General features: G+C 73.2%; 46 protein-coding genes (2 of these 46 only partly in view). 20 read left to right on the top strand and 26 right to left on the bottom strand.

Annotated elements, in window-relative coordinates:
- The 3 genes from K318_RS21505 to K318_RS0112000 all read left to right on the top strand — a co-directional run.
- A protein-coding gene (locus K318_RS21505; RefSeq protein ID WP_051297935.1) for an SGNH/GDSL hydrolase family protein crosses the window boundary here: on the top strand, positions 1–764 show its 3' portion. The gene continues 130 nt to the left of window position 1, outside the view; only the last 764 of its 894 coding nucleotides appear in the window; its start codon lies beyond the left edge, outside the window; the stop codon is at positions 762–764.
- Positions 761–1,471, top strand: coding sequence for a Maf family protein (locus tag K318_RS0112005; protein ID WP_029089663.1), 711 nt, complete (start codon positions 761–763; stop codon positions 1,469–1,471). Before K318_RS21505 ends, K318_RS0112005 begins: the two co-directional genes overlap by 4 nt.
- A gap of 235 nt (positions 1,472–1,706) precedes the next feature.
- Positions 1,707–3,506 carry an acetyl/propionyl/methylcrotonyl-CoA carboxylase subunit alpha gene (locus K318_RS0112000; RefSeq protein ID WP_051297934.1) on the top strand — a complete coding sequence of 600 codons (1,800 nt, stop codon included), beginning with the start codon at positions 1,707–1,709 and terminating at the stop codon, positions 3,504–3,506.
- Between the two features lie 57 nt (positions 3,507–3,563).
- Here the strand turns inward: K318_RS0112000 and K318_RS0111995 are convergent, their stop codons facing one another.
- Both K318_RS0111995 and K318_RS0111990 read right to left on the bottom strand, forming a co-directional pair.
- Positions 3,564–4,988: an NAD(P)H-quinone dehydrogenase gene (locus tag K318_RS0111995; protein WP_029089661.1), complete on the bottom strand. Its 1,425-nt coding sequence runs from the start codon at positions 4,986–4,988 to the stop codon at positions 3,564–3,566.
- A gap of 104 nt (positions 4,989–5,092) precedes the next feature.
- On the bottom strand, positions 5,093–5,701 hold the full coding sequence (locus tag K318_RS0111990) for a gamma carbonic anhydrase family protein (RefSeq protein WP_084500136.1): 609 nt from the start codon (positions 5,699–5,701) through the stop codon (positions 5,093–5,095).
- 188 nt (positions 5,702–5,889) lie between these two features.
- Between K318_RS0111990 and K318_RS0111985 the strand changes: the two genes are divergently transcribed.
- Entirely contained in the window at positions 5,890–6,138 is a 249-nt protein-coding gene (locus tag K318_RS0111985) for a WhiB family transcriptional regulator (RefSeq protein ID WP_029089659.1), read from the top strand.
- A 175-nt stretch (positions 6,139–6,313) separates the two neighbouring features.
- Here K318_RS0111985 and K318_RS0111980 read toward each other — a convergent pair whose 3' ends face one another.
- The gene (locus tag K318_RS0111980; protein WP_029089658.1) at positions 6,314–7,894 is read right to left on the bottom strand and encodes a sensor histidine kinase; all 1,581 of its coding nucleotides are present in this window, start codon (positions 7,892–7,894) and stop codon (positions 6,314–6,316) included.
- Between the two features lie 47 nt (positions 7,895–7,941).
- Positions 7,942–12,816: an NAD-glutamate dehydrogenase gene (locus K318_RS0111975; protein WP_245579882.1), complete on the bottom strand. Its 4,875-nt coding sequence runs from the start codon at positions 12,814–12,816 to the stop codon at positions 7,942–7,944.
- Between the two features lie 183 nt (positions 12,817–12,999).
- Between K318_RS0111975 and K318_RS0111970 the strand changes: the two genes are divergently transcribed.
- Entirely contained in the window at positions 13,000–13,461 is a 462-nt protein-coding gene (locus tag K318_RS0111970) for a DUF2505 domain-containing protein (protein ID WP_029089656.1), read from the top strand.
- Here K318_RS0111970 and K318_RS0111965 read toward each other — a convergent pair.
- From K318_RS0111965 to K318_RS25040, 3 genes are read right to left on the bottom strand one after another with little or no spacing between them, the layout of a single operon-like run.
- A complete protein-coding gene (locus K318_RS0111965) occupies positions 13,393–13,866 on the bottom strand; it encodes a DUF6912 family protein (protein WP_029089655.1) in 474 nt (157 codons plus the stop codon). The two genes, K318_RS0111970 and K318_RS0111965, sit on opposite strands and share 69 nt — an antisense overlap.
- Complete coding sequence (locus tag K318_RS21500) at positions 13,863–15,095, bottom strand: CpaE/TadZ family protein (protein ID WP_051297933.1); 1,233 nt, start codon at positions 15,093–15,095, stop codon at positions 13,863–13,865. Before K318_RS21500 ends, K318_RS0111965 begins: the two co-directional genes overlap by 4 nt.
- Positions 15,092–15,796, bottom strand: coding sequence for a hypothetical protein (locus K318_RS25040; protein WP_051297932.1), 705 nt, complete (start codon positions 15,794–15,796; stop codon positions 15,092–15,094). The genes K318_RS21500 and K318_RS25040 overlap by 4 nt, the downstream gene beginning before the upstream one ends.
- 208 nt (positions 15,797–16,004) lie before the next feature.
- Here K318_RS25040 and K318_RS0111950 point away from each other — a divergent pair, with 208 nt between their 5' ends.
- On the top strand, positions 16,005–16,223 hold the full coding sequence (locus tag K318_RS0111950; RefSeq protein ID WP_029089654.1) for a helix-turn-helix domain-containing protein: 219 nt from the start codon (positions 16,005–16,007) through the stop codon (positions 16,221–16,223).
- Between the two features lie 39 nt (positions 16,224–16,262).
- Here the strand turns inward: K318_RS0111950 and K318_RS0111945 are convergent, their stop codons facing one another.
- On the bottom strand, positions 16,263–16,859 hold the full coding sequence (locus K318_RS0111945; protein ID WP_029089653.1) for a hypothetical protein: 597 nt from the start codon (positions 16,857–16,859) through the stop codon (positions 16,263–16,265).
- 159 nt (positions 16,860–17,018) lie between these two features.
- On the opposite strand from K318_RS0111945, the gene K318_RS24745 reads away from it, so the two are divergent.
- Positions 17,019–17,690, top strand: a complete 672-nt coding sequence (locus K318_RS24745; protein ID WP_156913979.1) for a LysM peptidoglycan-binding domain-containing protein — start codon at positions 17,019–17,021, stop codon at positions 17,688–17,690.
- A complete protein-coding gene (locus K318_RS23800; RefSeq protein ID WP_051297931.1) occupies positions 17,687–18,319 on the top strand; it encodes an Rv3235 family protein in 633 nt (210 codons plus the stop codon). The genes K318_RS24745 and K318_RS23800 overlap by 4 nt, the downstream gene beginning before the upstream one ends.
- A 60-nt stretch (positions 18,320–18,379) precedes the next feature.
- On the opposite strand, the gene secA is transcribed toward K318_RS23800, so the two are convergent.
- The 7 genes from secA to mtrA form a co-directional block, all read right to left on the bottom strand.
- Positions 18,380–21,118, bottom strand: coding sequence for a preprotein translocase subunit SecA (gene secA, locus K318_RS21480; RefSeq protein ID WP_156913977.1), 2,739 nt, complete (start codon positions 21,116–21,118; stop codon positions 18,380–18,382).
- Between the two features lie 9 nt (positions 21,119–21,127).
- Complete coding sequence (locus tag K318_RS21475) at positions 21,128–22,408, bottom strand: winged helix-turn-helix domain-containing protein (RefSeq protein ID WP_245579881.1); 1,281 nt, start codon at positions 22,406–22,408, stop codon at positions 21,128–21,130.
- Positions 22,409–22,425: 17 nt separating this feature from the next.
- A complete protein-coding gene (hpf, locus tag K318_RS0111920; RefSeq protein WP_035281746.1) occupies positions 22,426–23,088 on the bottom strand; it encodes a ribosome hibernation-promoting factor, HPF/YfiA family in 663 nt (220 codons plus the stop codon).
- Positions 23,089–23,318: 230 nt separating this feature from the next.
- Positions 23,319–24,038: a ComF family protein gene (locus K318_RS21470; RefSeq protein ID WP_051297930.1), complete on the bottom strand. Its 720-nt coding sequence runs from the start codon at positions 24,036–24,038 to the stop codon at positions 23,319–23,321.
- A 4-nt stretch (positions 24,039–24,042) separates the two neighbouring features.
- Entirely contained in the window at positions 24,043–25,773 is a 1,731-nt protein-coding gene (locus K318_RS0111910) for an LpqB family beta-propeller domain-containing protein (RefSeq protein WP_029089650.1), read from the bottom strand.
- Positions 25,757–27,667: an MtrAB system histidine kinase MtrB gene (gene mtrB, locus K318_RS21465; protein ID WP_084500128.1), complete on the bottom strand. Its 1,911-nt coding sequence runs from the start codon at positions 27,665–27,667 to the stop codon at positions 25,757–25,759. The genes K318_RS0111910 and mtrB overlap by 17 nt, the downstream gene beginning before the upstream one ends.
- Before the next feature lie 25 nt (positions 27,668–27,692).
- Positions 27,693–28,373: an MtrAB system response regulator MtrA gene (gene mtrA, locus K318_RS0111900; protein WP_029089649.1), complete on the bottom strand. Its 681-nt coding sequence runs from the start codon at positions 28,371–28,373 to the stop codon at positions 27,693–27,695.
- A 95-nt stretch (positions 28,374–28,468) separates the two neighbouring features.
- Between mtrA and K318_RS0111895 the strand changes: the two genes are divergently transcribed.
- From K318_RS0111895 to K318_RS25760, 6 genes are all read left to right on the top strand, one after another.
- Positions 28,469–29,560 carry a hypothetical protein gene (locus K318_RS0111895; protein WP_051297929.1) on the top strand — a complete coding sequence of 364 codons (1,092 nt, stop codon included), beginning with the start codon at positions 28,469–28,471 and terminating at the stop codon, positions 29,558–29,560.
- A complete protein-coding gene (locus K318_RS0111890) occupies positions 29,557–30,204 on the top strand; it encodes a DUF4129 domain-containing protein (protein ID WP_029089647.1) in 648 nt (215 codons plus the stop codon). The genes K318_RS0111895 and K318_RS0111890 overlap by 4 nt, the downstream gene beginning before the upstream one ends.
- Positions 30,201–31,463 carry a DUF4350 domain-containing protein gene (locus K318_RS0111885; protein WP_029089646.1) on the top strand — a complete coding sequence of 421 codons (1,263 nt, stop codon included), beginning with the start codon at positions 30,201–30,203 and terminating at the stop codon, positions 31,461–31,463. The genes K318_RS0111890 and K318_RS0111885 overlap by 4 nt, the downstream gene beginning before the upstream one ends.
- Positions 31,464–31,570: 107 nt before the next feature.
- Entirely contained in the window at positions 31,571–32,716 is a 1,146-nt protein-coding gene (locus K318_RS0111880; RefSeq protein WP_084500154.1) for an AAA family ATPase, read from the top strand.
- 3 nt (positions 32,717–32,719) lie between these two features.
- The gene (locus tag K318_RS0111875) at positions 32,720–34,027 is read left to right on the top strand and encodes a DUF58 domain-containing protein (RefSeq protein ID WP_029089644.1); all 1,308 of its coding nucleotides are present in this window, start codon (positions 32,720–32,722) and stop codon (positions 34,025–34,027) included.
- A 62-nt stretch (positions 34,028–34,089) separates the two neighbouring features.
- Complete coding sequence (locus K318_RS25760) at positions 34,090–34,224, top strand: hypothetical protein (RefSeq protein WP_281170697.1); 135 nt, start codon at positions 34,090–34,092, stop codon at positions 34,222–34,224.
- A gap of 103 nt (positions 34,225–34,327) precedes the next feature.
- Here K318_RS25760 and K318_RS0111865 read toward each other — a convergent pair whose 3' ends face one another.
- A complete protein-coding gene (locus tag K318_RS0111865) occupies positions 34,328–35,323 on the bottom strand; it encodes a stage II sporulation protein M (RefSeq protein ID WP_029089642.1) in 996 nt (331 codons plus the stop codon).
- 60 nt (positions 35,324–35,383) lie between these two features.
- Between K318_RS0111865 and K318_RS0111860 the strand changes: the two genes are divergently transcribed.
- Positions 35,384–36,202: an RDD family protein gene (locus tag K318_RS0111860; RefSeq protein WP_029089641.1), complete on the top strand. Its 819-nt coding sequence runs from the start codon at positions 35,384–35,386 to the stop codon at positions 36,200–36,202.
- 89 nt (positions 36,203–36,291) lie between these two features.
- Here the strand turns inward: K318_RS0111860 and ahcY are convergent, their stop codons facing one another.
- From ahcY to K318_RS0111845, 3 genes are all read right to left on the bottom strand, one after another.
- Positions 36,292–37,842, bottom strand: coding sequence for an adenosylhomocysteinase (gene ahcY, locus K318_RS0111855; RefSeq protein ID WP_029089640.1), 1,551 nt, complete (start codon positions 37,840–37,842; stop codon positions 36,292–36,294).
- A gap of 10 nt (positions 37,843–37,852) precedes the next feature.
- On the bottom strand, positions 37,853–39,346 hold the full coding sequence (locus tag K318_RS0111850) for a phosphohexomutase domain-containing protein (protein WP_029089639.1): 1,494 nt from the start codon (positions 39,344–39,346) through the stop codon (positions 37,853–37,855).
- A gap of 113 nt (positions 39,347–39,459) precedes the next feature.
- On the bottom strand, positions 39,460–39,798 hold the full coding sequence (locus tag K318_RS0111845) for a DUF3499 domain-containing protein (protein ID WP_035281744.1): 339 nt from the start codon (positions 39,796–39,798) through the stop codon (positions 39,460–39,462).
- A 174-nt stretch (positions 39,799–39,972) separates the two neighbouring features.
- On the opposite strand from K318_RS0111845, the gene K318_RS0111840 reads away from it, so the two are divergent.
- Positions 39,973–40,350, top strand: coding sequence for a hypothetical protein (locus K318_RS0111840; RefSeq protein ID WP_156913973.1), 378 nt, complete (start codon positions 39,973–39,975; stop codon positions 40,348–40,350).
- A gap of 22 nt (positions 40,351–40,372) precedes the next feature.
- Here K318_RS0111840 and K318_RS0111835 read toward each other — a convergent pair whose 3' ends face one another.
- Genes K318_RS0111835 through K318_RS25835 form a run of 3 tightly spaced genes read right to left on the bottom strand, consistent with a single transcriptional unit; the run spans position 40,373 to position 45,173 of the window.
- A complete protein-coding gene (locus K318_RS0111835) occupies positions 40,373–42,007 on the bottom strand; it encodes a DUF5719 family protein (protein WP_029089636.1) in 1,635 nt (544 codons plus the stop codon).
- Complete coding sequence (locus K318_RS0111830) at positions 42,004–44,916, bottom strand: glycosyltransferase family 2 protein (RefSeq protein ID WP_029089635.1); 2,913 nt, start codon at positions 44,914–44,916, stop codon at positions 42,004–42,006. Before K318_RS0111830 ends, K318_RS0111835 begins: the two co-directional genes overlap by 4 nt.
- The gene (locus K318_RS25835; RefSeq protein WP_035281821.1) at positions 44,913–45,173 is read right to left on the bottom strand and encodes a WhiB family transcriptional regulator; all 261 of its coding nucleotides are present in this window, start codon (positions 45,171–45,173) and stop codon (positions 44,913–44,915) included. The genes K318_RS0111830 and K318_RS25835 overlap by 4 nt, the downstream gene beginning before the upstream one ends.
- Positions 45,174–45,734: 561 nt before the next feature.
- Between K318_RS25835 and K318_RS21460 the strand changes: the two genes are divergently transcribed.
- The 4 genes from K318_RS21460 to K318_RS0111805 are packed head-to-tail and all read left to right on the top strand — an operon-like array spanning position 45,735 to position 49,212.
- Complete coding sequence (locus tag K318_RS21460; RefSeq protein WP_084500124.1) at positions 45,735–47,015, top strand: coenzyme F420-0:L-glutamate ligase; 1,281 nt, start codon at positions 45,735–45,737, stop codon at positions 47,013–47,015.
- Positions 47,016–47,055: 40 nt separating this feature from the next.
- Complete coding sequence (locus K318_RS0111815; RefSeq protein WP_029089633.1) at positions 47,056–47,736, top strand: TIGR03089 family protein; 681 nt, start codon at positions 47,056–47,058, stop codon at positions 47,734–47,736.
- 44 nt (positions 47,737–47,780) lie between these two features.
- Positions 47,781–48,551 carry a CoA transferase subunit A gene (locus K318_RS0111810; protein ID WP_029089632.1) on the top strand — a complete coding sequence of 257 codons (771 nt, stop codon included), beginning with the start codon at positions 47,781–47,783 and terminating at the stop codon, positions 48,549–48,551.
- A 1-nt stretch (position 48,552) separates the two neighbouring features.
- Positions 48,553–49,212 carry a 3-oxoacid CoA-transferase subunit B gene (locus K318_RS0111805; RefSeq protein WP_029089631.1) on the top strand — a complete coding sequence of 220 codons (660 nt, stop codon included), beginning with the start codon at positions 48,553–48,555 and terminating at the stop codon, positions 49,210–49,212.
- Between the two features lie 53 nt (positions 49,213–49,265).
- Here the strand turns inward: K318_RS0111805 and manA are convergent, their stop codons facing one another.
- The 4 genes from manA to K318_RS21450 all read right to left on the bottom strand — a co-directional run.
- Positions 49,266–50,549 carry a mannose-6-phosphate isomerase, class I gene (gene manA / locus K318_RS0111800; RefSeq protein ID WP_029089630.1) on the bottom strand — a complete coding sequence of 428 codons (1,284 nt, stop codon included), beginning with the start codon at positions 50,547–50,549 and terminating at the stop codon, positions 49,266–49,268.
- Between the two features lie 262 nt (positions 50,550–50,811).
- Positions 50,812–53,517 carry an NlpC/P60 family protein gene (locus tag K318_RS0111795; RefSeq protein WP_084500122.1) on the bottom strand — a complete coding sequence of 902 codons (2,706 nt, stop codon included), beginning with the start codon at positions 53,515–53,517 and terminating at the stop codon, positions 50,812–50,814.
- 352 nt (positions 53,518–53,869) lie between these two features.
- Positions 53,870–55,456: an LCP family protein gene (locus K318_RS21455; protein ID WP_084500120.1), complete on the bottom strand. Its 1,587-nt coding sequence runs from the start codon at positions 55,454–55,456 to the stop codon at positions 53,870–53,872.
- A 189-nt stretch (positions 55,457–55,645) separates the two neighbouring features.
- Positions 55,646–57,671: the 3' portion of a transglycosylase domain-containing protein gene (locus tag K318_RS21450; protein WP_084500153.1), read on the bottom strand. The gene runs 299 nt beyond the window's last position; 2,026 of the gene's 2,325 nt are visible here — the last part of the coding sequence; its start codon lies beyond the right edge, outside the window; the stop codon is at positions 55,646–55,648.

Here is a 57,671-nt window from a genome sequence, read left to right as displayed (position 1 = left end):
CTCCCGGCACGGTCCTTCCCGTGCACCGCGAGGTGGTTCCCGCAGCCGTGCCCGAGGCCGCGGCTGCCGAGGCCGCCGCAGCAGGCGGGACAGCGCCTCCCGAGACAGCGCCTCCTGAGGCGGCACTCCCCGAAGCCGCCCTCGCCGTCATCGGCGACTCCTGGCTCGCGGGGACGGGGCCCGAGGCGCCGGCCGCCCTCATCGCCCACGGTCTCGCCGCGGTCACCGGCTCGGCCGTCCGCCTGTCCAACTGCGCTGTGCCCTCGGCGCGCGCGGAGGGCGTGAGCGAGCAGGTCGACCGGGTCGTCTCCGACCCCCATCTGGCCCGGGCCGCAGGCCTGCGCATCGCCGTCGTCTCGATGGGCACCGGCGATGTCGTCCACCCCGTCACCGGATCGCTCACGCTGGGCGTGCTCACCTCCGCGCTCACGCGGCTGGAGCGGGCCGGCTTCGCCACCGTGGTGCTGTGCTGCCCCAACCTCTCCTCCCTGCCCGCCATCAGGAATCCGCTGCGCACCGTCATCCGCCGCTCCTCCCGGGTCGTCGCGGGCTCCCAGCACCTCGCGGCGCTGGCCGCGGGCGCCCTTCCCCTGTCGACGACGCGCATCCTCTCCGGCACCACCCGCGTGGGCCTCGTCGATCCCTCCGGCCAGCGCCCCAGCCGCCTCGGCGCCTCCCAGCTCGCCGCCGCCGTCGTCTCCGCGATCGCCGAGCGCCTCGCCGCGCCCCGCACCTCCGTCCCCCGACCCGAGGACCCCGCATGACCGCTCCGTCCCCGCGCCTGCTGCTGGCCTCGGCCTCCCCCTCCCGCAGGCGGATCCTCCGCGCGGCCGGCATCGAGCCCCTCGTCCTCGCCTCCGAGGTCGACGAGGACGCTCTCGAGGCCGCGCACCCGCACGCCGACGTGCACGAGCTCGCCTCCCTCCTCGCCGAGGCGAAGGCACGCAGCGTGCTCGCACAGCTCGAGGCGGGCGCCCCGGCGGCGATCGCCGGAGACGCTCCCCTCGACCCCTCCGTGCGCACCCTCGTCCTCGTCGCCTGCGATTCCGTGCTGGAACTCGACGGGCGGCCCGTGGGCAAGCCGCACACCGCACACCGCACACGCGAGCTGTGGGACCGCATGGCCGGGACCTCCCCCGTGCTGTGGAGCGCTCACTGGGCGGGCCTCCTCACACGTGAGTCCGCCCAGGCCCCGTGGACACTCACCGACCATCGTGCGGCGGCAGGTGCGACCACGGTCCGCCTCGCCTCGCCCGAGCCCGAAGAGCTCGAGGCCTACATCCGCACCGAGGAGCCCTTCGAGGTCGCCGGTGCGCTCACGATCGACGGCCTCGGCGGCGCCTTCGTCACCGGCATCGACGGCGATCACCACAATGTGATCGGCCTGAGCCTGCCGCTCCTCCGCCGCCTCCTCGCGGACATGGGCGTGCGCTGGACGGACCTCTGGAACGCGCCGGGCGCCCTGGGCTGACTCAGCACCCGCGCCCGACCGGCGCCCGCTGAGCTGACCCAGCGGGTGCGCACACGCCTGAGCGCCCGCCCGCCGACGCTCACACCCTCACCGGTCACCTCGAAGCCTGCCAGCCGCATTTGTCACCGGCCGACAAAGGGTTCGCGTTCGCCCATATATTCGGCGAGGCTGTTCCGCAGTCGCGCCGCGCACCCCGCGTCGCACCGCCCGCGCCCCCACACGTCGAGGAGAACCGATGACCGCGTCACCCCTGGCCGAGGCAGTCACGCACACGTCCGCGCCGCGCCCGCTCACCCGCGTGCTGATCGCGAACCGCGGCGAGATCGCCCTCCGCGTCATCCGCGCCTGCCGTGATCTGGGGCTGTCCTCCGTCGCCGTCTACACGGCCGCCGATGCCCGCTCGCCCTATGTCGAGCTCGCCGACGACGCCTACCGCCTCGAGGGCACGGGCCCGCAGGAGACCTTCCTCTCCATCCCGGCGCTGCTCGCGATCGCGAAGCGCTCCGGGGCCGATGCGGTGCACCCCGGCTACGGCTACCTGGCCGAGAGCGCCGAATTCGCCGCCGCCGTCGCCGAGGCCGGGCTCACCTGGGTGGGGCCCAGCGCCTCCGCGATCACCGCCCTCGGCGACAAGACCGGAGCCCGCGCCGTCGCCGAGGCCGTGGGCGCCCCCATCGCCCGCGGTTCGGCCGGTGCGGTCGCCAGTGCCGAGGAGGCCCTGCGCATCGCCGAGGACATCGGCTACCCCGTGGCGGTCAAGGCCGTCCACGGCGGCGGCGGACGCGGCTTCCGCACCGCCGCGGACTCCCGCGAGCTGCCCACCGCCTTCGAGGCGGCCTCGCGCGAGGCAGTCTCCGCCTTCGGTCGCGGCGAGTGCCTGCTCGAGCAGCAGATCGTCCGCCCCCGCCACATCGAGACCCAGTGCCTCGCCGACGCCCACGGCGGCGTCCGCGTGCTCTCCACCCGCGACTGCTCCCTGCAGCGCCGCAACCAGAAGGTGGTCGAGGAGGCCCCGGCCCCCGGCCTCACCGCCGAGCAGGAGCGGGTGCTGGAGGAGGCCTCGGCGAAGATCCTCACCCACGTGGGCTATGTGGGCGCGGCCACCTGCGAGTTCCTGCTGGGCGCGGACGGACGGCTGTCGTTCATGGAGGCCAATGCGCGCATCCAGGTCGAGCACACCGTCACGGAGGAGGTCACCGGGGTGGACCTCGTCGCATGGCAGCTGCGGATCGCGGCCGGGGAGCGCCTCCCCGCCGCCTTCCCCGCTCCGCGCGGCCACGCGTTCCAGTTCCGCATCAACGCGGAGGACCCCGCCGCCGGCTTCTTCCCCGCGACCGGTGCCGTCTCCGCCCTCCGGGAGCCCTCGGGCCCCGGCGTGCGCATGGATTCGGGCATCGCCGAGGGCTTCCACGTGGGCACGGACTTCGACCCCATGCTCGCCAAGCTCGTCGTCACGGGCGAGAGCCGCGAGGCCGCGCTCGCCCGCAGCCGCCGCGCCCTGGCCGAGTACCGCCTCGAGGGCGTGGCCACGCTCCTGCCGCTGCACCGTGCGCTCGTCGAGGCCCCCGACTTCGCCGGGAGCGAGCCCTCCGTGCACACGAAGTGGCTGGAGGAGGACTTCGTGCCCGCCTGGACCGCTTCCCTCACACCCGTGGGAGCCTCGTCCGCCGAGGCGCCGGCCGAGGACGTCGAGATCGTGGTCGAGGTCGACGGGCACAGGCTCACGGTGTGCGTGCCCGCCGCCCTGGCCGCACCGCCTGCGCCGGAGCGCAGGCCCCGCCGACGGATCACCCGCCGGGAAGCCGCCGCCGCGCAGGCCGCCTCCGGCCTCACCGCACCCATGCAGGGCACCATCGTCACGGTGGACGTGGCCCCCGGCGACCGGGTCTCCGCGGGTGATCGGCTCGCCGTCATCGAGGCGATGAAGATGGAGCAGCCGCTCAAGGCCCCCAACGACGCGGTCGTCAGGGCCGTCGCAGTGTCCGCCGGCTCCGCCGTGCGCTCCGGCGACGTCCTCGTCGAGTTCGAGGACTGAACCGGCAGAGGAGCCCGCGCACCGGACGCCGAGCTCCGGGCGGCCGGACGCCCGACCTCAGGCCTGGTGGTGGTGCAGCTTCCGCGCGGCCTCCGTCACGGAGCCGGAGAGCGAGGGGTAGACTACGAAGCTGCTGGCCAGCTGGTCGACCGTGAGCCGGTTCTCCACCGCCATCGTGATCGGCAGGATGAGGTCGCTGGCCCGCGGCCCCACCACGACGCCGCCCAGCACGGAGCCGGAGCCGCGCCGGGCGAAGATCTTCACGAACCCCTCCTCGATGCCGAGCATCTTGGCCCGCGCATTCGTCTGCAGCGGCTGGGTGACGGTCTCGATCCCGTAGGCGTCGTTGCGGTAGTCGGACTGCGTGAAGCCCACCGTCGCGATCTCGGGCTGCGTGAACACGTTCGAGGCGACATTGCGCAGCCGCAGCGGGAAGACGGCATCGCCGAGGGCGTGGAACATCGCGATCCGTCCCTGCATCGCGGCGACGGAGGCCAGCGGCATGACGTTGGTGCAGTCGCCGGCGGCGTAGATGCCCGGCACGGAGGTGCGCGAGACGCCGTCGACCTGGATGTGGCCGCTGTCCTCCACCCGGACGCCCGCGGCCTCGAGCCCCACGTCCTCCGTGTTGGGCACCGAGCCCACCGCCATGAGGCAGTGGCTGGCCTTGACGATGCGCCCGTCGGCCAGGGTGACGACGACCCCGCCCGTCTCCTCGTCGCGCACCACGGACTCCGCCCGCGAACGCGAGAGCACGTTCATGCCGCGGGAGCGGAAGACGTTCTCCAGCACCTCCGCGGCGTCCTCGTCCTCACCGGGCAGCACGCGGTCCCGGGAGGACACGAGGGTGACGCGGCAGCCCAGCTCGTTGTATGCCGAGGCGAACTCGGCACCCGTCACACCGGAGCCCACCACGACGAGGTGCTCAGGCATCTCCTCCAGGCCGTAGAGCTGCGTCCAGGTGAGGATCCGCTCCCCGTCCGGCACCGCCGAGGGCAGCTCACGCGGATGGGCGCCCACGGACACGAGGATCGTGTCCGCGTCCAGCTCGTACTCCGAGCCGGAGTGCTCCGCGACGGCCACGCGGCCCCGCCCGGCGATGCGCGCGGTGCCGCCGATGATCTTCACGCCGGCGCGCACGAGGCCGTCGCGCACGTCCGTCGCCTGCGCGTCGGCCAGCCCCAGGATGCGGGTGTTGATGGCGGAGAGGTCCGCGGCGACGGCCCCCGTGCCGCTGTCCGGGCCCTCCGGGCGCAGGCCGAAGTCCCGGCCGCGGTTGGACTGGCCCATCACCTCGGCCGTCGCGATGAGCGACTTCGAGGGGACCACGTCCGTGAGCACGGCGGAGCCGCCGCAGCGGTCGCGTTCGATGAGCATGACATCGGCGCCCAGCTGGGCGCCGATGAGCGCCGCCTCGTAGCCTCCCGGGCCGGCGCCGATGATGACGACACGGTTCTGCGAGCGATCCAGTACATTCTTCACCCGGCCATTGTGTCAGAGCGCGGAGACGCGCAGGACAGCACCGGGAGGCTCAGGACCGCGCCGGCGGAGGTGCAGCGCGCCTCCGCGCCGGAGAGCGGCCGGTCTCACAGGATGACGGCGCGCTCCGTGTGGATCTGTGCGATCTCCCGGTAGCTGCGCCAGTTGCGGTCGATGTGGGCGATCCCCTCCTCGTCGAGCTCCCGGCGCACCTTGCCGGGCACCCCGGCCGCGAGCGAGCGCTCCGGGATCTCAGCCCCCTCGAGGATCAGCGCGCTCGCGGCCACGAGGGTGTGCGAGCCCACCACGGCGCCGTTGAGCACAGTTGCCTTCATGCCGATGAGGCAGTCGCTGGCGATCGTGCAGCCGTGGATCATCGCCGCATGGCCGATCGAGACGCGATCGCCCACCGTCACGTCGAAGCCCGGATCGCAGTGCATGACGGTGTTGTCCTGGACGTTGGTGTCCTCCCCGATGGTGATCCGCGCCCGCTCCGCGCGCAGCACGCAGCCGTAGTAGACAGCCGAGCGAGCGCCCACGCGCACATCGCCGATGAGCGTCGCACCCGGCGCGATGAAGGCCGTCTCGTGGATCTGCGGGGCCCTCCCGTCGACCTCGATGAGGCGGACGTCAGCGAGGCGCCCCGGCCGGACGGGGGCGGGGGCGGACAGGGCGGAGGGGTGCGCAGAGGGGTCCGCGGGCGTGTTCTGGCTCATACCGATACATGCAATCACACCGTCATTCCTGTCAGAAACTTCACACGCCGAACATCTTGTCCTGTTCTGGCCTGCGTGTGATCCTGGGTGCACACCGTTTCTACCGCTCGTAGACTCCGCGCCGTCGGCACCCAGTGCCCTGCCGCGCGCAGGGGACGAGCGGCTCCCCTACTCCCTGAGAGGAATCCATGGACTGGCGCCACAACGCAGCGTGTCTCAATGAGGATCCCGAACTGTTCTTCCCCATCGGCAACACCGGCCCCGCCCTGCTCCAGATCGAGGAGGCCAAGAAGGTCTGCCGCCGGTGCGAGGTCGTCGAGACCTGCCTCCAGTGGGCGCTCGAGAGCGGCCAGGACGCCGGCGTGTGGGGCGGGATGAGCGAGGACGAGCGCCGTGCGCTCAAGCGCCGCGCCGCCCGCGCCCGCCGGGCCGGCTGAGCGCCGCCCGCTTCCCCGCCGCACATCGCACAGCCCCAGGAGGGCCCGTCCACCCGGACGGGCCCTCCTGCCTGTCACCTGTCCCTCCCCTCGTGCCGAGTGAGCGGTCCCTGCCGGATTCAGACCTCCGATCGGACAGGAACCGCTCACTCGGCGGGTTGCGGTAGTGGGAGTGTCAGGCGGTGCTCACGGGCGTGAGCGTCACGTCGATGGTCACCTCCGTGCCCCCGGTCTCCCGCTGACGCCACTCGATGGAGCCGCGGAGGTCGGAGGTGATGAGCGTCCGCACGATCTGAGTGCCGAGCCCATTGCCGGGCGGGTCCGCGGGCGCCCGAAGCACGCGGCTGCCCGCCGCGCTCCCGCCGGCCGAATCCCCGCCCGCCGCGACTCCCGCGGCCGCGGCCTCGCCCTCTGTCTCCTCGCCCAGACCCACACCGTCGTCGAGGATGCGCAGGAGCAGCCTCTCACCCGTGCGCTCCGGCCTCACCTCGACGGCGCCGGAGACCCGCTGCGGGTTCTCCGCGTCCACGGGGAAGCCGTGCTCGATCGCATTGGTCACGAGCTCGGTGACCGCCAGCAGCAGGGGCGAGGCGTCCTCGGCGCTGATCGGCCCGAAGCTGCCGCTGCGGGTGAGCTGGAGGTCCACGAGCGGCGAGGAGAGGTCCGGGGTGAGCCGCAGCCCGCGGTCCACGAGGTCGTCGAACTCCACGGACTCGTCCATCGACTGGCTGAGCGCATCGTGCACCACCGCGATGACCGAGACCCGCCGCATGGCCTCCTCGATCGCCGCCTTCGCATCCGTCGAGGAGACCCTGCGCGCCTGGAGCCGCAGCAGGGCCGAGACCGTCTGCAGGTTGTTCTTCACGCGGTGGTGCATCTCGCGGATCATCGCGTCCCGGCTGAGCAGCTCGCGTTCGCGCCGGCGGATCTCCGAGACGTCCCGGGCCAGGATGACGGCACCCGTCCGGTTGCCCTCGCGCATGAGCGGGATCGCCCGCAGTGAGATGTTCACGCGGCCGGACTCGATCTCCGAGCGCCACGGCGCACGCCCCGTGAGCACGAGGGGCAGCGACTCGTCGACCGTCCCGTGCTGCTCCACGAGCTCATCGACGAGGTCTGCGAGGTAGCGGCCCTCGATATCGCCCTCCGAGCCCAGCCGGTACAGCACGGAGACGCCGTTGGGCGAGGCGTAGCGGATCCGCCCCTCCCGGTTGAGCAGCAGCAGCCCGTCGCCCACGCGGGGCTCGCCGCGCTTGGCGCGCGAGGGCAGCTCGGGGTGCGGGAACGAACCCTCGCCCACCATGTCCAGCAGCGAGGCCGCGCACGCCCGGTAGTTCCGTTCGAGCCGGGAGACGCCGGAGCGCTTGGAGGGGTCCGTGTGCCGGGTGAGGACCGCGATGACACGACCAGCGCGGGTCACGGGCACCACATCGGCGCGGGCGAACTGCGTGCCGTCGTCATCGGCGATGACGGTGGCGCCCTCGGTGTGCGCGCGCAGCAGCAGCGCCCTGTGCCGCGGGGTGGGCCGCTCGCCCACCGCATCGACCGGGAAGACGGTCGAGCCCGTGGTCGGCCGGCAGTGCGCGGCCCCGACGAAGTCCGGCTCCGCGTCCGGCTCGCTCCGCCGGTCGACCCACAGCACCAGGTCCGCGAACGAGAGGTCCGCGATGAGCTGCCAGTCGCCCACCAGGAGGTGCAGCCAGTCGAGGTCCTCCGCGTCGAACCCCGTCTCCCGCAGGCTTCCCAGAACGCTCATTCCGTCTCCTCACACTCCCGCCGTGCGCGGACCGTCTGCCCGCACCGTCATTCGGCCTCCCGGCTGAACTGCGCGGACCGCACGATCCCGCGCATCTGGCGCAGCAGGACGGACAGGGGCGCCTGGTCGACGTGGTCGAGCTCGTTCAGCTCCCTGATCATACGCAGGACCTTGTCCAGCGCCGCCGAGGCGTGCTCGCGCCAGGTCTCGACCCGTGCGGATCCCCCGCCGGCCTCGGTGTCCTCGAGCACCGCCGTGGTGATCGACATGACGGCCTGGTAGAAGTCGTCGCGCAGCGCCCCGCGGGCGAGCGCGGTCCACCTGCTGGAGCGGTCGAGCCCGCCGATGAGGTCGAGCAGGCGGGCGCCCGAGACCATCTCCGCGACCGCGAAGTACACGCGCGCGGCCTCCTCGGGCTCCTCGCCCGTGCGCGCGGCGGTCTGGGCGATGTCGAGCAGCGAGAACTCGTCGAGCAGTCCCGCCGAGCGCGCCGCGAGCTCCTCCGGCACGCCGAGCGCGAGGTACTCCGCCTTCTCCTGCTCGTACTCCGCCCGGTCCTCGCCCAGCAGGAAGCCGGTGAGCCGGGTCCGCAGGCGGGAGACGACGCCGTGGTAGGACTCGATCCCCGCATCGACGTCGAGCTCCTCCGGACTCTGGTGGACGAACCACCGCGAGGCCCGGTCGAGCAGACGGATGTAGGAGGCCAGCAGTCGGTTCTGCACGCTCACGGCCACCCGGTTGTCGAGCGCGCAGATCGCATCCACGTGGCGGTCGAGCTCGAACACCTGGGTGACGACGGTGAAGACGCGCACGAGGTGCGGCAGCGAGGCGCCGGTCTCCTCCTGCAGGCGGAAGAGGTAGGTGAGGCCGCCGCGGTCCACGACGGCGTTGACGATCTTCGCCGTCGCGATCTCCCGGCGCAGCGGGTGCTCGGCGAAGTGGCCCGCATAGGCGTCGAGGCTCGGCGGGAAGTAGTCGGCTAGGGGGCCGGCCATCCACGGCTCGTCCGGCACGGAGGAGGCGAGCATCTTGGCCGCCGCATCCATCTTCACGTAGGCGAGCAGCACCGCGAGCTCGGGGGAGGTCAGCCCCGTCCCGCCTGCGACCCGCTCGTGCAGCTCGTCGCCGGTGGGCAGGAACTCGACGGCGCGGTCGAGGTCGGCCTCCCGCTCCAGGTAGCGGGTCAGCCGCAGCAGGGTCTCCGTCATGGGCAGCGAGCCGTCCCGCGCCTCGCCGAGGGCGAGGTTCTGGCTGTAGTTGTTCGCGAGCACGAGCTCGGCGACCTCGTCCGTCATCGACTCGAGGACCTCGACGCGCTCGGACTCCGCGAACTCGCCGGCGCGGATGAGCGCGGCCAGCAGCAGCTTGATGTTGACCTCGTGGTCGGAGCTGTCCACGCCCGCGGAGTTGTCGACGGCATCGGTGTTGATCCGCACACCGGCCAGCGCGGCCTCGATGCGGCCCAGCTGGGTGGCGCCCAGATTGCCGCCCTCGCCCACCACGCGGGCGCGGAGATCCGCGCCGCACACGCGGATGGCGTCGTTGGCGCGGTCGCCGACCTCCGCATGCGTCTCCCCGCGCGCCTTGACATAGGTGCCGATGCCGCCGTTGTAGAGGAGGTCCACCGGCGCGCGCAGGATCGCGGAGATGACCTCGTCGGGGGTGTGCGTGCCCGCGTCCATGCCCAGCGCCTCGGCGGCGGCCGGAGAGATCTCAAGCGCCTTGTCCCGCCGCGAGAACACGCCGCCGCCGGCGGAGATGAGGCTGCGGTCGTAGTCCTGCCAGGAGCTGCGCGGCAGCTCGAACAGCCGCTTCCGCTCCGCGAAGCCCACCGCCGCGTCCGGGTCCGGATCGATGAACACGTCCCGATGGTCGAAGGCCGCGACGAGGCGGATGTGCTCGCTGCGGAGCATGCCGTTGCCGAACACGTCGCCGCTCATGTCGCCGATGCCCACAGCCGTGAAGTCGTCGTTCGCGGCATCGACGCCCAGCTCGCGCAGGTGCCGCTCCACCGACTTCCAGGCCCCGCGGGAGGTGATCGCCATCTTCTTGTGGTCGTAGCCGGTGGAGCCGCCCGAGGCGAAGGCATCGCCCAGCCAGAAGCCTCGTGCGAGCGCGATCCCGTTGGCCACATCGGAGAATCGCGCGGTGCCCTTGTCCGCGGCGACGACGAGGTAGTGGTCGTCGCCGTCATGGGCGATGACGCGCTCGGGCCCCACCACCGTCTCCGTGAGCTCCGGCGAGTACTCGAGGTTGTCCGAGATGTCGAGCAGGGCGGAGATGAAGGTCTCGTAGGCCGCCTGGCCCTCGGCCGCCCAGCCCTCGCGGTCGAGCGCCGGGTCCGGGAGCCGCTTGGGGAAGAATCCGCCCTTGGCGCCCGTCGGCACGATGAGCGCGTTCTTCACCATCTGCGCCTTCACGAGTCCGAGGACCTCGGTGCGGAAGTCGTCGCGGCGATCGGACCAGCGCAGCCCTCCGCGGGCGACGGTGCCGAAGCGCAGGTGGACGCCCTCGACCCGAGGGGAGTGCACCCAGGCCTCGAGCGCCGGGCGCGGCTTGGGCAGGAAGTCGAGCTCCGCAGACCGGAGCTTGATGACGACGGCCGGCGGCAGCGAGCCGTCGGCCGGCCGGTAGAAGTTCGTGCGCACCGCCGCGCCGATGAGTTCGAGCGCGGACCGCAGGACCCGGTCGGCCTCGATCGAGGAGACCTCCGCGAGGCGGGCCTCGAACTCGGCGGCGGCCGCGGCCGCCGCACGGGAGCGCTCGGCGAGCGAGGCGAACTCGCGGTCCGGGTCGAACTTCACCGCGAAGACCTCCACGAGGTCCCGGGTGAGCTCCGGATGACCGGTGAAGACCTCGGCCATCGAGGCGTCCGAATACGTGAAGCCCGCCTGGCGGAGGTACTTGGCGAACGACTGCACGAGGCTCAGCTGCTGCCAGGTGAGGCCCGAGAGCAGGAGGCGGTCGAGCCCGTCCGTGTCCCGCAGGCCCGCCCAGGCGGCGGTGAAGCCGTCGCTGAGCCGCAGCAGGTCCTCATTGGCCGGGAGCGCGCTGAAGGCGAGGCCGAACTCGTAGATCCACAGCGGTTCGAAGCCCTCCGGCCGGACCTCGAAGGGACGCTCGTCGATGACCTCCGCCCCCAGGTTCGCGAGGTAGGGCAGCGCCTGCGTCAGCGTCACCTGCTCCGTGCTGTAGAGCACGAGGAGCACCTCCTCGGACCCGCGCCACCGGACGTCGACGACGGGTCCGGTCTCCGGTCCCGTCCGCTCCAGCAGGGCGATGTCCTCCACCGCCCGCTCCGGCCGGTGGAAGGACTTGTAGGACGGGGAGAAGGCATGCGCCCACCGGCGCACCCGCTCCGCCGAGGAGGCGGGGTTCTTCTCCGCCGCCGGGGCCAGGATCTCCCACAGGTCCGCATTCCACGAGCGCAGGGCCGCGACGATGCGCGCTTCGACGGCGGCGACGTCGGTCTCCGGCAGGCGCTCATCGCGCGGCACGCGCGCGGTGAAGTGCAGGCGCGCGAGTGCGGAGTCCGTCAGGAGCACGTCGTAGTCCACCTCGGAGGCCGAGTAGTGCTCCCGGAGCACCTGCTGCACGCGGCGCCGCGCGGCGGTGTCGTAGTCGTCGCGCGGCAGGTAGGCGAGGACCGAGACGTAGCGCTCATAGGGGTCGCGGCGGATGAAGACGCGCGCCTCGTGCTTCTCCTGCAGGTCGATGACGGCCATGACGGTGGCGAAGATCTCCTCCGTCGAGGCGTAGAACATGTCATCGCGCGGGTAGGTCTCGAGCACGCCCAGCAGCTCATCGCCGGCGTGCGTGTCCTTGGCCAGGCCGGAGCGGCGCAGGATCTCGCGGACCTTCACGCGGATGACGGGCACGTCGAGGGCCGATGCGGAGTACAGGCGGTTGGTCCACAGGCCCACGAACCGGCGCTCGCCGACGATCACGCCGTTCTCGTCGAAGGTCTTCACGCCCACGTAGTCCATGTAGCCGCGTCGCATGACCCGGGAGCGCGAGTTCGCCTCCGTGAGCACGAGCACATGGGACTCCTCGGCCTTCCGGGCGACGGCCTCGGAGAGCGGGGAGATCGTCGAGGCGCGCAGCGCAGAGATGCCGAGCGCCGAGCCCTCGACGGGCTCGAGGCTGCGGGCATCGCCGTCGGCGACGAGCCGGTACTCGCGGTAGCCGAGGAACACGAAGCCCTTGCTCAGCCACTCCAGCAGGTCCGCGGCCTCGGCCGCCTCCTCGATGAGCTCGGGGCGCGGGGCGCGGGCCCGCAGCTCGGCCGCGATCCCCGCGGCCCTCGCCTGCATCCGCCCGCGGTCGGCGTCCGCGGCGCGCGCGAGCTCGAGGGCCTCGCGCACCGCGTTCTCGATGCCCGGAAAGTCCTCCTCCGGGACGCGGTCGGCCTCGACGTGGATCCAGGACTCGCTGCGGGCCCCGCCGTCGGCGTCCGGGCCCGGTGCGATGACGGGCAGCACCGAGGTGTCGGTGGAGACCCGTCGCAGCTGCGAGTCCGCGACGATCGCGGGCCCGTCGGCACCCCGGCGCACTGCGAGGATCGGATGGTGGACCTCCCGGATGGACAGGCCCTGGCGGGTGAGCTCGGTGACGACGGTGGAGACCGCGTGGCGGATGTCCGTGAGCACGATGTCGATGAACGTGCGGCTGCCGGTGTAGTCGACCGCGCCGAGGGCGGGATTGCGGATCGCGATCCGCACCTCGCCTCCGTCATAGGCCTCGGCGAGCTCGAAGTGCGAGGCCGCGATCCGGGCGAGCGCATCCGGTCCGGTGCGCTCCAGATCGGAGCGGCTGAGCCGGGGGTAGTACTCGGCGAGCAGGTTCTCCGGCGGGGTGGTGCCGGTGAGCTCCCCCCAGGAGCGGGCGATGTCGGTCAGGTCGACCTCGGTCAACTCATTCACCTCAGATACGAGTCAGCGGGCTGCCATGCGCGCCGCAGCGTCGCGGCACGACACCAGCCTATGCCCTCGACCGGCGCGGGCGGGCGATTCCCCGGCCGCTTTCGGAGCAATCGTCCGAGACTGCGGACGTGCCGCTCACTCCGGTGTGCGGCGGCGGCGCGCGATGAGGCAGACTTGAGGTCCATGAAGGAGTTCTCGCTCACCGTCGATTCGCCCCGCACCCCCGCCGCCGTCCGCTCCGCCCTGCTGAGTCCGCAGAGCTGGGAGGCGAGGGGCGCCCTCTCCGCCGAGGCCGACGCCGGCGGGCTCACCGCAGTCCTCCCGCTGCGCGCGGATCAGCTCCCCGAGGCCGCACGCCGGTTCGCGGCCGGCGACGCCTCCCTGCGCGTGCGGATCGACGGAGACGCCGAGGCCGCGCCCGCAGCGCCCCTGAACCTGATGCTCACGGTCCCCGGCGCCCCCGTCGAGGTGCGGGTGGCGCTCACGGTGCGGCCGGGTGCCGAGGCGGAGCACTCGGTGCTCGACGCGCAGGCGCAGGTCGTCTCCTCGGTCCCGCTCATGGGCGGGATGATCGAATCAGCCCTCGAGCCCTTCGTCCGGCAGCATCTGGCCGAACAGCTCCACGAGATCGCCCACCTCGGCTGAGTCGAACCACAGCAGATCGGAGCCGGCGAGGGCGGCGAGCGCGGCCTCGCGCTCGGGCGGCAGCTCGCCGAAGCCCTCCGGGTCGTCGATGTGCACGCTCGCGACCCGTGAGGGGTCTGCGCTCACCCCGGGGATCGCCACGATGCCCGGGATGACCTCCTGCGCCCCGCGATCGGCGCCGAGGGGGATGTCGCACGCGATGACGGCGCGCGGACAGCCCGCGTCGAGCGCCTCCTCGGCGATGCTCGCCGCGGCCGCGGCCATCGCCCGGTGCTCCCAGACCTCGGCCTCCTCGCCGCGCAGGGCGCGCTGGGCGCTGCCGGGCGCGAACGCGAGGGCGGGTGCGGGCGAGGGCCACTGCGCGGCGAGGGCGAGGCCGGTGAGGGGCAGATAGGCGCGGATCATGCGCTCATCCTCCCACGGCCCCGCCTGCGGAGGCGCATCTGCGGCGCTCCCGGCAGCCGCGGCAGCAGGTGCTCCTCGACGGCCCGCACGAGCTCCGAGCGGCGCGCGGACTCCACGGGCGAGCGGCCGGCCAGCACCGCGGCGTCGACCGCCTCGCGGTCCTCCGGCAGGACGACGGCGTCCTGCACCCCGGCGAAGCGGGCGAGGACCGCGCGGACCCGCTCCTCGGCCCCGGGCCCCACCGCCGAGGTCCGCAGGCGGTTGACGACGACCGTCGCCGAGTCGAGCTCCCGGACCCGCTCGGATTCCAGGAGGCGCACGAGCCGCTGGAGTCCGAGGGGATCCGCGGAGGCCACGAGGAGGACGTGGTCGGCGCGGTCGAGGACCGCACGGGTCGCCTGGTGCCGGTCGTAGTGGGGATCCGCGTGGGCATCGTCCGGGTCGATGCGGTCGGAGACGTCGACGACGAGGTGCTCGGCGCGGTGCGCGAGCCGGTCGAGCACCTCGGTGAGCACTCCCGCCCGGATCTCCGGCCAGCGTTCGGCCCGGGCGAGGCCCGTGACGACCTCGAAGCCCGGCTCCAGCACCGAGATCCGCTCCCCCATCGCCTCCGCATCGGCGCCCGCCCCGGCCGCGACGAGGCGGCACAGCGCCGCGAGCTGGGGAGCCTCGTCGAGCAGTCCGAGGGCCGGCGCCAGCGAGGAGGACACGGTGTCCGCATCGACGAGGACCGTCCCTCCGGCGCGGCGGGCCAGGAGATGGGCGAGCACCACCGCGAGCGTGGACCGACCGGGCGAGGAGCCCGTCCCCCACACCGCGGTCAGAGCCGCCGCGCGCCCGGCGACGGGCGGCCCCGCCTGCGGAGCCGCGGAGGGCCTGGGCGGGGCGAGGAGGGAATCGGCGCAGTCGCGCAGGACTGCGCCCAGCGCGTCCGGGCCCTCCCCGGGCGCTGCGGTGTGCGCGATCCCCCAGCGTGCGAACAGCGCCGCGTCCTCGCCGAACCCTACGATCCGCCCGCCGGCGGCGCGCAGCCGGGCGACGACGTCCGCATCGGCTCCCGGGAACCATCGCGAGAGCACCACGACGTGCCCCGTCCCGCCCGCGACGAGGGCGAGGAGCTCGGTCTCATCGGCCGGCCGGCGGACCACCTGGGCGTCGGGCAGTCCTGACACCGCTGCGACGACGGCGGCCTCGTACTCGACGTCGACGGCGATCACCACATCGATCACGGCGCCTCCTCCGCGAGCGCGTCCGGGGCCTGCTCCGCAGGGTGCGCGGAGGCCCGGCCGGCGCGCGGCACCGCCACGACGGAGATGTGGTGCCCTGCGGCCTGGGCCCGCACGAGCGCCCCGATCTCGCCGTCGGGCACGTACACCTCGATCCGGCCGGGACCGCTCGCGGTGAGCTCGGAGCCTCCCCGGTCCACCGAGATCACCTCGGCGCCGCTGAGGATCTCCTCCGGCTCGGCGGTCTCCGCGCTGCCGGGATCGGCCGCCCACACGTCGACGGCGCTGCCCGCCGCCACCGCATCCGGCGGCGCCGCCGACACGCCCACGGAGACCACGCGCCCGCTGAGGTCCTCGAGGGAGACGAGGACGGAGCGCGGCAGCAGTTCGCCCGCGACCACCGCGGCTCGGACCGTGGTCCCCGGTGCCACGGCGGAGGCGCTGGGGATGTAGGCCGCGGCCGAATCGGGGAGCTTCACCTCCACCGGCACGAGCGCGGACTCCGCGACCTCCGCACCGGGCACGAGCGCGACCGCCGCGGCCCATACCCGTGTCGTCTGCGCGACGCCGCGCACCACGAGCACCGTCGCCGCGAGCGAGGCGAGCACGAGGAGCGCGCCGATGAGGAGCCGGGGATCGCGCCACCGGGGCGCCCGCAGCCGCGCCGCCCGCCGGGCCCGCGCACTCCCCGCCGCGAGCGTCATCGCTCCTCCCGCCGGTCGCGCCCACCCTGCCGGTCGCGAGCGCCCCGCCGTTCCGCGGTGTTCAGCCGTTCCACAGATTCCTCCCGAAGGTCTTCCCGCGACGACGGTGTGCGCGGGAGGTCATGTACAGGAAATGAAGTCAAGTGATAGCATCGACCTTATACAGCTATCAATCGGGTGCCAAGCACCGGTGCGCTAAGGACAGATCATGGCCGTCGAAACCCGCTTCCTGCCCCTGACCGATGTCGCCGAGGTCCTCAACGTCTCGGTCGCACAGGCCCGCGCGCTCGTGCGCTCGGGCGAGCTGCGCGCCATCAAGGTGGGCGGCCGCGGCCAGTGGCGCGTCGAGAAGACCGAGCTCGAGGACTACATCCAGCGGATGTACAAAGAGGTCCGCGACGAGGTCGCGGCCGGCACCGCCGAATAGTCACCCGCGCGCCCCGCACCGGCGGTCCCGCGCGCCCGCTCACAGACCGGCGCCCCGCACCGTCGCAGGGACCCGCACCCAGGCGATCCGCCTCAGCGGGACGAGGACGCTCACCCGCTCACGCCCCGCACCGCCCTGTCCCGCGAGCTCCACGTAGTCGTCGCCCACCGCGCGCACACCGCCCTCGAGAGCGCGCACCTCTCCGCTCCCCGACACCGCACCCAGGACCGCCTGGGTGCGCTCGGCGCTCAGCCTGCGCAGGGGCGAGGCGAAGGAGAGGGTCTGGGGCGGACGCGCATGCCGCCGCGTGCCCAGCCGCACCTCGTCGACGTGCCCGAGCGCCACGAGGACGCTCGCACCGGAGGCCTCCTCCGCGATCCGCAGCCAGGTCTCCGCGGCCAGCTCCAGCACTCCCCGGATCACAGCCCCCGCCGCCGTGACCGCGATCCGCATGCCCTGCGCCCCGGCCACCCGCTCCGCCAGACCGTGATCGGCGAGCTCGCCGGCGACGAGATCCGAGAACTCGCCCGCGCGCTCGTGGAGGTCGCGCCCCGCCTCGACGGCCTCGAGATCCTCGAAGAGCAGCGCGAAGCGCCCTTCGGGATCCGCAGGCCCGCACGATCGAGAAGCACCCATACCCGAAGTATGCCCCATTCCGAAGGGAGGCCGAGGAGCATCTTCAGTCCCACTCAGCGTTCCTGAGCACAGAAGAACACGTTTGTAATTATATGAAGCGTATTGACTGCGTTTGATGTGCTTTGCAATCATCGAATCGTACTCGATGAGGAGTGAACCATGAGAATGCTCGTCTTCAGCATCTGCGCATCCGCCCACACCGCCGCGGCGATCACGGTCACGGCCCTCGCCCCCGCCGCGCTGCGCGGGGCGGACCCCGGCGGGATCCTGCTCTGGTCCGTCGCCGCCGTCGCCGTGCTCATGGGCCTCCGCGGTGCCCTCGCCGTGCACCTCGCGGTGCTCGCGGAGGTCCTCGCGCACATCGGATTCCGCACCCGCGCCCTCCGGGATCTGGCCCTCCGCCTCGCTCCGCTGGCACTCCGGGGAGCGCTCTCGGCGGCGGTCGCGGGAGGGCTGGGGCTGGCCGCGGTCACCGGGACGGCCCATGCGGCGCCCCCGGGCTCGCCGCTCCCCTGGCCCCTCACCAGCCCCTCGGCGCCAGCGGAGCCCGCAGAGCCGGAACAGGGCGAGGCGGGTCCCGAGGACGCGGAGCACGCACAGCCCGCGGAGGACACCGGAGTCGAGGACGGCACAGAGGACGCGCCCCGCACGCCCGCGCATCACATCGTCCGCGCGGGAGAGAGCCTGTGGTCCATCGCAGCGGAGGCGAACCCGGGGGCCGCGCCCGCACGGCTGGCAGGCGCGGTCGCCGACCTCCACGAGCGCAACCGCACCGTGATCGGCGCCGATCCCTCGCTCATCCTGCCCGGCCAGAGACTGGAGCTGCCATGACCGTCCGACCGCTCTCCGCCCTCACCCTCGTCCGCCCCGCGGAGCGGCTCCCGACGGAGCACGGCCCCGCGCACGGCCCCGAGCACAGGCAGCGCGGCACGCCGGCGCATCCGGTGCCGCCGCGCGCACCGGGCCCACCGCGCACTCCGGGTTCGGCCGGCACTCCCAGCTCGGGGGCCGCCATCGCAGGCGCCCCCGTCGAAGACGGCTCCTCCCCGGGTCGCGGACCCGCGCCAGAGGCAGCTCCCGGACGGGAGCCTGCTCCTTCCCTCCGCACGCTGTCTTCCGAGGACCGCGCACTGCTGGAGCAGATGGTGCCCGCCCTCGGGACCGCCCTCGTCGAGGTGCTCGTGGGGCTGCGCCCGGCACATGCGGTGGAGCGCTGGATCGAGCCGGCCCTCTACGGGCGCATCCGCGAGCACGTGGCCGTGCGCACCTCGCTCACGCGCTACAGCGGTCAGACCCCGGAGACCCGGGCCCTCGCCCGCTCCCACCGCCTCAGCCCCGTCTCGGAGACCGTGGCCGAGGCCAGCGTCGTCGTCCGCACGCGCAACCGCGCCCGCGCGCTCGCCATGCGGTTCGAGCGGACACGGGCGCGGTGGCGCCTCACGGAGTTCCTCAGCGTGTGAGCACCCCTCCGGGGGGGGCGTCGGCGGGTCGGCTCCGCCTCCGGCGGGCGGACGGGCTGCTCAGCGCTTGCGCTTCCTCCGCTCGGCTCGGTTCGCCGGCTCTTCGGCGGGCACCTCGCCCTCGCTGCGGACCTGCACCCCGCCGCTGTCGCTGGGCGCGCTCAGCTGCACCTGCGAGGTCCGCGGCCGGAGCTCATCGGCCTCGACCGTCACGCCGCCCTCCCCTTCCGCGCGGGACTCCGCACTCGCACTGCCGGTGGCCGGACCGGCTCCCGCGGCCGCCTGCGGCGCCTCGGCGCGCCTGCGCACCTTCACCTCGAGCGTGTTGGTCAGGCGCACGATGTCCTCCTTGATGCCCTCCTGCATCGCGGTGAACATGTCGAAGCCCTCACGCTGGTACTCGACCAGCGGATCCCGCTGCGCCATGGCACGGAGTCCGATCCCGTTCTTGAGGTAGTCCATCTCGTAGAGGTGCTCGCGCCATTTGCGGTCGATGACCGACAGCGTCACGCGCCGCTCCATCTCCCGGGCGGCCTCCTCGCCCAGCTCCTCCTCCCGGCGCCGGTAGAAGAGGTCCGCGTCCTCCATGATCTCGGAGAGCACGCCGGAGCGGGACAGCCCGCCCTTGCCCCCGGCGTCGTCGATGAGCTCCTCCGCGGAGAACGACGGCGTGTACAGCCGGCCCAGAGCCTCGAACAGCGAGTCGAGGTCCCAGGTCTCCGGCGGCCCCTGCGTCGCGGCCTCGACATAGGCGGTGAGCACATCACGGCGGAAGCCGTCGACCTGCTCCTCCAGATCCGCGCCTTCGAGCACCCGGCGGCGCTCGTCGTAGATGACGGTGCGCTGCCGGTTGAGCACATCGTCGTACTTGAGCACGTTCTTGCGCTGCTCCGCATTGCGGGACTCCACCTGGCTCTGCGCGGACTGGATGGCCCGCGAGACCATCTTCGCCTCGAGCGGCACATCGTCGGGCACGTTCGCCACGGCCATGATCCGCTCCGCGGCGCCCGAGCCGAACAGGCGCATGAGGTCATCGGTGAGCGAGAGGTAGAACCGGCTCTCGCCGGGATCGCCCTGGCGCCCGGAGCGGCCCTTGAGCTGGTTGTCGATGCGGCGGGACTCATGGCGCTCGGTGCCGAGCACGTAGAGACCGCCGAGCGCGCGGACCTCCTCCGCCTCGGCGTCCACCTGCTCCTCGACCGCGGCCAGGACCTCGGGCCACGCGGCCTCGTAGGCCTCGGGGTCCTCCTTCGCGTCGAGGCCCCGCTCCTGCATCTTCGCCACCGCGAGGAACTCCGCATTGCCGCCGAGCATGATGTCGGTGCCGCGGCCGGCCATGTTGGTCGCCACCGTCACGGCGCCCTTGCTGCCCGCCATCGCGATGATCGAGGCCTCGCGCGCATGGTTCTTCGCGTTGAGCACCTCGTGCCGGACGCCGCGCTTGGCCAGCAGCTTCGAGAGGAGCTCGCTCTTCTCGACGTTCGTGGTGCCGATGAGGACGGGCTGGCCGGCCTCGTGGCGCTCGGCGATGTCGTCGACGATCGCCGTGAACTTCGCCTGCTCGTTCTTGTACACGACATCGGCCTGGTCGAGCCGCTGCGGCGGCTTGTTGGTCGGGATGGGGACGACGCCGAGCTTGTAGGTCGACATGAACTCCGCGGCCTCGGTCTCGGCCGTGCCGGTCATGCCCGAGAGCGTGCCGTAGAGGCGGAAGTAGTTCTGGAGCGTGATGGTCGCGAGCGTCTGGTTCTCCGCCTTGACCTCGACGCCCTCCTTCGCCTCGATGGACTGGTGGAGGCCCTCGTTGTAGCGGCGCCCGCGGAGCACGCGGCCGGTGTGCTCGTCGACGATGAGCACCTCGCCGTTCAGCACGACGTAGTCCTTGTCCCGCTTGAACAGCTCCTTGGCGCGGATGGCGTTGTTGAGGAAGCTGATGAGCGGCGTGTTGTCCGCGTCGTAGAGGTTGCCGATCCCCAGGTAGTCCTCGACCTTGTCGATGCCCGACTCCAGGATGCCGATGGTCCGCTTCTTCTCGTCGACCTCGTAGTCGCGGTCCGGGCGCAGGCGGGTGACGACGCGTGCGAACTCCCCGTACCAGCGGTCGACCCCGCCCTCGGCCGGCCCGGAGATGATGAGCGGCGTGCGCGCCTCGTCGATGAGGATCGAGTCGACCTCATCGACGATCGCGAAGTTGTGCCCCCGCTGGACCATCTCGTCGACCGACCAGGCCATGTTGTCGCGCAGGTAGTCGAAGCCGAACTCGTTGTTGGTGCCGTAGGTGATGTCCGCGGCGTACTGCTTCCTGCGCTCGTCGCTGCTCATCTGCGCCTTGATGCAGCCGGTCTCCATCCCCAGGAAGCGGAACACGCGGCCCATGAGGTCCGACTGGTAGCCGGCGAGGTAGTCGTTGACCGTGACGATGTGCACGCCCCCGCCCGTGAGCGCGTTGAGATACGCCGGTGCCGTCGCGACGAGGGTCTTGCCCTCACCGGTCCGCATCTCCGCGATGTTGCCCAGGTGCAGGGCGGCCCCGCCCATGAGCTGCACGTCGAAATGGCGCAGGCCCAGCGTCCGCGAGGACGCCTCGCGGACGGCGGCGAAGGCCTCCGGCAGGAGCGATTCGAGGCTCTCCCCGTCCTCGTGGCGCTTCCTGAACCTGTCCGTCTCCTCACGGAGCTCCGTGTCGGAGAGCGCCTCGAACTCCGAGGCGAGGCCGTTGATCGCGGCGGTGTAGCTCCGCAGCCTCTTGAGCGTGCGCCCCTCGCCGGTCCTCAACAGCTTCTCGAGCAGATTCGCCACGATTCTCCTTCACCCGCGCGGCACGCGCGCGGTCCTTGCCTGCGGTCCGACGTTCAAGCATATCGGCCGGTCGCGCACCATGACGACCTCGTCGAGGCCCAGCCACTCTGCGAGTTCCCCGAGTTCGGCCTCCACGGCCTCCCAGCAGTCCTCCCCCGGCTCCATGTGCACCCCCGCGGCGAGCACGCCCTCGGCGCGCCTGACCCGCACGTCCACCCGCGCGGCCATCCTGCCGTCGTGGAGGAAGGGCATGACGTAGTAGCCGTAGCGGCGCCGGGCCGCGGGCGTGTAGATCTCGATGCGGTAGTCGAAGCCGAACAGCCAGCTGAGCCGGCGCCGGTTGAACACGAGCGGGTCGAACGGGGCGAGCAGCGCCGAGCCCTCGACCCGCCTGGGCGTCACCGCGGCGTGCCAGCGCCAGGCTCGCACCCCCGCGACGTCGACCTCGACGAGCTCCCCCGTCTCCGCCAGGGCGGCGACGGCGCGCGCCGTGGCCGCCCGCGGCTGCCGGAAGTAGTCCGCGAAGCAGTCCACCGTGCCCACGCCCAGAGCGGGGGCGGCGATCCGGATGAGCGCGAGCGCATCGTCCTCGGCCCCCGTCACACCCCGGGGGATGCTGCCGACGCCGGGTCTCCTGCCGAGCTCCGGATCGTCCGCCGGTCCCCAGACGGCCCCCGGCCGGGGCAGTGCCGGATGCACGTGCTCGGGCAGAGCGTAGACCCGCTCGAACTGCGCATTGCGCCCGGCTGCCGCCGCGCGCCCCGAGTGGAGCAGCGCCTCCAGCGCGGACTTCACCCGCGAGGGGTTCCAGCCCCAGTGGTCCCGGTCCCGCTCGGGCAGCGCGTGCGGCACCCGCTCCCCGAGCTCGCGCGCCGAACCCGGTCCCGCCGCCAGCTCCGCGAGAGTCCGCTCCATGAGCGCGACGAAATCGGCGCCCGTGTCCGGATCGCGCTGGCCGTAGTCGCGGATGAACCACTCCGCCCGCTTCCCGTGGAAGTGCCCGACCGTCTCCGGGGCGACATAGGCGGCCTCGTGGGCCCAGTACTCGACGCCCATGCGCGGGTCCTCCCACAGCAGCCGGTCGAGGGTGGCCCGCGGATAGGCGCCCAGCCGGGAGAAGAAGGGCAGGTAGTGGGAGCGGGTCACCGCCTGCACGGAGTCGACCTGGACGACGCCGAGGCGGGCGAAGGTGCGGCGCAGATGTCCCGCATCCGGCCGCTCCGGTCGGGGACGCGCGAGACCGGAGGCGGCGAGGCCCGTCCGCCTCGCCGCCTCCGGCGTCATCCTCATCGCCGAGCCCGTGACCCTCAGCCCTCTGCCGCAGATGCTCCGTCGAGCGCGATCACGCCGTAGCTCCAGCCCTTGCGGCGGTAGACCACGGAGGGGTGGCTCGTATCCTCGTCGATGAAGAGGTAGAAGTCATGGCCCACCATCTCCATGCGGTTGAGCGCCTCCTCGATGCCGATGGGCTGCGCCGGGAACTTCTTCTCGCGCAGGACGACGGGCGAATCGCCCTCCGCCTGGATCCTCCCGTTGGTCTTGGCCGCGTTGGCCGCGTCGTCGGCCGACCCGGCCGCGGCCTGCGCTCCGTCCTCGGGGATGAGCGGGTCGACGACCTCCATGTTCGCCAGCGCCTCTGCCGTGGAGCTCTTCCGCCGGTGGCCGGAGCGTGCGACCTTGCCGCGGTCCTTGGCCCTCCGCAGGCGCTCGAGGAGCTTGGCCCAGGCGAGGTCCAGAGCGGCGTACTTGTCGTCAGCGGCGGCCTCGGCCCTCAGCACCGGCCCCTTGGCGAAGACGGTGATCTCGACGCGCTCCTCGATCTCCGGATTGCGCGAGTTCTCGTGCTTGACCTGGACCTCGACGGCCTGGGCCCGAGGGGAGAGCTGCTCGACCTTCGAGACCTTGTCCTCCACGTGCGTGCGGAAGCTGTCGGAAACGGCCTGGTTGCGGCCCTTGACTACGACATCCATGATGTCTCCTTGGCGACTCGCTTGACGGATCGCTCCGTACCCATCGGCTGATGGGTACACCCCATTGAACACCATGCCGGCCGTGCTGTGAAAGGCTCCGCGCACCCGTGTCCGTGAGCGTTCCAGGATGCGATCGGGCACCGTCGTCCCTGCTCAGAAGCGTGTAGTGTGAGGGTCGACTGTGTGTTTCACACATCCCCGGCGAGACCCGCCGTCTCACCCGCGCTCGCTCACCGGCTCCCGTCGCCGGCCTCCGCGAGCGCGAGCACCGCGCAGCAGTCCGCGGGGACCCCGGCGGCCTCGAGCGCCCGCGCCGCCTCCGCCAGCGTCGCCCCCGTGGTGAGCACATCGTCGACGAGGACGACGGCCGCAGCGCTCCCCGCCCGGGTGAGGCCTGCGCGTGCCGCGGCGCTCCGTCCCGCCGCCTGCGTGCCGTGGACGTTCCTGCGCCGCTGGCGCGCTCCCGAACCCACCTGATCCCGGTGCCCGCGCGCGGTGAGGACCGGGAGGGCCTCGATCTCCAGCCCCTCGGCCGCGAGCAGCGCGCACGCCCGCACGGTGAGGCCGCCCACGAGGTCGGCGCCGCGCCTGCGCACTGCGCCGCGTGCGCTCGGGACGGGGACCGCCGCGACGCGTCCGCCGCGGAACCCGCGCTCCTCCAGGGCACCGCCGAGCGCGGCCGCGAGGAGGAGGGCGAGCACGGGCAGCAGATCGCGCCTCCGCCGCTCCTTGAGTGCGACGATCGCGCTCCGCAGCGGGTCCGCGTAGGGGCGCGCGCCGGTGACGGGGAGCAGGCCGTAGCGCGGCAGCGCCGTGACGGGCTCCGGGGCCATGCGGCTCAGGCACGTCCCGCACAGGCTCACGGTCTCCGTCCCGCAGCCGGCGCAGGTCCGCGGCAGGACGAGGTCGAGGGCCTCGGCCCCCAGGCCCCGCAGCCGCCGCAGGTCCATGCCCTCAGCCCGGGTAGGCGGGGTCGAACGCGACGAGGTCCACGACCTTCTGCCAGCTGTCCGAGCCGAACGAGTACAGCTCGCCGTCCTCCGTCGTCACGCGGATCGAGGGCGTGTCCGTGCTCGCGGTGATCGAGGCCCCGCCCTCCACCTCGCCGAGCTCCCGGCCGGGCCCGCCCACGCCCACCAGATGGGGCTGCGCCGCGCCGCCGGCCCGCTCCGAGGCCAGCACCGCCAGCTGCGAGGATCCCGCCCAGGTGACGTCCGCGATCTCGTCGAAGCCCGCACCCACCCGCAGAGGGGTGCCGGAGGTGAGGCCCGAGGGCTCGCCCTCGGAGTTCCGGACGATGCCGATCACGTCGATCTGCGGTATGCCGTCGCCGTTCGCGGACAGCACCGCGAGCCGGGTCCCGTCCCGCGAGACGCCGAGCGCGCGGACGGACCGGTCGGCGAGCCACTGCACCGCGATCGTCGCGGTCTCGCCCGAGGAGCGCACCACCTCGAAGTGATGCGGCGAGTCCCGCGCACTCGTCCAGACGTTCCCGAAGCGGTCGAAGCTGGGGCCGACGAGCCCCTCGGCATCCGTGACCATGACCTCGTCCTCGCCCGCCTCCGCGAGGACCCGGTGGAGCTCGGTGCCCCCGGCGGCGAGGTAGGCGTACATCTCCTCGTCGAAGGACACCGCCGGGTCGCTGATGTCCGCGGGCGGATCCGGCAGCCCCCCGAGCGGCTCGATCCGGGTGTCCGCGAGCCTGGCGAGGCGCCCGCCCGAGACGAGCACGGGCCGCTGATCCGTCTGCACCCCGACCGGGGGCGCCTGCCCTGCTCCGCTGGACAGCTCACCGGCCGGGGAGCTCACCTCGACCGAGGTCGTCGAGGACAGCCCGCGCAGGGTCTCGGAGATCTGCGTGACGAGCCGCTCCGCGTCCTCCCCGTCGAGCGCCTGCGCCGAGGAGTCGAGGCTCACCTCGGCCACGCCGCCCTCGACCGTCACCGAGCCCTGTTCGAGCCGGGTGCCGTCGGGCACCGCGGAGACCACTGCGCCATCCAGGTGCTCGGCGGGGCCGGCCAGCAGGGCATTCACGAGCTCCGTCGCCGTGGACGTCGAGCGGATGAACCAGCGCGTGTCCGGCACGAGGTTCTGCAGGCCCGGCGTGTAGAAGTACAGCTGGTAGGCGCTGAAGACGGTGCCGAAGGAGGAGGACGTGAGCACGAGGCCGTCCGGGGCCTCGGAGATCCGCCACTCGCCGTTCACCTGGCGCAGCGAGAACTCGCGCTCCACGCTGGTGTTCCTGCGCCGCTCCCGGTACACGTGGGCGGAATCCACCGAGGCCGCGACGGGCAGCGGGAGGGTGACGTCCTGCTGGTCCGAGGTGACATCGGCGGTGACCGAGTCGAAGCTCGTCTCCGGTGCCATGACGACGACCCCGGCCTGCGGATCCCACTCCCGCGCGAAGTCCTCCGTGAGGAAGGAGCGGGCCACTGCGAAGTCGTCGGAGTAGCCCACACCGGCGGCGAGGAAGCCGCGCACGATGTCGCTCGGCTGGGCGCCCTCCTCCGGCCCGTCCGGCTCGATCTCCGACCGGAGGCCGTCCATCGGCTCGTCAACCTCCAGGGTGCCGGTCTCCCCGTCCATCGGGATGGAGGCGCACCCCGAGGCCAGGAGGGCGAGGGCCGCCCCCGCCGCGAGGACCGCGCCCCGCCTCCGCCTGCCGCCGCTACCGCCGGACGCCATCCGCGCCTCCCTCCGTCCCGGGAGCCGCGGCTCCCTCGCTCTGCGCAGACCCCTCACTCCGCGCGGCCTCGCTCCGCCGCCCGTCGCTCCGGCCCCCGTCGCTCAGCCCGCCTGCCTCGACGGGCTGCGCAGCCGCCTCCTGCACGGGCGGCCCGCCCGCCCCCGGCAGCACCGCAGCCGCGTCTCCTGCGGCCTCGGGCCGGGCAAGCGCGTGATCGACGACGATGGGGATGGAGCCCGTCTGGATGCGGATCGAGCCGTCCGAGCTCGAGGGCCCGGCCACGAGCGCCTGGCCCTGCTTCGCGTCGGCAGGCGGCAGCGGCAGCGGCGAGGAGGTGATGGCCTGGCCGTGCCTGCGCGGGATCGTGAGGCGGAAGCACGAGCCCTCGCCCGGCTCGCCCCAGGCCTGCAGCCAGCCGCCGTGCAGGTGCGCGTCCTCGAGCGCGATCGCCAGGCCCAGTCCGGAGCCGCCCAGTGTGCGCTTGCGCGAGGGGTCGGCGCGCCAGAAGCGGTCGAAGACGTGCTCCACGGCATCGTGGCTCATGCCCACGCCGTGGTCGCGCACGCTCACCGCGGCGGCCTCCGCATTGGTTGCGAGGTACACGTCGATGGGCAGGCCCTCCCCGTGCTCGATCGCATTCACCACGAGGTTGCGCAGCACGCGCGTCACGCGCACCCGGTCCACCTCGGCCATGACCGGCGTGCTGGGGGCGTGGACGCGGATGCGGGTGCCCGCCTTCTCGGCGACGACGCTCACGGTCTCGACGACGCCGGCCACGATCTCGCCGAGGTCGTGCGGGTGGGGCACGAGCTCGGCCGCACCGGCGTCGTAGCGCGAGATCTCGAGGAGATCGCCCAGCAGCGCCTCGAAGCGGTCCACCTGTGAGTTCAGCAGCTCTGCGCTCCTGCGGGTCGTCTCGTCGAACTCCTCGCGCGATTCGTAGAGCATGTCCGAGGCGACGTGGATGGTCGTGAGCGGGGTGCGCAGCTCATGGGAGACGTCGGAGACGAACTGCCGCTGCAGCACGGAGAGCCGCTCCATGCGCGTGATCTGGTCCTGCAGGGTGTCGGCCATGTCGTTGAAGCTCTCCGCCAGCTGGGAGATCTCGTCGCGGCCGGCCACGGGCATGCGCCGGTCGAGGTCGCCGTCGGCGATCTGACGCGCGACCTCGGCGCCCGTGCGGATGGGGGTCACGACGAGACGGGAGACGAGCAGGCCGACCGCGCCCACGAGCACCACGAGGACGACGCCTGCCACGCCCACGGCGCGGGTGACGAAGTCGAGGATCGACTGCTCCTCGCGCAGATCGGCCATGACGTAGAGCTCGAACTGGCCGCCCCCGGGCACGGAGACGGGCTGCGCGACGACGAGGCCGGGCGTCTGGCCGTCCCCGGACAGGCTCAGCGAGCGGTAGAGCTGCTGACCGGAGGCGGCCCCGTGGACCTGGTCGAGGAAGTCCTCCGGCAGCTCCGCCGTCACCGGGACCGGCTCGCTCCTGTCGCTCACCGTCACGGGCAGGGCGCCGCCCCCGGGTTCGCGGGGTTCGAGCGTGATGGAGCGCAGCGGCGCGGGAGAGCGCGAGTACATGCTGCGCAGCTGCACGCTGAGCACCTCGTCGAGGTCGGCATCGGCCGCGAGCGATTCGAGCTGCCCCGTGTAGCCGTTCGTCTGGGCGGACAGGGAGCTGAGCTTGGACTCGAACAGGCCGCGGGCGATCACCTGCGTCATATAGGAGCCCACGCCGAACAGCGCGACCGCCGTGAGCACCATCGTGAGCAGGACGACGCGCACCTGCAGCGACCGCGAGAACAGGGAGACGAAGGCGCGCACGCCGCCGCGGAGGCCGCGGCCGAGGCCGCCGAGCGCGGAGGCGAGTGCGGGGGTGCGGCTCATGCGGGCGGGAGCCTCCGGCCGGTGCTCACGAGGCCTGACCGGCCTTGTACCCGACGCCACGGACGGTCACGACGATCTCCGGCTTCTCCGGGTCCTTCTCGATCTTCGAGCGCAGCCGCTGGACGTGCACGTTGACCAGCCGGGTGTCCGCGGCGTGCCGGTAGCCCCAGACCTCCTCGAGCAGGGTCTCGCGGGAGAACACCTGCCAGGGCTTGCGGGCGAGCGCGACGAGGAGGTCGAACTCGAGCGGGGTGAGCGAGATCGGGACGCCGCCGCGGGTGACCTGGTGCCCGGCGACGTCGATGGCCACGTCGGCGACCTGGAGGAGCTCGGGCGTCGTGGGCTCGAACAGGCGCAGCCGCGCGCGCACCCGCGCAATGAGCTCCTTGGGCTTGAACGGCTTGGGCACGTAGTCGTCGGCACCGGCCTCGAGGCCGGCCACCACGTCGACGGTGTCCGATTTGGCCGTGAGCATGATGATGGGGGTCCCGGCCTCCGCACGGATCTCCCGGCAGACCTCGAGGCCGTCCTTGCCCGGCAGCATGAGGTCGAGCAGCACCAGGTCGGGCCGATGCGCGCGGAACGCCTCGAGTGCGCCGTCTCCCGTGGCGCAGAACTCCGGGTCGAACCCTTCGCTCTTGAGGACGATGCCGATCATCTCCGCCAGTGCTGTGTCGTCGTCGACGACGAGAATCCTTGCGTTCATGGTGCTCATTGTCCCAAACCCCGCCGGGGGCGCGCGCACGACCCGCCGCGGCTCCCGCCTCGCCCGCGGTCTGCCGAACTGGCAGGATGGTGTCCGTGACCACCCCACAGCCCGCAGCCTGGAGCGCCCAGGTCGACTGGCGCTCCGGCACCCTGCGTGCGGCGCCGGAGCGGAGACCGGTGACCGCGTGGCGGCGGCCGCCGCAGCCGGGGACGCTGCCCAAGCGCCCGCTCACGTTCTTCGAGACGCTCGACGGCGGGTTCCGCCTGCTGCGCGGCGCACCGGGCGCCACCTTCGGGATCGCCCTCCTCGTGCAGACGCTGGCCGCTCTCCTCGTGGCCCTCGCGCTCACGGCTCTCGCGGTGGGCGGCGCCGGCTTCCTCATGCGCACGCTCGCCTCCTCCCCCGAGGCCGGTCTGGGCCTCAACGTCCTCGCGCAGACGGTCGCACTCGCGGGCACTCTCGGCTCCCTGTCGATCGGGCAGCTGCTCACCGGCTTCTCCTCCGTCGCCGGCGACCGGGCCTTCGGGGGCGAGCGGCCGCGCCTGGCCGAGGTGTGGCGGCGACTGGCCGGGGTGCGCCTGCGCCTCGTGGGCCTCACGCTCCTGTGCACGGCCGCGCATGTGGGCGCCCTCCTCGTGCTCATGCTCCCGGGCGGTCTGCTCCTCCTGCTCTCCCCCACCGCCGGCGTGATCGTCGGCTCGCTGGGCTTCCTCGCCTGGATCCCGCTCACCGCGGCCGCCTTCGCCCGCTTCGCCCTCGCCGGCTCCGTCCTCGCCCTCGAGCGGACGGGGGTGCTCGAGTCGCTGCGGCGGTCCTGGCGGCTCACCCGCGGCAGCTTCTGGAAGACCCTGGGCCAGCTCGTGCTCGCCTACTTCCTCTCCTCGCAGATCGTCAACCTCGTGATGTCCCCGATCCTCCTCGTCCTCATGGCCGGCGGCTTCGGGCTCGCGCTCGCCCTCAGCCTCGGCGGGGGCGTCTCGGACGCGGTCTTCGGCACCGTCCTCGTCCTCATCGGCGTCGCGGTCACGGCGCTCACGATGGCTGCCACCGCGCTGCTCTTCGCCTATCTCTGCGGCACCGTGTCCTGCGTCTACTTCGACCGCCGGATGCGCCTGGAGGGCTACGACCTCGTGCTCCTCCGCCGCGCCGAGCAGGAGGACGCCGGCGAGGAGGAGCACGCATGAGCGCGGCGGCTGCCGTCCCCGGCCGGGCCCCGGCCGCGCTGGCCCAGCCCAGTCAGGAGGAGGGACAGCGCTGGGCCGAGGAGGAGCTGTCGAATCCCCGGTACGGCGAGGCGGACGTCACGCTGCTCGAGCGGATCGGGCGTGCGATCTCGGATTTCGTCGGCGATCTCGTGGACGGTGCCTCCCGCATCGAGCACCCCCTGCTCATCGTCGTGGTGGTCCTCGCCGTGATCGCGCTCGTCGTGGGGATCGTCTGGTTCACCCGCCGCTCCGCCGGTGTGCCGCTCGACCGGAGACCGGAGCGGGCGCCGGTCTTCGAGGCAGAGACGGATCCCGCGGCACTCCGGCGCACCTCCGCCGAGGCCGCCGCGGCCGGGGACTGGCGCCGCGCCGTCCAGGACCTCGTCCGTGCAGTGTTCGCCGAACAGGGCAGGGCCGGCCGGATCGCGCTCGACCGCTCCTCGACCGCCCATGAGCTCGCCGCCGCCGCGGGGGCCGCGCTGCCGGGGTCCGCCGCCGCATTCGCCGGACTCGGCGCGCTCTTCGACGCCGTCTCCTTCTCCGGGGAGGAGACCGGGCCCGAGGCCCTGGCCTCGGCCCGTGAGCACGACGCCGCCGTGGCCGGGACGGAGGTCCGCGCATGAGCGCCGGACTCGACATCGCCGTCCGCGGCACCGTGCGCACGCCCTCCGGCGGACTGCGGGCGCGTCTCGGCGGGGCCGCCCGCTCCGCCTCCCTCTGGGTCGTCGCGGGGATCGTCGTGCTCGTCACTGCCATCGTCACCGTGCTCATGCAGGGCCGCGAGGCCACCCGGCCGCTGCACTACGACTCCACGCAGGCCGACGGCGGCAGGGCCGTCATCGAGGTGCTCTCCGCCCAGGGGCGGGACGTCGCGACCACCGAATCGCTCGCCGAGGCCCGCACCGCGGCCGCCGGCGGCGGCACGCTGCTGGTGTTCGCAGGCGAGGGCGTGCTCGCCGAGGAGGTGCCCGGGCAGCTCATGGCCGAGGCCGAGGCCGCGGACACGGACGTCGTCCTCATCGCCCCCGGTGCGACGGTCGGTGCCTGGACGGACGCGATCGAGACGGACCTCCTCGGCGGGGCGGGAACCCAGACGCGCCGCGCCCCGGAGTGCGAGGCGTCCGCGCCCCGGACCGCCGGCGCCGTCTCCGCACGTGCGGGCGAGAGCGACCTCTACGCGTCCGGCTCCGTCGCCGGGGACGTCGTGTTCTGCTATCCCGGCACGGGCGGCGGCGCCTTCGACGAGGACGTCTTCGACCACGGCCTCTATGCCGTCGAGGACCGCGGGGGCATGTCGCTGACGGTGCTGGGCACGGCGGAGTGGATGCAGAACGAGACGCTCGCGAACGAGGGGCACATGTCGCTCGTCGCGGGCTCCGTCGCCGGGGACGGCCCCCTCACCTACTACTACCCCGAGGCGGGGGACCAGCCCGGGGCGGACGAGGCCGCCGGGGGCGTCTGGTCGCTGCGCCTCTTCCCCGACTGGGCCCTCGCGGGGCTCCTGTGGCTGCTCCCCCTCGCGCTCGCCGCGATGCTCGTGTACGGCCGCAGGATGGGGCCGCTCGCGGTCGAGCCCCTGCCCGTCGTGGTCCCGGCCGCTGAGACGGTGCTGGGCCGGAGCGCCCTCCTGCAGCGCTCCCGTGCGCGCGCGACGGCGATCCGCGATCTCCGCACGGCCGCGCTCGTGCGCCTGGGCAGGCGGCTCGCGCTGGGCCCCGACGCCCCGGCCGAGGAGGTCGCGGCCCGTGCTGCGGCAGCGGCGGGGCTCGACCCGGCCTGGACGCAGTCGGTGCTGCTCACCGCACCCGTCCCCGATGACGCCGCACTCGTGCGCCTGTCCGCAGACATCACGTCCATCGAGAGAGAGGTCGACCCTCTATGACCACCCCTCCCCCGCACGGCGGGCCCGCACCGCAGGGCCAGCCCGATCAGCAGGGCCAGCCCGGCCCCTACGGTCAGCCGGTCCCGCAGGGTCAGCACGGCCAGCCGATGCAGCTCCGACCGGGCGCCCATTCCCAGGAGCCGCACGCGCAGGGCGGCCACGCGCCGGGCCCTCACGCGCAGGGCGCACCCGGGACGGATGCGCGCTTCGCCCCACCGCGGTCGGAGCGCGGGGCGGCAGCGGACCCTGCCGCGGGCGGAGCATCGGCTCCCCCGCCGCAGGCCCTGAGGCTCACGGAGGATGACGCGCGGCTGCGCGAGGTCCTCCACCGCGTGCGGCACGAGACCGCGAAGGCCGTCGTGGGACAGGAGGCCGCGGTCGAGGGCATCGTCATCGGCCTGCTCGTCCAGGGGCACGTGCTGCTCGAGGGCGTGCCCGGCGTCGCCAAGACCCTGCTGGTGCGCGCGGTGGCCCGAGCCCTCGACCTGGACTCCCAGCGCCTGCAGTTCACGCCCGATCTCATGCCCGGCGATGTCACCGGCTCGCTCGTCTACGATGCGAAGTCCGGGGACTTCTCCTTCCGCGAGGGCCCGGTCTTCACGAACCTCATGATCGCCGACGAGATCAACCGGACCCCGCCCAAGTCCCAGTCGGCCCTGCTCGAGGCGATGGAGGAGCGGCAGGTGAGCACCGACGGCATCACCCGCCGGCTGCCCTCGCCGTTCCTCGTCGCCGCGACGCAGAACCCCGTCGAGCACGAGGGCACGTACCCGCTGCCCGAGGCGCAGCTCGACCGCTTCCTGTTCAAGCTCGTGCTCGACCTCCCGGACCGCGAGACCGAGTTCGCGATCCTCTCCCGCCACGCCGCGGGCTTCGATTCGCGCCGCCTCGTCGATGCGGGGATCGAGCGGGTCGCGGGGCCCGACGAGCTGCTGGCGGCCGGCGCCCGCGTGAGCCGGGTGCACTGCGCCCCCGAGGTGCTCGCGTACATCGTCGACATCGTGCAGGCGACCCGTCGCGCGCCGTCGCTGGCGCTGGGCGTGTCCCCGCGCGGTGCCACCCGGCTGCTGGCCGCGGCACAGGCGAAGGCCTGGCTGGCGGGCCGCGGCTTCGTCACGCCGGACGATGTCAAGGCGCTCGTGCCCGGCACCTTCCGCCATCGCATCACGCTGCGGCCCGAGGCGCAGATGGAAGGAGCGCAGGTGGACCGCGTGCTCGCCTCGATCCTCGACACCGTCGCAGTGCCCCGCTGAGCCATGGCCCCGACCTGGCGCTTCCTCGCACTCACCGCGCTCGCGGGCGTGCCGTCGCTGCTGCGTCCGCACTGGACGACGCTCGCGGTCATGGCGGGCTTCCTCCTCATCGCCGCGCTCGCGGACTGGCTCGCGGCCCCGCACCCGGCCGGCCTCGGACTGCAGCGGACGCCGGGGCCGCGGATCCGCCTCGGCGAGGCGACGCACGCGGTGCTCACGCTGCGCAACGAGGGGCGGCGCACCCTGCGGCTCTCGGTGCGCGATGCCTGGGCGCCGTCTGCCGGTGCGGCCCCGCGGGGGCCCGGGGGCACGCGGTTCGGGGCGCGGCTGCGGCCCGGGGAGTCCCATGAGCACCGGGTGGAGCTCACTCCCACCCGCCGCGGACTGCTGCGAGCCGACCGCGTCACGGTGCGCTCGCGGTCCCTGCTCGGGCTCGTCGCGCGGCAGCGGAGCATCGAGGTGCCCGCGGCGATCACGGTCCTGCCGCCCTTCCATTCCCGCAGGCACCTGCAGTCCAAGCTGCGCCGGATGCGCGAGCTCGAGGGGCGCACCGCGGTCATGCTCAAGGGCGCGGGCACGGAGTTCGACTCCCTGCGCGAGTACGTGCGCGGCGACGATGTGCGCTCCATCGACTGGCGGGCGACCGCGCGGGCGCGGGAGCTGATGGTGCGGACCTACCGGCCCGAGCGCGACCGGAGGGTCATCATCGTGCTCGACTCCTCGCGGCTGGCCGCACGGCGGGTGGGCGAGGGCACGGCCTTCGACGCCGCGATCGAGTCCGGTCTGCTGCTGGCCGGGCTGGCCGCGGGATCCGGCGACCGCGTCGAGGTGCTGGCCGCCGATGCGCGCGTGCGGGCGCACGTGGGCCCGCTCGGCCGGCAGGCCCCGCTCGACTCCCTCATGCGCCGCATCGCGCCGATCTTCCCCGAGCTGCTCGAACCGGACTGGGAGGAGATCACCTCCACGGTCCTGCGACTCACCTCGCAGCGCTCGCTCGTCGTCTTCGTCACGGCGCTCGACGCGCCGACCATCGCCGAGGATCTGCTGCCGGCCCTGCCGCTGCTCGCCCGCAGACACACCGTCGCGCTCGCCTCCGTCGCCGATCCCGCGCTCGAGGAGATGCGGGAGGGCCGCTATTCCACGACGCAGGCCTACCGGGCAGCGGCCGCGGAGCGCGAGCTGCTCGAGGCGCAGTCGCTCGGCCACGCCCTGTCCGCCCTGGGCGTGCACTCGGTGCACGAATCGCCGGAGAACCTGCCGCCGGCGCTCGCCGATCTCTACATCGCGCTCAAGACCTCCGGCAGGATGTGAGGAGCGGGGCCGGAACGCGGGAGTCGGAGGCCCTGCGCACCTGCCTCGACGATGGGCCGACCGTGGTTTCCAGCGATCTCCTGGAGACCGAACTGCGCCGCATCGGCGTGCGCCACCGCATCGACCAGGTGCTGATCACCAGCATCCTCGCCGAAGCGGCTCGCGCTCACGGACTGGCCGTCATCGCCCCGGAATGACGAGCCCGCGCAGGATGCTCGCAGCCGGACATCCCCTCGCCGTGGGCGACCGGCCGCAGCGGAGCAGCGACGGGATGCGAGCAGTTCCCGCGTCCCGCCGCCCCTAGTACGCCGCCACCGTCGTGTAGCCGGCGCGCTCGGCCTCGAGGTCCCCGTCGCCGCCTGCCAGGACGACGGGACGACCCAGCGCCGTCGCATAGGCGAAGATCCCGAGCGTGAGCAGCACGCCGATCGCGATCTTCAGCCACACCGGCAGGGGGTTGGGCGTCACGAAGCCCTCCACCAGCCCGGACAGGAAGAGGAAGAGGACGAGCCCGCCTGCCACCGTGATGAGCGAGCGGGCCTCCTTCGCGAGCGCCTGGCCCCGCGTCATCGCGCGCGGAAGCACCCAGGCGAGGAAGATGCGCATCCCCGCCGCCGCGGCGATGAGGATGCACGTGATCTCCGGGATCCCGTGGGGCAGGATATAGGACCAGAAGTCCCCGGCGTAGCCCTGATCGTGCATGACTGCGGCGGAGATCCCCACATTCACCCCGTTGGCCACGAGGCCCATCGGCACGTAGAAGCCCGTGATGCCCAGCGCCACCCACTGCACCGCGATCCACGCGTTGTTGGTCCACACCCCCACCGCGAACACGGAGTTGGGGTTCTCCTTGTAGTAGTCGACGAAATCGTGCTCGGCCAGCTGCCGCTGCGCCTCCGGGGGCATGAGGGAGTCGAGCACATCGGGGGTGCTGAGCGCCCAGACCGCCGCACCCACCGCAGAGCCGAGGAAGACCACCGTCACGCCCAGCAGCATCCACCGCAGCTGATAGAGCGCCGCCGGCAGCGAGCGCACCGCGAACCGGACGAGGGCCGAGCCCGGACCGCGCGGGATCCCGGACAGGTGCGTGCGCGCCCGGTGGACGATGACCGAGAGCCTGGCCGCGGCCTCGGAGTCCGGCGCCACCGTGAGGATCCGCGAGAGGTCCTTCGAGGCCGTGCGGTAGAGCGTGAGGAAGTCGGAGGCCTCCGCACTCGTGAGCGTCCGCCGCTTCGCCAGCTCCGACAGGCGCTGCCAGTCGCCGCCGTGCAGCTGGGCGAGGAGTGCGGGATCCATGCACCCCACCCTACTCACCGGTGCCGGGCGACCGCACCCGTCTGTGGCACGATGGGGCACATGAGCGTGCTGGTGACAGGAGAAGCGGTCGCACTCCGCGTGCAGCCGGCCCACTACGCCGCGCGCGCCCTCTCCGCGCTGATCGACTACATCGCCTACCTCATCGTCTACATCGCGCTCTTCGCCTCCGCGGCCTGGACGCTCGGAGCCCTGGGCGCGCAGTTCGACCTGCTCATGAACTCCGCGCTCATCCTGCTCACCGTCTTCACCACGGTCGCGATCCCCTGCGCCGTCGAGGCCTTCTCCCACGGCCGCTCGCTCGGGAAGCTCGCGCTGGGCCTGCGCGTGGTCCGCGACGACGGCGGCGCGATCGGATTCCGCCATGCGCTCATCCGCGCGCTCCTGTGGCAGTTCGAGGTGCTCGCGACCGGCGGCGGGGTGGCAGCGCTCGCGGGCCTGCTCTCACCGCGCTGCAAGCGCCTCGGCGACATGCTGGCCGGCACCCTGGCCGTGAGCGAGCGCGCACGGGCGCCGAGGCCGGAGCAGATCGTCCTCGCACCCCACCTGCACGCATGGATCCCGCAGGCCGATGTCTCGCCGATCCCCGCGGGACTGCACTACCGGATCGTCCAGTTCCTCACGACCGCCTCGCAGCGGACCCCGGATTCGCGCCGCGAGCGGGCGATCGAGCTCGCCGAGGAGCTCAACCCCTACGTCGCGCCTGCGCCCCCGCCCGGCACCACACCGGAGATGTTCCTCTCCGCCGTCATCGCCCGCAGCCGCTGGGAGTACGGGGAGCGGCAGCGCCGCACGGAGGCCGTCGCCGGCCGCTTCCGCGAGCGGGTGGGGACCCTGCCCCACGGGCTGCACCTGAGCTGAGCGGCCCCTAACCCGTCGAATGAGCGGTTCCTGTCGGTCTGCGACGCTCAGACCGACAGGAGCCGCTCACTCGGCGGTATTGAGGACTATCAGTACCGGTAGTGGTCCGGCTTGTAGGGGCCTGCGACGTCCACGCCGATGTACTCGGCCTGCTCCTTCGTGAGCTCCATGAGGTGAGCACCGAGCGCCGGCAGGTGCAGGCGGGCGACCTTCTCGTCGAGCGCCTTGGGCAGGCGGTGCACGTCGTTCGCGTACGCGGCCTCACCCGCGTGCAGCTCGATCTGCGCCATCACCTGATTGGTGAACGAGGCGCTCATGACGAAGCTCGGGTGCCCCGTCGCATTGCCGAGATTGAGCAGGCGCCCCTCGGAGAGGACGAGGATGCTCGTCCTCTCCCGGCCCGTGCCCTCGGCGGCCGGGAACGTCCACTCGTGCACCTGCGGCTTGATTTCGAGCGCCTGCGCACCGGGCAGCTTGGCGAGGCCGGCGAGGTCGATCTCGTCGTCGAAGTGGCCCACATTGCCCACGATCGCGCCGGGCTTGAGGCGCTGCATGTCCTCGACCGCGAGCACCCGGGTGTTGCCCGTCGTCGTGATGACGAAGTCCGCCTGCTCCACGGCCTCGGCGGTCGTGACGACCTGGTAGCCGTCCATCGCCGCCTGCAGCGCGCAGATGGGATCGACCTCGCTCACGAGGACGCGCGCGCCCTGGCCGGCCATCGCCTCGGCCGCGCCCTTGCCCACATCGCCGTAGCCGATCACGAGTGCGACCTTGCCGCCGATGAGCACGTCCGTGGCGCGGTTGAGGCCGTCGGGCAGGGAGTGCCGGATGCCGTAGCGGTTGTCGAACTTCGACTTCGTCACGGAGTCGTTGACGTTGATCGCCGGGAACGGCAGCCGCCCCTCCTCCGCGAGGCGGTAGAGGCGGTTGACGCCCGTCGTGGTCTCCTCGCTGACACCCGCAAGCTGCTCGGCGAACCGGCCGAACGTCCCCTGAGCGCCCTCTGCCGCGAAATCCGCGAGCGCGGTGCGCAGGCGCGCACGGAAGGCGCGGACCTCGGCGGGATCGTCCTCGCCGTCGGCGGGCACGCCCCCGCTCGCCTCCGCCTGGGCGCCCTCGAGCAGGTACATCGTGGCATCCCCGCCGTCGTCGAGGATGAGGGTCGGGCCCGCGAGACCGGTGGCGCCCGCCCCGGCAGCGGCGGCGCCCGCGGCCGGGAACCGGAAGATCCGGTCGGTGCACCACCAGTACTCGTCGAGGGTCTCCCCCTTCCAGGCGAACACCGGCACACCGGCGGGCGCCTCGGGCGTGCCCGCGCCCACGACGACGGCCGCGGCGGCCTCGTCCTGCGTCGAGAAGATGTTGCAGGAGGCCCAGCGCACCTCGGCGCCGAGGGCCGTGAGGGTCTCGATGAGGACGGCCGTCTGCACCGTCATGTGCAGGGAGCCCGCGATCCGCGCCCCGGCCAGCGGCAGGGCCCCCGCGTACTCCTCGCGCAGTGCCATGAGGCCGGGCATCTCGCGCTCGGCGAGGCGGATCTGGTGGCGGCCGGCCTCGGCGAGCGCGAGATCGGCGACGCGGAAGTCGTCCGCGCCCAGCACCGCCGGGGTCGTGGGGGTCGTCGCTGCGGGGTTCGTCATTGCCTTCTCCTTACGCACGGGCCCGCACGCGGGCCAGGACGGCCTCCGTGAGGGACCGCGTCCTTGCGGGGTCGGTGGTCTCGCAGTTGAAGCGCACGAGCGGCTCCGTGTTCGATCTGCGGACATTGGCCCAGAAGTCCGCACCCTCGAGGGAGACGCCGTCGAAGACGTCCACCTCGCCAGGGCCGAACTCCCCGGCCCGCGCGCGCCGTTCGAAGTCCGCGAGCACGGCGTCCGGGTCCGCGACCTCCGAGTTGATCTCGCCCGAGGCGACATAGCGCTCGCGTGCGGCCACGAGCTCCGCCGCACTCGCCTCGGTGCCGGTGAGGATCGCGATGAGGTGGCAGGCGGCGAGCATCCCGGAGTCCGCGGAGTAGAAGTCGCGGAAGTAGAAGTGGGCCGAGTGCTCGGCGGCGAACACGCCGTCGTGCTCGCGCATGAGCCGCTTGATGCCGGAGTGCCCCACCGGCGTCCGCACGGCCCGGCCGCCTGCGGCCTCGACCGTCTCCGCGACGATCCGCGAGGTGATGAGGTTGTGGAGGACGACGGGCGTCTCCTCACCGGCGGCGCGGGCCCGGGCGATCTCGCGCTCGGCGACGAGCGCGCCCACCGCCGAGGGCGAGAGCACCTCGCCGGTCCCGTCGATGAAGAAGCAGCGGTCGGCGTCCCCGTCGAAGGCCAGCCCGAGGTCGGCCCCGTGTGCGAGCACGGCGGCGCGCACATCGGCGAGGTTCTCCGGCACGAGCGGATTGGCCGGGTGGTTGGGAAAGGTGCCGTCGAGCTCCGTGTACAGCCCGATCACCGTGAGCGGCACGGCCTCCAGTCCGCAGTCGGTGCCGAAGACCTCGCCCAGGAGCTTGCCGGCCATGCCGTTGCCCGCATCCGCGACGACCGTGAGCCGTGAGCCCCCGCACTCCGCGGCGGTCAGTGCGTCCAGGCCAGTGAGCGCCCGCAGCCGCTCGGCGAACGCGCGTGCGAGCTCGGCGGCGCGCTCAGCGTCCGGCTCCGGCAGTGACGGCGCTCCGGCGGCGGAGTCCTGAGCCGCGGGATCCGGAGCCGTGAGTGCGGCGTCCCGGATGGCGCCCAGCCCCGCCTCGCGGGAGACGCCGGCGGCCCCGGGACCGCAGACCTTCACACCGTTGTAGCCGGCGGGGTTGTGGCTCGCCGTGACCATGAGGCCCGGCATGTCCCAGTGGCCCGAGGCGAAGTAGAGCTGGTCCGTCGAGCACATCCCCACATAGCGTGCGCGCAGCCCCGCCGCACGCACGCCGGCGGCGGCGGCACGGGCGAAGCGGGGCGAGTCCGGGCGCATATCGCAGCCGATGACGATCTCCTCGGCGCCGCCGTGCGCGGCCTCGCGGAAGTGCACGGCCGCACCCCAGCCCAGGGAGAAGAGCAGATCCTCGTCGAGATCCGCACCGATCCGTCCGCGGAGGTCGTAGGCGCCCAGCACACGGTCGAAGCGGGCGGCGCGGGTGCGGTCCGCGGCGGAGGTGTCGGTCATGGTCCCTCGCTGTCTGTCGGGGCGGTGCCGTCCGTCCGGGGCGGCGGTCTGTCTGGGAAGCCGCACCTCAGGGCCGGTGGCGCTGCCGCGCGCACGGCTGCTGTGTGCGGTGCTCAGTCGGCGGTCTCCGCGATCACCCGGAGGTGGCCCTTGCCCCCGGAGACCGCGGGAGCGGGACGGTCGCGCTCGCGGCGGGGCCGGGCGGCCTCGCGCACCGCATCGGCGATCGCGAGCAGATCGTCGCGGGAGCGCTCCGGCACCTCGTCGCCGGTCTCCAGCCGCAGCAGGGTCCAGCCCTGCGGGGCGGTCATGCGCTCGGCATGCGCGCCGCACAGATCGAGGGCGCCGGGCTCGGCCCGCGTGGCCAGCGGCCCGACGACGACGGTGGCATCGCTGTGCACGTACGTCATCGTGGAACGGGCGCTCGCGGCGCAGCCGGCTTTCGAACACATGCGGACTCCTGACACGTCTGCGATTCTACATGCGCGGCCCTCTCCGCCGGTCAGGCGGTCCGCCCGCCGCCCGGCCCGCCGGACGGCCGGCCGGCCGGCCGGTGCCCAGCACCTCCCTCCGACGCCTCGCCTCCCTCCTCGCCTCCCCCGCTCCGCAGGCCTACACTCGCGCATATGGGATCACGGAGAAGGCACGAGCGCCACGGCCGCACGCCCGTGGTCTTCCGCGGCCGCGTGCCCGCCGTCCGCTCCCGCGCGCAGGAGTTCGCGCGCCGCGCCGGCGCCCTCTTCGCCGACATCCGCGAGCGGGCGGCGGGCGAACTGGACTCGGTCGACCTCTTCGTCGACGATGTGCCCGCCCCCGAGGCCGGGCTCGAGCTCGCCTGCGTCCGGCCTGCGGAGAGGTCCGTGCCCGCCGCGATCGTCATCCACCGGCTGCCCGTCATCGCCCGCTGCGAGACGGATGCCGAGCTCACGGAGCTGCTCGCCGGCGTCCTCGCCGATCAGGCGGGACTGCTCACGGGCCGCGATCCCGGCGACCTGCTGCGCTGAAGAGCCCTGCTGCACTGAGCGCTCAGCGCTCCAGGCGCACGTCCCGGTAGTCCACGCCGGTGGGCGGGGCGGGCACGGCGAGGCCGCTCACGCCCGCACCGGTCCGCACGCCCAGCGCCGCGGAGACCTCCGCCCCGGCGGGATTGCGCAGCTCGAGCGCGGTGGCGCCGGGGAAGTCGCCGAGGCCGAGGACCGTCGCCCGGTCCGCGGCCAGCTCCACGAGGCGGGAGTCCGTCTGCGCGCCCTCGGCCCCGATGGCCGCGATCTCGACCGTGCCCGAGCCCTCCGAGAGCACGAGGCTGCCGCCGGACTCCACTGCGTCCGCGGAGCCGTCCGCAGAGTCCTCACCCTCCCCGGACTCGCCCTCCGCGTCGTCCCCGCCCTCGGACTCGTCCGCCGGCAGCTCGGGGAGCACGAGGAGCTGCGTGTCGCCGAGGGGCTCCGCCGCCGCGTAGTGCGCGAGATCCTCCCCGGGTCCCGTCTCCGCCGTCACGAGCGCCGAGGCCGAGACGGGGGCGTCGGCGCTCACGCGCACGCTGCCCTCGCCCAGGCCCTCGCCCAGCTCCACCTCGGCGGTGCCGCGTGCGGGCACGGACACGCTCCCGGCCTCGAGCGGGACGGGGCCCTCGGCGGAGAAGCCGCTGAGCTCGGCCGTGACGGCCTCGTCTCCCGGATTGGTCACGCGCAGCCGGAGGGGACCGACCGTCGCGACCGGCACGGAGACGGATTCCGCGAATCCGGCCTCGGCCGCCGCGTACTCGATCCCGCGCGCGTCCAGGCCGTCGCGGCGCACGTGCTGGAGCACGGCGGAGACCCGGCCGTCCTCGGCCGCGACCTCCGCACCCAGCACCGGCACGCCCGTCGCCAGCGCTCCGAGGGGCACATCGCGGACCGAGTGCGGGGCGACCGTGAGGGCATCGGCTCCGGCGATGTCGACCGGCCCGGTCTCCCCCGTGAGCGCGATCCGCACGCTCACGGGGGCGTCCGTGGGATTGCCGAGGAGCAGCCTCGCATCGTCGCCGGTCATCGTGCTCGCGCCGGAGAACACCGCGCGGCTGACCGTGCGGTCGCACGAGTGCGCGGCGAGCCCGGCGAGATCGCCCTCGTCCGCCTGCGCCGTCTGCACCGCCGAGGTGAGCGCGGGGCTCTCCTCGGCGGCGAGGCCAGTGAAGAGCGCGGGCCCGTCGATGTGATCGCTGCCCGTGACGAAGGGATCGCCCGCGCCGGTCTCGAAGCGGACCTCGCGCTCGGCGCTCAGGTCCTCGCCGGCGGCGCCCTCGGCCGGAGAGTCCTCGGCATCGGCCCCGCCCGAGGAGCCGGCACCGCCGCTCGCCGGCTGCAGGCCGAACGTCTCGGCCCGGATCGCGGCGGCGCGGCTGGAGCCGTCCGGGGCACCCGTCTCGACGGTGACGGCGCGTGCCCGCGTGTCCGGCGCCCCCGCGGAGGCGAACTCCTCGTCGAGGCCCTCGGCCTCTGCGCCGAGCGCGAGCGGTCCCGGGCAGACGGACACGGTGTCCTGGACGGGCAGCCGGATCTGCTCGGGCCCGCGGGCTCCCGAACCGGCGGGCAGCGGCGCGAGGAAGGCCGTGACGGCGACGAGGACGGCCGGCACCGCGACCCCGGCCGCCGTCGCGGCGGTGCGGGAGACGCCGCTCATCCGCGCTCACCCCTTCCGATGGGCAGGGCGACGACGACGCACACGAGGAGGGCGAGACCCGCACCGGCCCCGAGAACGCGGAACCACCACGGCGAGGCGCTCAGCGACACGCTCACGGCCTCGCCGGGCAGCGCATAGGTCTGCGCCCACCCCCCGGCCGGCTCCGCCTCCCCGAGCGCTCCGGCGCTCGTCCGCGCCCCGAGGGCGCCCTCGCGCTCGGCGAGGACGAGGAGCCTGCCCGGCTCCCCCTCCGGCACTTCGACGGTCCCGTCCACCACGGGGACCGGCCGGACGGCACCGCTGCCGTCCACGGTCCGCGCCCACGCCGGCTCCGCACCCCCGGCGTCCTCGACCTGCCACAGGCGGCCCTGGTCGGCATCGCCCAGCCGGGTCAGCCCCCGGGTCGAGGACACCGCGCGCGAGGCGTCCTCGAGGTCCTCGCCCTCCTCACCGGAGAGCACGACGAAGCCCACGCCGAGGTCCGCGAGCGCCTGCCCGGCGCCCGCGCCGGAGGTCAGTCCGCCCACGGCCTCCGCGAGCGCGGTGTCCGCGGCGTCGAGGTCCACGGGTCTGCGCTCGGGCGGGAAGCCGCGGACCTGGGCGGCGGTCGCGACGGTGGAGGAGTCGAGGACGCTGCCGGTGTCCGCCCGGGCCAGCCGGCCGGCGACCTCGCCGCCGGCGACCTCGAGGACGAGTGTGCGCTGTGCGAGCGGACCGGCGGCGCGCTCGCCCGCGTAGACCGGCAGCCGCGCGTCCTGCGTCCTGCCGATCTGCGTGCCGGCGATCGCGCCCTCGACCGTCACCGCCGCGAGCACGAGCACCGCCGAGGCCGCCGCGGCGGTCATCGCGGCACGGGTGAGCGGGGACCTCGGGCGCAGCTCGGCTCCGCGTCTGCCCCCGCCGCGCAGCTGGCCCGAGGCGAGCAGACCGCAGGCGCCCAGTGTGAGCAGTGCGAGGCCGGCCCCCGGCCAGGCCGAGACCATGCGCGCGGCGGTGATGCCGGCCCCCGTCATGGTCTGCGCGATCGCGAGGCTGAGCCCGCCCACCGTGAGGACGGTCGAGGCGACCACGAGCCCGTCGGGGGCGGAGGGCCGCAGGTACGCCGCGCTCACCGCGAGCAGGAGCGGCACCGAGACGAGCGGCAGGAGCCACACCCAGTCCCCCGCGGAAGAACCGGAGAGGACCTGCGAGACGGGGACCTCGGGCCAGCCGAGGAGCAGGCCCCAGGAGCGGGCCACGGGGTACGGGAGGACGGCCCCGGGATCGGCCAGCAGCGCGTCCGGGTGCCGCAGCGCGCCCACGAGCCAGGGAGCGTGGAGGGCGAGGACCGGCGCGAGCGTCCAGAGGAGCCGGAGCCTGCGGGTGCGCAGGACGAGGACGGCGCACAGGAGCAGCGCCGGGAGGAGCAGCACGGGCATGCCCGCGCACACGACCGCGAGTGCGAGACCGGCCGCCGCGGAGGCCTCGATGCTCCTGCGCAGCACGGCGGTGCGCAGGGCGCGGACCGCGACCGGGAGCAGCAGCCAGGCGAGGACTGTGCCGATGCGGCCGCTCGTCACCGAGAGCAGCAGGGCGGGCGCCGCGCCCCAGACGAGCGCGAGCAGCGCACGCACGGCCCGCGAGCGGGTGAGCGTCCCGGCCGAGGCGTACATGAGCAGGGCCGCTGCGGCGGGAGCGAGCAGGAGCACGGTGCGCACCGCGGTGTCGGCGCTGCCGAGGAACGGCACCGCGAGGACCGCGAGGACCGCGAGGAGGGGGTCGGCGGGCGCGCGGGAGCCGAGGCCGGCCTCGTGGCGCAGGCTGAAGAGGCGTCCGAGGATCTGGTCCATGCCCACATCGAGGCGCGGCAGCGCCCCGCCGGTGAGCGCGCCGGGGCCGAGCAGCCGCATGCCGAGGACGCCGCCGGCTGCCAGGAGCGCCAGGAGCACCCAGGTGAGCGGGTGGGCGAGCACGCTGCGCGAGGCACCCGTGTCGATGCGCGAGAAGGACTGCAGCTCCTCACCCGTGTTCGTGGCCGCCTCGGCGCCGGTGCGCTCGGGGCCGTGCGCCTCGGGCTCACGCTGCCACCAGGCCGCCGTGCCGTCCGCACCCGTCTCCCGCTGCTCGCGGCGCGCGATCGCGAGCTCCCCCCGGGCGGCCAGGAGACCGGGGGCCGGCTCGGTGCGCGGGGCGGTGCGCCGGAGCGCGGCCACGGCCCGGGAGTCCCCGCCGAGGCGGGCGGCCGCGCGCAGCCAGCGGCCGGCGCCTGCGGGATCGTTGGAGGCCAGCCGGCCGAGAGCGGCGCCGAACGCGGTGAGGAGGAGGCCGAGGGCGAGCGGCCAGGCCACGGCGCGGCGGGTGCGGGAGAGGCGGTGGCGGTGCTCGGCGCGGGCATCGGCGGCCGAGCGCAGCGGGCGCGGCGAGGACACGAGGGCGCGCGCGGCGTGAGCGGGCACCTCCACCACGGCAGTGGGTGCGAGGACGACGCGGTGGCCGGCGTCACGCGCCCGGCGCGAGTAGTCGATGCCCCGGTAGGAGGAGGGCAGGGCGGACGCGGGCGGGCCCAGGCGGGCCGCCGCGTCGGCGGAGACGAGCAGGCCGTGCGCATCGAGCGCGTAGACGTCCTCGGTGCGGACGTACTGCCCCTGATCGACCTCGCCCGGCCGGACGGGGTTGACGCGCAGACCGGCGGCCGTCGTCGTCACCCCCGCGGAGGCGAGCCGGTCCGTGCCGCGAACCTGCAGCCGCGGGCCCACGAGGCCCACGGAGTCACCGGAGTGCGCGACCTCGAGGAGGCTCTCGAGCGCCTCCGGCTGCGGGACGTCCTCGGGCCCCAGGAGCCAGATCCAGTCAGCACCGGCCTCGAGCGCCCGGGCGAAGTCCCCGGCGGCGTCCTGCGAGTCCGTGACGATGCTGACGCGATCGCTCACACAGCCTGCTTCTTGAGCCGTCGCCTCTCACGCTCGGACATGCCGCCCCAGATGCCGAAGCGCTCGTCGTTCGCCAGGGCGTACTCGAGGCACTCGGAGCGCACCTCGCACGAGGCGCACACCTTCTTCGCCTCGCGGGTCGAGCCGCCCTTCTCGGGGAAGAACGCCTCGGGATCGGTCTGTGCGCACAGCGCCTGGTCCTGCCAGGCGAGATCGCCCTCGCCCGAGCCTCCCAGGAGGATCGACAGCGGGGACACGGCCTCGCCGACATCGCCGGTGAGAGGGGCGCTGAGAACGTCGGCGGTGAGGCCCTCACCGCCCAGCTCCTCGGCGAGCAGCCCGCCCTCACGGGGGCGCGGGACGAGGGAGACCGGGTCGAGGTCGAGCGGGTCCCACCGCTGCGGGCCTGCTCCGGCCCCCGGCTCCACGAACCAGTCCTGCGCGGCGCGTTCCCCCACGGATTCGCGCGGCTCGGACCTCCGCTGCTCGGGTACGGCACCGAGCCTGCGTGCTTCTGCCACTGGTATCCCCCTTATGCCGTCGGTGTTCCGGCGACGCTCACACTAGGAATTACACGCGTGTCGTTCCCCTGGGTCAAGCCGGGTTACGGTACATTGCCCCCTTTTAGAACGCGCGTTCGAGCACGTGCCGCCCGCTCGCGGAGGAGCTTCCACTAGATGTTGTGCGGCTGAGCGGACCCCGGCACAACCTGTGGTCGCATGTGAATTGCCGGAGCGAAGCCTGAGCCGCCGAAACCTCCGAAGTCCGGCGGGACCGCCGCGGGGGCCGGCGCCTGCGGGCTCTGGAATGATGGCCCCATGCCGTCAGAGTCCGCCTCCTCCGCACAGCCCGGCCACCCGCGCCCCGGTCCGGCCCCGTCCGGCCGCCGGCAGCCCGCACAGGAGCCCAGCCGCCTCCTCACCGCCTATGCGGTGCCCGGGATCGGCCGCATCCGCCCGGGCGCCGACCTCGGCCGCGAGCTGGGCGCTGCGCTGCGGGCTTCCGGCCTGGAGCTCAAGGACGGCGATGTGCTCGTCATCGCCTCGAAGATCGTCTCCAAGGCCGAGGGCGCCTTCGCACGCGCGGACTCGCGGGAGGAGTTCGAACGGCTCGTCGACGCCGTGGGAACGCACGTGGTCGCACGCCGCAGGTACGCCTCCGGACGGACCGTGAGCATCATGCGCACGGCGGCCGGCACGATCCAGGCCGCGGCCGGCCTCGACACCTCGAACCTCGACGCACCGTCTCCCGCCGGAGCGGAGCCGCACGCCGCCGAGGCCGGACAGGCGGTGCTGCTGCAGCCCGAGGACGCCGATGCCTCTGCCGCCGCCGTCCGGGAGAGCCTGGAGCGGCTGTTCCGCGTCCGCGTGGGCGTCATCGTCTCCGACACCTCCTCCCGGCCCTGGCGGGTGGGCGTGTCCGACATCGCCCTCGGCTGCGCGGGCATCGTCCCGCTCGACTCGCAGCGGGGCCTGCCCGACGACACCGGCCGCACCCAGTCGCTCACCGTGCGGGCCGTAGCCGACGAGATCGCCGCCGCCGCGGACCTCGTCAAGGGCTCCGCGCGGGGCCGCCCGGCCGCCGTCGTGCGCGGGGTGGCCGAGGCGGTGGCGGACGCGCTCCCGGAGGAAGCAGGTGCTCGCGAGGAGACCGCCGCGGCCGCCCTCACCCGCCCGCTGGCCGACGACTGGTTCCGCACCGGCAGCGCGGAGTCCGTCTGGGTCGCGCTCGGCGCCGACCACGCCTCCGCGGAGATCGTCCCGCCCTCGGCCGACGATTCCGAGGATCTGCTCGCCCGCGCCGAGCGGGCGCTGGCCGTCGCCCGCCAGGGCGCTCCCCGCACGCCCGGACAGCGGTCCTGGTCCGTGAGCGTCCGCGGCTCGGGCTCCCTCATCACGCTCCGTCCGCGACGCGGGCCCGAGTCCGCCGAGGCCGGCGGCAACCGCCTCGTCGAGGCCGCGGTGGGCCTGGGCGCGCTCGTGGAACGCATCGAGACAGCGCTCGCGGCCGAGGACCTCGGGGCGGAGGCGGCGTGGCTGTGGCAGGACAACGGCGCGCCCGCCGGCTGCGATGTCCGCATCTCGCTCAGCCCGCGCTGAGCCGCCCGGCACCCGAACCCGCACACCCCTCAGGAGACACATGCACACCCTCATCGACACCCTCTCGGCCCGGCGCCGCCCCGTCCTGCGCTGGGAGGACGGCGAGGGAGGGCTGCTCGAGCTCACCGGCCCCGTGTTCGCGAACTGGGTCCGCAAATCGGCCGGGCTCCTCGCGGAGCTCGAGGTGGGGCCGGACCGGGAGCTCGGGCTCGTCGACCGGCGCCTGCACTGGCGGGCGCTCGCCGGCGCACTGGCCGCGTGGAGCCTCGGCGCAGCTGTGCGCGCGCTCGATCCCGCAGGCGGCGACCCCGCAGACGCCGGGGAGCTCACCGGGGACTGGATCGCGCTCGCCCACGAGGACTCGGCACAGGAGGCGGTGACGGCCTCGGCGGAGGAGGTCCTCGTCTACGCGGCCGCCCCGCTGGTCCTGTCGCTCGAGGTGCCCGCGGGCTTCACGGACTTCTCCTCCGCCGTGCGCGGCCATGCCGATGACACCCCGATCGCGGAGGTCGCGCTCGTGCGCACGGGGAATGCCGAGAGCACGGAGGAGCTGGACCTCGCCGCGCTTCTCGCCGCAGAGGCCGCCGGAACGGAGAACCCCGGGACCGAGGCAGGCGCGCGGGCGGAGACTGCGGTGACCGCCCTGCCGACCTCCGCGGACGAATGGCGGGCGGTGCTCACCGCGCTCACGAGCGGCCTGCTCGTGCTCCCGCCGGAATGAGCCGCCGTCACCTGTGAAGTGGCGCACGTGCCATAATCGGCCCCATGGACAAAACCGTTGCAACAGCTGCCGAGGCCGTCGCGGACATCGCGGACGGCTCCCAGATCGCGGTGGGCGGATTCGGGGTCGTGGGCGTCCCCGAGGTACTCATCGACGCGATCCGCGAGAAGGGCGTGGGCGACCTCGAGGTCATCTCCAACAACGCGGGCGTGGACGGCCGCGGCCTGGGCAAGCTGCTCGAAACCCGGCAGATCAGCCGCATCATCGCCTCCTATGTGGGCGAGAACAAGGAGTTCGCGCGGCAGTACCTCTCCGGTGAGCTCGAGGTCGAGCTGACCCCGCAGGGCACGATGGCCGAGAAGCTGCGCGCCGGCGGTGCGGGCATCCCCGCCTTCTACACCGTCACCGGTGTGGGCTCGCAGGTGGCCGACGGCGGCATCCCGTGGAAGTACGACGACCAGGGCACCGTCGTGAAGGAGTCCCCCGCCAAGGAGGTGAGGAGCTTCGACACGTTCGGCGAGGAGAAGGAGTACGTCCTCGAGAAGTCGCTGGCACCGGACTTCGCACTCGTGCGCGCGGCGAAGGGCGACCGCGCCGGCAATCTGGTCTTCAACAAGTCCGCGCAGAACTTCAACCCCCCGGCGGCCAAGGCCGGGCGCATCACGATCGCGGAGGTCGAGGAGCTCGTCGAGGTCGGCGAGATCGATCCGGACTGCGTCCACCTGCCCGGCGTCTACGTCACCCGGGTGCTGCCGCTCACGCCCGAACAGGCCGCGGACAAGCCCATCGAGAAGACCACCCTGAAGGAGGCCTGACATGGCGCTCACCCGCAACCAGATGGCCGCCCGCGCGGCCGCCGAGCTCGCCGACGGCTCCTATGTCAATCTGGGCATCGGCATGCCCACCCTCGTGCCCAACTACATCCCCGAGGGCGTGAACGTGGTCCTCCAGTCCGAGAACGGTCTGCTGGGCGTGGGCCCCTACCCCACCGAGGACCAGCTCGATCCCGACCTCATCAACGCGGGCAAGGAGACCGTGACGATGCTGCCGGGGGCGGCCTACTTCGACTCCTCGGAGAGCTTCGCGATGATCCGCGGCGGCAAGATCGACGCGGCGATCCTGGGCGGCATGCAGGTGGCCGGCAACGGCGACATCGCGAACTGGATGATCCCCGGCAAGATGGTCAAGGGCATGGGCGGCGCGATGGACCTCGTGCACGGCGCCAAGCGCGTCATCGCGCTCATGGACCACACCGCCAAGGACGGCTCGCTCAAGCTGCTCGAGCGCTGCGAGCTGCCGCTCACGGGCCGCGGCGTCGTCTCCCGGATCATCACCGACCTCGCGGTCCTCGACGTCACCGGCTCCGGCTTCCGCCTCGTGGAGCGGGCACCCGGTGTGAGCGCCGAGGAAATCGCGGAGAAGACGCAGGGCCTGATGCCCGTCACCGGCGAGGTGCCCGAGATCGCCCTCGTCTGAGGCCGGGGAGCAGAGCGCTCGCCGTCCCGGAGGGGGCAGGGTGCGCTGAGCCCTCAGAGCGCGGCCGAGGCCGCGAACACGAGCCCCGTCCCGCTCACCGCGGGGCGGGGCTCGTCCGCTCCGACGAACACCGCCTGACCGCTCGCGAGCGGCAGAGAGCCGCCGGCCGGCTCCGCGGACACCGTGACCGCGCCGTCGACGCAGAGCAGGACGAGGGGGCCCGGCCGCGTGAGTCGCGTGACCGGGGAGGCGGCTTCCCGGTCCCGGAGGTCGAGCACGGTGAGCACGAAGTCGTCCGTGCTGCCGCGCAGCTCACCCACCGCGTCGGCGGTGAGGATGTGCGGGACCGCGACGGCCGAGCCCGTCGTCGCCACCAGCTCGTCCACGTCGATGTGCTTGGCCGTGAGGCCACCGCGCAGCACGTTGTCCGAGGACGCCATCACCTCGACGGCCAGACCGCCCAGATAGGCGTGGAGCACCCCGGCCTCGAGCGCCAGCGCCTCACCGGGCTGCAGCAGGAAGCGCATGAGCATGAGCGCCACGAGGGCGCCCGGATCGCCCGGGAAGTCACGGTTCGTCTCCCGCAGGGTGCGCACGGGGTCCACGCAGCTGCCCGCCAGGCTCGGGTGCCCTGCCTCGGCCTCGGGCACCTCCGTCGCGGCCAGGGCGTCGGCGAGCGGCCCGTAGCGGCCCGGATCGGACAGGACGAGGGAGAGCGAATGCCGCAGGATGCGGGCCTCGTCCCGGACGGTGGGCCAGGGCCGTCCTCCGGCCGAGAGCGAGGAGCGCCACTCCGTCAGCGCCCCGGCGAGCTCGGGGCCGAGACCGTCCCCCGCTGCGGCGGCGAGCCTGTCCGCGGTGGCCCGCACGGCCGCGAGCGGCCTGAATCCGCACAGTGCGTGGAACTCGCTGAGCGCGCAGACGAGCTCCGGCTTGTGCCATTCGTCCCGGTAGCTGCGCTCCGGGGCGTCCCGCGGGATGCCTCGGGCCTCCTCGGCGGCGAAGCCGGCCCGCGCCTGTGCGAGGGTGGGGTGGGTCTGGATGGACAGCGCGGTGCGGGCCGAGAGCAGCTTGAGCAGGAAGGGCAGGCGCGGCCCGAAGCGCTCGAGGACCTCGCGTCCCAGCAGACGCTCGGGGTCGTCGGCGATGAGCGCGTCCAGCCCCCTCCCGGCCTCACGGCCGGCTGCCGTACGGACGACCGTCGCCGCGCCCTGCGGGTGCGCGCCCAGCCAGAGTTCGGCGAGGGGCCGGCCGTCGGGCTCGCTGCCCAGGATCTCGGGTATGCCCGTGGGAGAGCCCCACGCGTATTCGCGCACGGCGCCTTCCAGCAGCTCCACGTCTCACCTCTCACACCGCTTGCCGATCACGTGCTCCCGGGGCCGGTCCGGCGCACTTCGGTCCGCCTCGCCGTTCGCACGGGTTTCGTTTCAGACTACGCCACGGGGGCGCCCGGACATGACCGGCGGGCGGGGCGTCACCGACTGTTCACGCAGAGTACGCGCGCAGGCCCCCACCGCATGTGCGGTGGGGGCCTGCGCGCGGGCAGCGCCCTCGCGGACGGTCCCGGCGGCTCGTTCCCCGCGAGCCGCCGGAACTCGGTCAGATGACGCGGATGAACACTGCGCCCCGCTTCACCATCCAGTCATAGCTGCGCTTGGAGGTGTTGGTGCGGGAACTGCCCGCATCGTACATCTGGCCCTTGGTCTCGGAGACGATGCCGATGTGGCCCGGCACCCAGATGAGATCACCCGGCTTGGCGTCCTTCTGCGAGATCACCTTCCCGGCATTGCGCTGCGCGCTCGTGGTGCGCGGGAGCTTGATGCCATTCTTGCCGTACACGTACTGGACGTAGCCGGAGCAGTCCCAGCCGGACGTGGGGCTCGTGCCGCCCCAGCGGTAGCGGACGCCCATGTGCTTCTTCGCCTCGGCGATGACCGCATCGCGCTTGGCGGCCTCGGACTTCTCCTTGTCCTTCTTGCCGTCGTCCTCGGGCTTCTCGGAGGGCTTGGGCTCCTCCGTGGGCTCGGGTGAGGCGCTCGGGGACGCCGTGGGCTCAGGCGACTCCGTGGGCTCGGGCGAGGCGCTGGGCTCCTCCGAGGGTGCGGGCTCCTCTGTCGGAGCGGGCTCGGCGGTGGGCGCCGGCACGGGGGTGGGGCCCGATGAGTCTTCCCCGGACCCACCGGACTCACCTCCCTGCCCGGCGTTGTCGTCGAACAGCCCTGCCTGGATCTCACCGCGGGGCGAGAACTCCGTGGTGCCGTACCCCTCGGCCCACACCAGGCGAGCGCCCTGGAAGGTCTGCTCCGCGCGTCCGTCCTTGACCGTGGGCGCACCCGTCGGGTAGCCCAGGTGACCGCGCTCGTAGCCCTTGTCGGCCCAGTAGCCCTGCAGCACGCCCCAGGTGGGCTGCGCGCCGGTCTCCGAGGTCCAGTGGATCGAGCCCTTCGCGAAGGACTGGTAGTAGCCGCCGTTCGGCAGGCCGCCCTTCTCCCCCGCCTTGGGGAAGCCGATCTGCTTCAGCAGCTTCTCATCCACGGCCTTGTCGATGGCGCCCAGCGTGACCTGCGCGCCCGTCTCCTTGGTCCAGTAGATGTGGCCCTTCTCGTACTCCTGGGCGCGCCCGCCGGCGATGGAGAACTCCTTGCCCTTGGGCTTGCCGAGCTGCTTGACGTGGCCCTCGTACTTCTTCTCGATGGGAGTCTTGGACTCCTCCTTCTTCTTCTCGTCCTCCGGAGTCGCACCGCCGTCCTGCATCTTCGAGATGGCCTTGCGCATATCGCCCATCTCGCTGTAGAAGGCCTGGCCGGGGCAGGCCGTCTGGCCGACGTCCCGGTGGCCCACGACGGTCTTGATGCGCTTGCCGTTCACCGTGGTGGTCGAGTCCGCGGAGACCCCGTCGAGGGACAGCTTCCAGGCGATCGCGTGGTTGACCGCGTCGATGGTCTTCTGCGGCGGCGCCTTCGACTCGTAGGAGCCCATGACGGAGATGCCGAAGGTGCCGGTGTTGTAGCGCGCGGCGTGGGCGCCGACGACGGCCTTGTCGAGACCCCCGGCGCGGCCCTCCCAGAGGCGGCCGTACTTGTCGGCGAGGACGTTGTAGCCCACGTCCGACCAACCCTGGCCCTTGGTGTGGAAGGAGTAGATGCCGCGCAGGATCGAGGGCACGTCCTCGGCGGAGTAGCCGTTGGCACCGGCGGTGTGGTGCACCACGGCCGCCTTGACCGACGGCGCGATCGACGGGCTGCCGTTCTTCAGCGACTCGTTCGCGCCCCATTCCTTGCGGGAGGCGATCTTGGGCTTGGACACCTTCTTCACCGAGGTGTTGCCCACCGCGGCGGTGCCCGGGGTGTAGGAGACGTTGGTCGCCTCGGTGCCGTCGGCGGCGGCCGGCAGCGAGGCATCCTGCTGCTGCGCGTCCTCGCCGCCGCCCGCTGGGGGCAGAGCGGGCGTGTTCTTGCGGACGGCCTCGGCGTCGTAGGAGGAGCGTTTGGGATCGACGAGCACGAGCTGCGTCGAGGACGGGGTGCCGCCCTCGCCGAGCGCCCGGATCTGCACCGACTCCGCTCCGATCACGACGAACGGCTCGGAGCCGGCCAGTCCCTCGCCGGAGGACTCGAGGTCGACGTCCTCCCATGCGCCCCAGCTGTCGCCGGCCTTCTGGCGGACCTCGAAGGTCACATCGGACTCGCCCTCGAAGGAGACGCCCACGACGCTCGGGTTCTTCGACGGCACGTCGAGCACCTTGCTGATGGCGGCGATCGTCACACCGTCCTCGGTCTGGTCCTTGACGGAGCCCACACCGGCCGGGCCCTCGGCGGGCTCGTCCTCGGGAGCCTCGGATGCCTCCTCACCGCCGAGGCCGGGGCCTTCGGCGGCAGGCGTCTCCGCGGGCTCCTCCTCGGGAGCCGGCGCCTGGGTCTCGGCGGGAGCCTCGGCCGGGGCTTCTGCCGCAGGCGACTCCACACTCGCGCCGGAGGACTCGGTGAGACCCATGGGCGAGGCGGTGAAGGCCGATCCGGGGGCGGCGAAGGCACCGGGTGCCGCGGCCAGGGTCTGCGCGGCCTCGGGCGCGCGGAGGAGACCGGGGAGGTTGGAGGTGCTGCGGTTGGTCACATTCGCAGTGCTGGTGGAGGAGGCTCGGGCGCCGGGGGCGTCCAGGCCGTCCTCATCGAGCTCGGTCAGCGGGCTCTCGCTGACATCGGGAGTCACCGGAGAGGCAACCGCGACGGTCGATCCGCTCAGACCGATGGTCGTCACCAGCACCGCCGCGGCGCATGCCGCCGCGGAGGGCAAGAGGATTCTCATCGTTTCAGCCTTTTCGAGGAAGACAGGGAAGTTCTGGCTGCTGCGGGGCGAAGGCATCACTGGATGCGATGCATCGCCCCAACATCTCAGAATTGTTACATACTTTCGGCGTGTCTGAGTTGAACTTTCTCCCGGAAGGAGAATTACACCGGTGTAGTTCCCAGTCGTGGCGCGGCAGAGGGGCACAGAAGAATTTTGCCCATTACACCCCCGGCCCCGGGGTGTGCGGCAGGACACGCCGCTATTCGATTATCGTCATAACTAAATGCGCGCGGATTCGATGGGAGAGTCGTGCGATCGGCGCTGTGGACCCCTCGTGGCCCCCTGCCTCGCTCATGCACAGCCCTCGGTCTCAGGGGACCGAGCAGATCGCGGCCTCCTCCTCCGCACCGGCGGAGTCCCCTCCCCCGGCAGAGTCGGCGGTTCCCCCGGCGGCGGTCACGGCCGGCGAGGAGGCCAGGACGGCGCCGGGGGCCAGGACGGCGCTCCGGGCGGGGGTGGACGCGCCTCCCGCACCGCCGGCGGGCCCCGGCCCGGCCGCGGGCTCGGGGAGCGGCGCCTGTGCCTCAGGCCCGGCCTCCGCCTTCTCCTTCGACTCCGCGACGGTGGCGCCCACGAGCTCCCGCACCTCGGCGAAGTCCGGGTGGCTCGGCTCCACCTCCGGCGGGGTGAGGTCCACTGAGGTGGTGCCGGCGTCCCGGGTCTTGAGGGCGAGGTCGACGAAATCGTCCACCTGCACCTGCGGGATGTCCGTCGAGACGACCTCGGGCGCGGCCTTCGCGATGTCCTGGAAGCGCAGGAGCACGGTCTGGGGGTTGAGCTGGGCGAGCATGGCGTCCTGGACGCAGCGCTGGCGCACCATGCGCTCGTAGTCGGAGGAGAACTCGCGGGAGCGCGCGAACCACAGGGCGTGGTATCCGTCGAGCTTCTGCTCTCCCGGTTCGATCCAGCCCTTCACCGGCCCGTGCTTGCCCGTCGCCGGGTCCACCCTGCTGGAGATGGGCACGCGCTTCTCCGAGACCACGGTGATGCCGCCCATGGCGTCGATGAGGTCCTCGAAGCCCTGCAGGTCGATCATGGCGTAGTACTGGGCCTCAAGGCCGGTCACCCCCGTGACGGCGTCCTTCATCGCCTGCACCCCCGCGGTCTCCGCGTCCGGGAAGGCGTCCGCGTGCTGCTCGCCGAGCTGGTAGACGGCATTGAGCAGGCATTCGTCACCGCAGTCGTAGCCCTGCGGGTACTCCGCGGCCAGCGGCGATCCCTCGGCGAAGGGCACGTTCTGCATGTTGCGGGGCAGACCCACCATGACGGCCGCGCCCGTGCGCGCATCGATGCTCGCGAGGGTGATGCTGTCGGGCCGGATGCCGGTGCGCCCCTTTCCCGCGTCCGAGCCGAGCAGCAGGATGTTGTAGCGGCCGTCCACCGGCTTCGCGGCTCCCCCGGAGGCGAACAGCTCCGACATGAGGCCGCGCTGGCTGTTGACCATCACGCCGCCGTAGACGGTGCCGCCGGTGACGACGAGCACGGCGGCGAGCACCGCGCCCAGGAACCGGCTGCGCGCCCGCGGGCTCAGCGTGTGCACGCGCACCCGCCGCACGGTGTCGAGGAGGCAGACCACCCAGTTGAGCGCGGCTGCGGCGCCGACTGCGAGGACGAGGCCGAGCAGGTAGGGATTGGTCGCGAGCGAGAAGGCGAACTGCCGGCGCACGAGCACGAGGCCGAGCACCAGCAGCAGAAGCGCCCACGAGCCGAGCGTGATGCCCAGGGAGAGCCGCGAGCGCCGTGCGCGGAAGAGCGACTGGACGCTGCCGGGGAACACGATGCTGGACACGAGGAGGACCCAGCCGCGCACATCGCGATGCCGGGCGTCCAGCCGGGTTGGATCCCGGAGGGGATCGGCGATCCGCAGCCGGCGTTCGGTTCGGTTCTCCTGGCTCACGTCTCTCTCTCGACTCACGAGGCGCACTCCGCGTCGCGCTCTGGGCGGGTGGAGCGGCGCCGGGCCGGCCGCCGCTCCACCACAATGCACCACCGAACCGGAAGGCGCGTGGAGGCTCGCGGGGAGCGAGCTGGATGCCGGGGACTCCCGCGGATGGGTGCCGGGGGCGCTTCCGGGTCGACTGTCCGCTCAGGTGCCGCCGAAGCCGGTGTCGCCGTCCGCACCCCCGGAATCCGGGGAGTCGTCTCGGCCCTCGGAATCCGGGGAGCCGTCCTCCTCGGCGCCTGCATCTTCGCGGTCCGGGTTCTCGCCGCCTGCGTCCTCGCCGTCCGGGTTCTCGCCCTCGTCAGAGCCGTCGGCGGCATCCGGCGCCCCGCCTGCCGCACCGGCCACCCCGCCCGTGCTGGGAGCGGAGAAGCCGCCGTTGTCGCCTGCGAGCGGTGCGGCCTCCCGCATGATGCTCTGCCAGGTCCGCCCGGAGATGGTGGCGCCGTAGATGCGGCCGGAGACCGCTCCCGCTCCCTCCGTGCGCCAGTCCCGGTTGCGGTCGGGATCGCCGGTCCACACGAAGGTCGACAGCGAGCGGGTGAAGCCGATGAGCGAGGTGGAGCCCACATCGAAGTTGGTGGTGCCGGTCTTGGCCGCAGCGGGCACGCCGATCCCGAGGCCGCTGGTGGTTCCGCCGTCGAAGGTCCGGCTCATCGCGTAGGAGACGCCCCGGGCGACGTCCTCGTCGATCGCCTGCTCGCAGCCGGCCGAGGGCACCTCGAGCTCCTCGCCGCCCGAGGTCGTGATGGAGTCGATGGCGGTGGGCCGGCAGAACTCGCCGTCGGCGGCGAAGGCGGCGAAGGCGGCGGCCATGTCGAGGGGCGCCACCTGCACCGTGCCGAGGATCGACGCCGGTGAGAGCGCGGGCACGAAGCCCTCCTCATCGGCGGTGTCGAGAGGGTCTCCGCTCCCGTAGCCGATGCCCAGGGACTCCGCGGTGTCGAGGATCCCGCACATGTTCAGCTGGCTGCCCATCGCCGCATAGGCGGTGTTGGTCGAGGAGCGGGTGGCCTCGAGCGCGGACATCGACGGGCTCGCATCGCTGTCCCCTGCATTGCGCGGGTTCCAGTCGCCCGCCATCGAAGCGCAGCCGTCATAGCGCCAGGAGCCCGCCGGGAAGTTGCGGCGCGTGGCGTCCACCGTCTCGTTCAGGCCGTGCCCCTCCCGCAGCCATTCGGCGAGCACGAACGGCTTCCAGGTCGAGCCCACCTGGAAGCCGTTCGCGCCGTTGTGAGCGCGGTCGACGTTGTAGTTGAGCTGGGTCTCCGAGGCGTCCTCGGCCTCGGCGACGGTGTAGTCCCGGTTCTGCGCCATCGCGATGACGCGGCCGGTGCCCGGCTCCACCGTGACGGCGGTGTGGCCGGCCGCCGAGGCGTCATCGGCCGGGATGCGGTCGTTCACCTCGCGATGGGCGATCTCCTGGATGTCCGGGTCGAGCGTGGTGTGGATCGTGAGGCCGCCGCGCTGCAGCAGCCGCTTCCGCTCCTCCTCGTCCCCGCCGAAGGCCTCGTCCGTCTCGATGATGCGCTGCACGTAGTCGCAGAAATAGGCCATGCCCTCGGCGGTCACGCAGCCGTTGGGAGTGGTGTGGATGTCGAGCTCGAGCTCCGATTCCCGGGCCTGGCGGTGCTCGGCCTCGTCGATGAAGCCGTTGCGGAGCATGAGGTCGAGGACGGTGTTCCGGCGCTCGAGCGTGCGCTCGGGGTGCCGCTCCGGGTTGTTCGCGTAGGGGTTCTGCACGATGCCGGCCAGCGTGGCCGACTGCTGGACGTCGAGCTCGGCCGCGGAGACGCCCCAGTAGCGGTGGGCCGCGGCCTCGACGCCGTAGACATTGGGCGAGCCCGAGTAGTTGTTGATGTTGAGGTAGCGGTGGAGGATCTCGTCCTTGCCCAGCTGGTTCTCGAGTGCGACCGCGAGCTTCACCTCGCGCAGCTTGCGCGCATAGCCCTCCGTCCCGTCCGACTGGATGGCCTCGGCATAGCCCTCCTCATCGCCCTCGGCATAGGCGTTCTGCGCCAGGACGTTCTTCACGTACTGCTGGGTGAGGGTGGAGCCGCCCTGCGTGGAGGAGGACACGGCATTGCTCACGGCCGCGCGGGCGATCCCCTGGATGTCCACGCCGGTGTGCTCGTAGAAGCGCTCGTCCTCGACCGCGACGGTCGCGTCC

Source organism: Brevibacterium album DSM 18261, assembly GCF_000426445.1.
Classification (GTDB): Bacteria; Actinomycetota; Actinomycetes; order Actinomycetales; family Brevibacteriaceae; genus Brevibacterium; species Brevibacterium album.
This window is presented reverse-complemented; position numbering and strand designations above follow the sequence as displayed.

Bases quoted from the DNA above. Each gene is read 5' to 3' on its own strand.
- K318_RS0112005 (WP_029089663.1), top strand. From the start codon at position 761: ATGACCGCTCCGTCCCCGCGCCTGCTGCTGGCCTCGGCCTCCCCCTCC.
- K318_RS0112000 (WP_051297934.1), top strand. From the start codon at position 1,707: ATGACCGCGTCACCCCTGGCCGAGGCAGTCACGCACACGTCCGCGCCG.
- K318_RS0111990 (WP_084500136.1), bottom strand. From the start codon at position 5,701: ATGAGCCAGAACACGCCCGCGGACCCCTCTGCGCACCCCTCCGCCCTG.
- K318_RS0111985 (WP_029089659.1), top strand. From the start codon at position 5,890: ATGGACTGGCGCCACAACGCAGCGTGTCTCAATGAGGATCCCGAACTG.
- K318_RS0111980 (WP_029089658.1), bottom strand. From the start codon at position 7,894: ATGAGCGTTCTGGGAAGCCTGCGGGAGACGGGGTTCGACGCGGAGGAC.
- K318_RS0111970 (WP_029089656.1), top strand. From the start codon at position 13,000: ATGAAGGAGTTCTCGCTCACCGTCGATTCGCCCCGCACCCCCGCCGCC.
- K318_RS0111965 (WP_029089655.1), bottom strand. From the start codon at position 13,866: ATGATCCGCGCCTATCTGCCCCTCACCGGCCTCGCCCTCGCCGCGCAG.
- K318_RS25040 (WP_051297932.1), bottom strand. From the start codon at position 15,796: ATGACGCTCGCGGCGGGGAGTGCGCGGGCCCGGCGGGCGGCGCGGCTG.
- K318_RS0111950 (WP_029089654.1), top strand. From the start codon at position 16,005: ATGGCCGTCGAAACCCGCTTCCTGCCCCTGACCGATGTCGCCGAGGTC.
- K318_RS0111945 (WP_029089653.1), bottom strand. From the start codon at position 16,859: ATGGGTGCTTCTCGATCGTGCGGGCCTGCGGATCCCGAAGGGCGCTTC.
- K318_RS24745 (WP_156913979.1), top strand. From the start codon at position 17,019: ATGAGAATGCTCGTCTTCAGCATCTGCGCATCCGCCCACACCGCCGCG.
- K318_RS23800 (WP_051297931.1), top strand. From the start codon at position 17,687: ATGACCGTCCGACCGCTCTCCGCCCTCACCCTCGTCCGCCCCGCGGAG.
- K318_RS21475 (WP_245579881.1), bottom strand. From the start codon at position 22,408: ATGAGGATGACGCCGGAGGCGGCGAGGCGGACGGGCCTCGCCGCCTCC.
- hpf (WP_035281746.1), bottom strand. From the start codon at position 23,088: ATGGATGTCGTAGTCAAGGGCCGCAACCAGGCCGTTTCCGACAGCTTC.
- K318_RS21470 (WP_051297930.1), bottom strand. From the start codon at position 24,038: ATGGACCTGCGGCGGCTGCGGGGCCTGGGGGCCGAGGCCCTCGACCTC.
- K318_RS0111910 (WP_029089650.1), bottom strand. From the start codon at position 25,773: ATGGCGTCCGGCGGTAGCGGCGGCAGGCGGAGGCGGGGCGCGGTCCTC.
- mtrB (WP_084500128.1), bottom strand. From the start codon at position 27,667: ATGAGCCGCACCCCCGCACTCGCCTCCGCGCTCGGCGGCCTCGGCCGC.
- mtrA (WP_029089649.1), bottom strand. From the start codon at position 28,373: ATGAACGCAAGGATTCTCGTCGTCGACGACGACACAGCACTGGCGGAG.
- K318_RS0111890 (WP_029089647.1), top strand. From the start codon at position 29,557: ATGAGCGCGGCGGCTGCCGTCCCCGGCCGGGCCCCGGCCGCGCTGGCC.
- K318_RS0111885 (WP_029089646.1), top strand. From the start codon at position 30,201: ATGAGCGCCGGACTCGACATCGCCGTCCGCGGCACCGTGCGCACGCCC.
- K318_RS0111880 (WP_084500154.1), top strand. From the start codon at position 31,571: ATGCAGCTCCGACCGGGCGCCCATTCCCAGGAGCCGCACGCGCAGGGC.
- K318_RS0111875 (WP_029089644.1), top strand. From the start codon at position 32,720: ATGGCCCCGACCTGGCGCTTCCTCGCACTCACCGCGCTCGCGGGCGTG.
- K318_RS0111865 (WP_029089642.1), bottom strand. From the start codon at position 35,323: ATGGATCCCGCACTCCTCGCCCAGCTGCACGGCGGCGACTGGCAGCGC.
- K318_RS0111860 (WP_029089641.1), top strand. From the start codon at position 35,384: ATGAGCGTGCTGGTGACAGGAGAAGCGGTCGCACTCCGCGTGCAGCCG.
- ahcY (WP_029089640.1), bottom strand. From the start codon at position 37,842: ATGACGAACCCCGCAGCGACGACCCCCACGACCCCGGCGGTGCTGGGC.
- K318_RS0111850 (WP_029089639.1), bottom strand. From the start codon at position 39,346: ATGACCGACACCTCCGCCGCGGACCGCACCCGCGCCGCCCGCTTCGAC.
- K318_RS0111845 (WP_035281744.1), bottom strand. From the start codon at position 39,798: ATGTGTTCGAAAGCCGGCTGCGCCGCGAGCGCCCGTTCCACGATGACG.
- K318_RS0111840 (WP_156913973.1), top strand. From the start codon at position 39,973: ATGGGATCACGGAGAAGGCACGAGCGCCACGGCCGCACGCCCGTGGTC.
- K318_RS0111835 (WP_029089636.1), bottom strand. From the start codon at position 42,007: ATGAGCGGCGTCTCCCGCACCGCCGCGACGGCGGCCGGGGTCGCGGTG.
- K318_RS21460 (WP_084500124.1), top strand. From the start codon at position 45,735: ATGCCGTCAGAGTCCGCCTCCTCCGCACAGCCCGGCCACCCGCGCCCC.
- K318_RS0111815 (WP_029089633.1), top strand. From the start codon at position 47,056: ATGCACACCCTCATCGACACCCTCTCGGCCCGGCGCCGCCCCGTCCTG.
- K318_RS0111810 (WP_029089632.1), top strand. From the start codon at position 47,781: ATGGACAAAACCGTTGCAACAGCTGCCGAGGCCGTCGCGGACATCGCG.
- K318_RS0111805 (WP_029089631.1), top strand. From the start codon at position 48,553: ATGGCGCTCACCCGCAACCAGATGGCCGCCCGCGCGGCCGCCGAGCTC.
- K318_RS0111795 (WP_084500122.1), bottom strand. From the start codon at position 53,517: ATGAGAATCCTCTTGCCCTCCGCGGCGGCATGCGCCGCGGCGGTGCTG.